The sequence below is a fragment of the Nitrobacter sp. MLSD-S21 genome (assembly GCF_058809865.1).
The window spans coordinates 54,838-112,508 of record NZ_JBXASZ010000010.1; the positions used below are offsets into that span (position 1 = coordinate 54,838).

Sequence of the window (57,671 nt, forward strand, 5' to 3'; positions counted from 1 at the left end):
CGGGCGGCTGATCGCCAAGATTTGGGAAGCAGCGGAGGCCGCCGATGAAGCCGAAGCCATGCGGCGGCTTCGGGCGGTCAAGGCGGAGGCCGCGCTGTTGATTGCGTTGTGCGACATCGGCGGGGTATGGCCGGTGATGCAGATCACGGCGGGATTGACCGACATTGCCGTCGCCGCGGTTCAGAGCGCGTTGCGATTCCTGTTGCGGCAGGAGACGGGGCGTGGCCGTTTGAGCCCTCCTGATCTCGACTATCCAGAAGGCGGCAGCGGCCTGGTGGTGCTCGCAATGGGCAAGATGGGCGCCGGCGAACTCAACTATTCCAGCGACATCGATCTGATCGTGTTTTTCGATCTTGCGGCTCCGACGCTCGCGAGCGGGATCGAGCCGCAGCCCTTCTTCGTGCGCCTGACGCAGGGACTTGCGCGCCTGCTGCAGCAAAGGACCGGTGACGGTTATGTTTTCCGGGTCGATCTGCGCCTGCGGCCGGATCCCGCGTCAACGCAGGTCGCCGTCTCGACCGCCGCCGCGCTCGACTACTACGAGCGGGAAGGACGGACCTGGGAGCGTGCCGCCATGATCAAGGCGCGGCCCTGCGCCGGCGACCAGAAGGCTGGCGAGATCTTGATCGCGGAGATATCGCCCTTTGTCTGGCGCAAGCATCTCGATTTCGCGGCTCTTGCCGAAGTTCACGACATGAAACGGCAGATGCAGACCTTCCGAGGGCAAAGCGAGATCGCGGTCGAAGGCCATAACGTCAAGATCGGACGCGGCGGTATCCGCGAGATCGAGTTCTTCGCGCAGACGCAGCAGTTGGTGGCTGGCGGGCGGCACCCCGAATTACGGGTGCGTCCCACGCTCGATGCGCTGAATATTCTCGCTTCAAGCGACTGGATCACCCATCAGGCCCGGGATGAACTGACCGCCGCATATCTGTTTCTGCGAAGGGTCGAGCACCGCATCCAGATGGTCGCCGATGAGCAGACCCACGCTCTGCCCGCGGACGCCGAAGCGATGGAGCGGTTCGCTCGCTTTCTGGGGTTTGAGGATCGGGCGAGTTTTGCCGCAGAGCTGCTGGCGCACCTGGATTGCGTGCAGGGACACTACAGTCGGTTGTTTGAGGGCGACCCCGCGGGTGCAGAAAAGCTCCCGGTCGCGGATTACAGGTCCGGACCCGACGACCCGCGACTTCTCGATCATCTCACGAAGCTCGGTTTTAAGCAGCCGAGAATGGTTGCCGACACCGTCCAGCAATGGATGGCAGGCGGATATCGAGTCCTCAAGGCCGAGACGACGCGTATCGCGTTTGAAGCATTCGTGCCGACGCTGATCGACGGTTTGGCCCGTGCCGAGGAGCCGGATAGCGCCGTGGTCACGTTTGATCGTTTCCTGCAAGCGCTGCAGCGCGGCGGTCGGCTGATATCGCTGCTGAGCCAGAACAGGGATCTCGTCGCGCTGGTTGCACTTGTGCTCGGTGCGGCGCCACGTCTCGCTGATATGCTGGCTCGACGGCCCCAGATCATGGACGGGCTGATTGATCCTCGCTTTTTCGGCGCCATGCCGGATCGGCTTGAGTTGTCCACGCGGCTCTCGGCCACGCTCCAAGACGCGGATTCCTACGAGGAATTTCTCGACCGCATACGGCTGTTCGGCCAGGAAAGCCTTTTTCTAATCGGCACCCGCATCCTGTCCGGTACCGTATCTGCGCGGCAGGCGGGACATGTGTTCGCCGATGTTGCCGAGGGTATCGTTGATACCGTGCATGGGCTGGTGAATCACCAGTTCGTAAATCAATACGGCCAGATCTCCAGGCAGGAGACTGCGATTGTTGCGATGGGCAAGCTTGGCGGTCGCGAAATGACTGCATCGTCCGATCTCGATCTCATCCTGCTGTATGATTTCGATTCCGATCATCCGGATTCCGACGGGGCGCGGCCGCTGCAGGGCGCGCAATACTTCGCGCGCTTCACCCAGCGTCTTATCAGTGCATTCACCACCCGAACGAACTACGGCGTTCTCTACGAGGTCGATATGCGGCTGCGCCCGTCAGGGCGTTCCGGTCCCGTCGCCTCGCATATCGATTCATTTGCCGAATATCAGGAGCATGAGGCGTGGACATGGGAACACATGGCGCTGACGCGGGCGCGTGTGATTTCGTCGTCGCCCGACTTTTGTGAGCGGATCGAGCGAGTTATTCGCGATATCCTGATGCGACCGCGCGACGCCCGTCTTATCGCCAGCGATGTCGCGGAGATGCGCCGCGCGATCGCGCTGGAAAAAGGCGAGGACGATATATGGGACCTGAAAAATGCCGCTGGAGGCATGGTCGATATTGATTTCATCGCGCAGTATCTTCAACTCGTGCACGCTGCGGACATGCCGGACATTCTCAACGTCGATACCCAGCAGGCCCTTGATAACGCGCAGCGGCTTGGCGTGCTGTCGTTGCCGGATGCGGAAATCCTGCGGCCAGCAGCGCGGCTCTATCACGACCTGACCCAAATCCTGCGGCTCTGTGTCAGCGACAAATTCAATCCGGAAACGGCAGGCGATGATCTGTTGCCGGTGCTGGCGCGAGCGGGGGACGCTCCCGATTTTTCGGCGCTCGAGGCGCGCGTTCGCGATACTCAGGCAGATGTGCGTGCCGTATTTCTCAGATTGTTAGAAGGCAAGACTTGAGCTGCGCTCAGGCCGCCGTTCGCTCTTGGCAGTGACGGGGCAGGGTGACGCGAACTACCGTCCCCGCACCGGGTTTCGAGCGAAGCCGCATCGAGCCGCTGTGTAGGCTGACCAGCGACTTGGCTATAGCAAGGCCAAGGCCAGATCCCGCGTGGATTTTGGTCAATTGGCTTTCGACCTGCTCGAACGGTTTGCCAAGTTTGCGGAGCGCGTGTGATGCAATGCCGATTCCAGTGTCGGCAATCGTCAGAGTTATAGAATTCTCGAATATCTTGCTTCGCGCCATGACTCGCCCGCCGTCCGGCGTGAATTTGACTGCGTTGGAAAGCAGATTGACGATGATCTGCTTGACCGCGCGACGATCGGCATGGATGGAGATGTCATCATCGCTTTTGACGTCGAAGGTCAGGCCCTTGTCGCTGGTGCGGCCCGAGACGACCCGCAGCGATTCGTCGAGCACCCGGGTGAGATCGAGTGCCTCCAGGTCAAGATTCATCCGGCCCGCTTCAATCTTGGACATATCCAGGACGTCATTTATGACCTCAAGGAGATATTGGCCGCTAGCCAGAATGTCGCGGCAGTATTCGCTGTACTTCTTCGAGCCGAGGGTTCCGAACATGCCGTTGCTCATGATCTCGGAAAACCCGATGATGGCATTAAGCGGCGTTCGCAGTTCGTGACTCATGTTGGCGAGGAATTTTGATTTCGCCCGATTGGCGTCTTCGGCACGATTTTTCTCGTCCGCGTACTTCTGTGCCAGGTCCGCGAGTTCGATGGCTTGTTGCTCAAGCGTTGCCTGCGTTCGTTTAAGATCGATAACGGTCGCCCGCAGTCGGAGGTCGTTTTCGACAAGCTTTTGCTCATGCTCCTTGATACGGGTGATGTCCGTTCCAACCGACACATAGCCGCCATCCTTGGTGCGGCGTTCGCTGATGTGAAGCCAATTGCCGTCTGCGAGCTGCGCATCAAAGGTGTGCGACTCCAATATCACCGTTCCGGTTTCGGACTGCCGCGCCCTGATTTCGGGCATGCGGCCGACCTCGACCACGGTCTCGTAGGGGGTACCGACCACAACCGCGCTGTCCGGAAGCTTGTGGAGCCGCTGGAAGTGAGAGTTACAAAGTACCAGGCGGTCGTCTGCATCCCACAGCACAAAGGCCTCGGGAATGGATTCAATCGCGTCTCGCAGCCGGAGATCGGCTTCGACCGATCTTTCCGCGAGGCTCTTCTGTTCCGTGATATCGACGGCAATCCCGATCAGATGAGCGCCGCCGCTCGCATTGCGACTGAGTTCGCAACGGACGCGTAACCAGATCCAGTGTCCGCTGTTATGTCGCATCCGGAAACTTTGATCGATATGACCAATCTTTCCCGAGATGAGCTGGTCCGCTATTTCGAACAGGTCGATGTCTTCGGGATTCACCAGTGAGGTCACCTCGCCGAAGGTGAGTAGGTCGCTGCGACTTTCCAGTCCGAGCAAGGTGAACATCGATTGCGACCAGAAGATTCGGCCGCGCGACAAATCCCAATCCCAAAGTCCGCATCGGCCGCGATTGAGCGCGGTATCGATGCGACCACGGACCGCATCATTGATCAGATCACCTTCGCGAGCTCTGGTAGATTGCCAGTGAAAGGCAAAGCCTAAAATCAGGACCACGAACCCGGTCGTGGCCGACAGGGTGATCGACAACGCGGTGTCCGGGCGCCACACTGTGTCGGCTTCCTGAACGACGGTGACCTGGCCCAGCAATGATCTGACGACTCGCTGGACCGCAAGCGCGCTGCTGCCATCCAGCAGGACGATGTCGGCGACGCTTGCAGGCGACGTGCCGCGCAAGGCCGGCGATTGTGTGATGTTGATGAGTTCGAATATCCGGCCACTTTCGCCGGATTCGGTCCCGATCGGCACCCGCGCGAGAACGCGTTGATCAGCGCCGGTGACGATGACGTGGCGACCGGCGGCAGCGCCCCAAGATGGAATGAGCTTTGGCAAAAGGTTTTGGAGGCGCTCGATAGAGGCGGAGCGCTTTTGATCGACGACGCCGGCATGCTCAAGCTGTTCTGCCAGAAGATCGGCAAGTGCCAGCAGATCATGTTTCGTCATTACCTGCTTTTGCCGCGTCTGATCGATGACTTGCACCAGCGCGCCAACGCATATCGTCACAAGGAAAGCGATGATCAGGGCTGGGACGGCACGTCGAAGCAAAGGCTCGGCGGTCAGCAGTCTACGATAGGCTGGTTTCGCGATCGATTGCGCCAATCCTTTGATCGAATCGGATTGAGCGCAAGCGCTCGCCGCCTGAGCGCGCGCCATGCCTTTAGCCCCCGTGTGAATTTTTCCGCACATCGGAGTAATTTCTGACTTCTCCGAATCACTCCGATTTGAATCCACTTTTTTGAATCTGTCGAGAGTCAACGATTCGTTAACGCGAAGAATTTTGTCCAACAGAGAAATTCAGTACCTAGCTGCCGTTGCCGCTTGAGTCCGAAACGAGAACATGTGAGCGGCGAGGATTTTCAGCTTTCGCGCGGTGGCTCCGCGTGGCTGATGACGCGCTTAACGCTCGGGAATGCGCGACGCAGAGCCCGTTCGATCTCATCGACGCTTTCGTGCACCTTGGCGACACTCATCGACGGCGCGGCGCGGCAATGGAAGTTGACGATTTCGCCGGCTTCGGTGTCTCTGACTCGCACGTTGTGAATGTCGTGGATCGCCCCGCCGGCGGCGAAACCAGACAAGGCTGTCCGGATGGCGTGGATACGCGTGGGGACAGCATCGGTCCCGAGCGGAAGCTCAGGCTCCAACGGCTCGATGTGCGTATCCACTTCGACATCTGCACCGAACTCGTGACGAATATCATGCTCCAGCCGATGCGCGATTGCATGGGCATCCACCAGGGGCATTTCGCCGTCGACCTCGAGGTCGATGCTGACCGTCAGCTTTTCTCCAAGGTCATGCACCGTGACGTGATGAATCGCGAGACCCGAATTGCGAGCAATCACCATGATGCGTTCGCGTACGCTTTCGTTGTCGCGAGCGACCGGTATCGCAGTAAACGTCAAATCAGCATCGCCGAGAGCGGCGGACACTGCGTTCTGCGCCTGCTGTTTGATGGCGTCGATGCGGTCGATCGGATAGGTTCGAGGGACTTCGGCGGTCACATCGACGAAATGCCGAGGACCGACCATTCTCACCCTTAGTCTCGCGATGCCGACGACATCCGGCAGCGCTCTGATCGCCGCGTCTGCTCGTTCGGCAACACCATCCGGCGCACGATCCAGGAGGGTTTCGATGGTGGCGCGTCCGAGCCGTAAACCCAGAATGGAAATCAGGACGGCGACGCCGATCGCAGCAGTGGCGTCGCCCCACGCGTAGCCCAGTCCAGACAGCGTTAACCCGATGATGACCGCGATGGATCCCAGGACATCGGAGGCAAAGTGCAGGGCGTCGGCCTCCAGCGCCTGACTGCGGGTGTCGAGCGCGGTTCGGTGCAGCACACGGGCGCGCCAGGCATTGACGACAATGTCCGCGACCAGCACGACGAACGGAATGGCGGAGAGGGTCGGCGGCGGCACGCCTTCGCGCAAATGAACGTAAGCCTGCACCACAATGCCGCCGGCAAGGACATACAGCATCGCAATGACACCGAGGGCCGAGAGACTCTCGATTTTGCCATGGCCATAATGATGTTCGGCATCGGCGGGACGGTCGGAAATCCGCACCACAATCCACGTGACGATCGTGGCGACCAGATCGATCGAACTGTGCAGCGCCTCGGAAATCAGCGCCAGGCTGCCGATCGCAATTCCGACCACGAGCTTGATCGTCGCCATGCTGGCGCTGGCCATCATCGAGATGGCGGCGACTTTGGTTTTTGACTTGGAGGCAAGGCGTGACATCTGCGGGGTTTAGCAGCCCGCCACCCAGGATAAAAGCGCGGCCCGATTGCGCAAGCGCCTTTCATTTGCAGACTCTGTTATTGCGAATTGTTCTGATTATAAAGCGGTTGAGCTGCGGTTAACGACGCTCATGTGTTATCGGGATACTGATCCACGCAATCGCGCGGTAAGCCAGCCGATCGCGGCAGCGCCGACAAGGCCGAGACACGCCGCCGCGGCATCAACTAGAAAATCCTCTAGCCGCGCATGGCGGCCGGGCGCCCACAGTTGCATGATCTCAAGAAGGCCGATCAGGAGGATGGCTACCGCCGCGACGCGTAGCCGTCGCTGGGGAAACGAAAGGCCCACCGCGAGACCAAGCAGAATGAAGGCTAGCGCGTGTTCGCCATCTTGTCCGAGCGGGGCATGCGGACGATAGCGCGCCGGCCCGAGTGTCGCGAACACGACCGCCGTGATCAGAACGAAAGCGCCGATGCGGAAGAAAATCTTCATCGCTGGCGCATAGCACAATTTGCCGCTACGGGAAGGCCGCGTGAACCGCAGCCGCGCTTTACATCTGCGGGCCGCGCCGGCCCGAGTCGAAGCATTCCTGAAGGCGGCTGCGGGCAATTCCTGCTCGTCGAACCGCCCCCGACCGTGGTTTTGCTTGCAAATCGCTGGGGGAGACCAGCCCTGCGGTCGAAGTAAGCTGTTATAAATCCCACAAGGCGTGTTTTTTTCGTTGGATTTGGAAATATTGTTTTCTGGGCCGAATCAACAGACAGGATCGATGATGGCAACCCAGATGACGAAATCGCAGCTCGTTGAGAAGATCTCGGCTCAGGCCGGATTGTCCAAAAGTGACGTAAAGGGCGTTCTCGAGGCGCTTGCGACGACAGGTTACAAAGAGCTTAAAAAGACCGGTGTCTTTTTGGTTCCGGGTTTTGCGAAGTTCGTGGTTATCAAGAAGCCGGCGACCAAGGCGCGCAAAGGAACCAACCCTTTCACCGGTGAACCCATGACTTTCAAGGCGAAACCCGCCCGAAAGATCGTCAGAGCGCGGCCGGTCAAGGCTGCGAAAGACGCGGTGTGATGCAGGGGCCCTTCGGGGCCCTTGTTTTTCCAAGCGCTGGTTCGATGTTGAGGCTTGCCTACGGTTCATCCGCAGGTGCCGATTGGGTCGAGGTTTTTGCCGGTATCTCGGTAACCGGTATCAGGCCACGGGTATGTTCCAGATGTCCTCGGCGTATTCCCGGATCGTGCGGTCCGAAGAAAACCAGGCCATGCGCGCGACATTGAGTATGCTGGAGTGAGTCCATTCCGGACTGTCCCACTTTGTGTCGACAGCGCGCTGCGTGCGGTAATAATCGTCGAAATCGGCAGATACCAGATAGTAGTCCAGAAACCGCAGCGCGTGAGCAATGGGCACGAAACGCGAAACGTCATCCGGCGAAAATACACCGCGCTCGATGGCCTCGATCACGCCAGCCAGTTTCGGCGACGACGCTATGACATCGGTTGCATCCAGCCCCATGGCGCGGCGTCGTACAACTTCATCCGCTTTCATGCCGAAGATATAGATATTTTCTTCGCCGACATGTTCGGCAATTTCAATGTTGGCGCCGTCGAGCGTTCCGATTGTGATTGCACCATTCAGCGCGAGCTTCATGTTGCCGGTGCCTGACGCTTCCATGCCTGCGGTGGAAATCTGTTCGGACAGATCGCTCGCCGGGACGATTACTTCAGCAGCGCTGACGTTGTAATTGGGAATGAAGACGACCTTGAGAAGATCCCTGATTCGAGGATCGTTATTGATCACATTACCAATGTCATTGATGAACTTGATGATGAGCTTGGCCTGCCGGTAGCTCGCGGCGGCTTTTCCGGCGAAAATCTTGACGCGCGGCGTCCAGTTGCCTTGGGGGTCCGCCAGGATGGCCTGGTAAAGGGCGACTATCTCAACCGCGTTGAGAAGCTGGCGCTTATACTCATGGATGCGCTTGATCTGGACGTCGAACAGTGCCGACGGATCGGCGACTATCCCGAATTGTCTGGCTATGATCTGGGCGAGCGCAGTCTTGTTGGTTCGCTTTATGGCTCGAAATCGCTGTTGAAACGCAGGGTCATCCGACAACCTCTCCAGCATCCGTAACCGTTCGGGCTCATCGAGAACTGCGGCTCCGCATGCATCCTGCAGCAGGGAGGTGAGTTCCGGATTGCACTGATGCAGCCAGCGGCGGAAGGTAATTCCATTGGTCTTGTTCGTAATGCGATCCGGATAAAGGCTGTTCAGATCGGAAAATACGGTCTCACGCATGAGTTCGCTATGCATGGCTGAAACGCCATTGATGCGATGAGAACCGACGAACGCAAGATGACCCATGCGGACACGACGGCCGCCGGTCTCGTCAATCAGCGACACCGAGGCTTGCGACCGCGTGTCTGCTGCAAAATGTTTCTCCGCAGCTGCAAGATGATTCACATTGATCCGGTAAATAATATCGAGATGCCGCGGCAACATCCGTTCGAACAGTTCGACCGGCCATGTCTCGAGCGCCTCAGGCAACAGCGTGTGGTTGGTGTAGGAGATTGTCTTCGTTGTGATGTCTAAGGCATCGTTCCAGCCAATGTGATATTTATCCATCAGCAGCCGCATCAGTTCGGGAACGGCCAGGCTGGGATGGGTGTCGTTGAGCTGGATTGACGCATGGGACGGCAGAGACCGGAGATCTCCGTCGGTGTAGAGATGACGGTTGAGAATATCCTGCAACGAGGCGGAAACAAAAAAGTATTCCTGACGCAGGCGCAACTCGCGCCCGGCTGGTGTCTCGTCGCTTGGATATAGAAATTTCGATATCGCTTGTGCCCGCGCCATCTCGGACATCGCGCCGAGGTGATCGCCGCTGTTGAAGGTATCGAGGCGCATCGGATCGACCGCGCGCGCGGACCATAGCCGCAGCGCATTGACGTGACGGCCGCGCCAGCCGACGATCGGCGTATCGTACGCGATCGCCTGGATGGTCTCATCGGGTATCCATCGTGTCTGGCTTTCCTGCCCGTGCTTCTCAATGCGATCGAGATGTCCACCAAACTGGATGTCGAACACGACATCACCGCGTTCGAACTCCCACGGGTTTCCTGAGAGTAGCCACTGCTCCGGAAACTCTTCCTGCCATCCGTCTGAAACAATCTGGCGAAACAGCCCGTGTTCATAGCGGATGCCATAACCTCGTGCTGGAATCGCGAGCGACGCCATGCTTTCCATGAAACATGCGGCAAGTCGGCCGAGGCCGCCGTTTCCGAGCGCCGCATCCGGTTCGACATCGCGTAACTCGTCGAAGTCGATACCGAGATCCTCGATCGCCATTCGGAATGGTCTCATCAGCGACATATTCGTCAGCGCGTCTGTCAGCAACCGTCCGATCAGGAACTCAAGCGAGAGATAATAGACGCGCTTGGCGCCATGATTCTGAGTGGCCCGATCGGACTTGAACCATTGGTAGACGATGCGATCACGTAGCGTCAGCGCCGCCGCTATGTACCAGTCGTGAATGTTGGCATGTTTGACGTCCTTTCCCGCCACCAGAACGATCTTGGACAGGATCGCACTCTTGATTTCCGCGACGATGTCATCGTCTTCAAGCTCGGGCCACGCCGATGCGTCCTCTTGGAGGCGACGAAGTCGCTTTGGCGAAATCTCTAAAACCATCCAATCTCCCGATCTGTTTCCGCCTGGATCACTCGTAAGCCGCAACTGGCACGACTTAGAGTATGTGACGCCTTCTGCAGTCCGGGATCAACTGGCGGTTTAGCAGCGTTGACCTTTCGTTTTCGACTATATCGTTCCTGTTCTGTCTGTGGAACCTTTGTTCACCGCTTACGCGCGGAATGCCTGTTTATCAGGTCGCTCCCACGGACCAGAAAACTGACCATGCCGGCAGGCGTGCCGGCAACTCACCACCCCAAATCGGTCGCCCCGGCATCGGCGACGTGTCATCAGTCACGTTATGATCCGAAATATTGGCGCGAAGGTGCAACTGTGCGCCGTTGCCCAGCGACCAGCGTGCGATCAGCAGACGGTCGTTCTGGCAAAGCTCAGCGGAAGCGAACATTGCGTTGCCAAGATGCGGCATGAGTTCATTCCGGCGGACCTGCAATAGCCGCTTGACGAGTGCATGACGCGGTAGGTGCTGGCCTGGGTCGGGCCAAGCAAGAATCGCCGCTTCGAATGTGGACAGCGCCAGGGGATCCGGCACGTCATTACCGAACATTTCGTAGGCGCTGGCGAATTCCCTCCGCCGGCCTGCTCGTACCGCATCGGCGAGATCGCCCTTAAAATCGCAGAAAAAAGGGAAGGGCGTGGTTGCTCCCCATTCCTCGCCCATGAACATCAGTGGCGGCATCGGCGCTAGCAATGTGATCGCTAGCGCCGCCTCGATAGCACGCGCGTCAGCGGACCATTCGAGTCGATCGCCCAGCGCGCGGTTGCCGATCTGATCGTGGTTCTGAAGGAAGTTCACGAAAGCGGCCGGGGGCAGTTCGCCGATCAATTCTCCGCGAGCTCGCCCGCCGCGATGAGCAGAGGCCTCGCCCTGGTAGGCAAAACCCGTCCGGAGTGTTCGCGCGAGAAGATGGCGTGGATGGATGGCATAATCTTCATAATAGCCGTGGGTTTCCTGAGTGAGAATGACGTGCCACACATGATGGTAGTCGTCATTCCACTGTGCGCGATACTTCCCGTTCGGCACACCTGAAGAAGGATCGAGCAGACCCGCGCGGTTATCGTCGTTCTCCAGCACGAGGTGGATATGGCGTCCATCTTGCCGCGCCAGAATCCCGACAGCGCGGCTGATATCGTTCAAGATTGACGGCTCGCCTGGCTCGGGGATGGCATGCACCGCATCGAGGCGAAGACCGTCAAATCGATAGTTGCCTAGCCAGTGCAATGCATTGTCGACGGCGAACGCGCGAACCTCGGGAACGCGATAATCAATTGCCGCTCCCCAGGGAGTCTTTACATCACAAAAAAAATGCGGTGCGTAGCGCCCCAGATAATTTCCCTCCGGCCCGAAGTGATTGTAGACGACATCGAGAAAGACCATCAGGCCACGCAGATGAGCCTGATCGATCAGTTCTCTCAGATCGTCCGGCGTGCCGTAAACATGATCAGGCGCATACCACATCGCGCCGTCGTAACCCCAATTTCGCGATCCAGCGAAGTCGGCGAGCGGCATCAACTCGAGGGCGGTGATTCCAGTTGACGCCAGATGGTCGAGCTTGTCGATCATGGCACGATAGGTGCCCTCAGGCGTAAAGGTACCGACATGGCATTCTAGGATGACCGTTTCATGCCATGGCCGCCCACGCCAATCGATTGCCTTCCAACGGAAACGGCGGTGGTCGATAAGTTCGCTCCGACCGGACACATCATCGCGTTGATAGGATGTCCGGTACGTCTAGCTCATCATCGATCCGGTAGTGATAACGCGTACCGGCGCTTGCTGCGGCCACTTCCGCGACGAACCAGCCGCTACTGTCTTTTTCCATCATATGTGCGGTATCGGTAACGATGGCCACTTTGCCGGCTGCCGGCGCCCACAGCCGGAACGTTGCGCCGTCTGGCGTGAGAGTAGAGCCGAAGCGGCCGACGCTCATGGCTGGCCTGCGAACGCGATGACACTGCGAGGCGGTGCCTGCATGGTCGCGTTAGGGTGGTGCGAGGCGACGTCGATGTCGTCGTTCGTGGTATGAAGCACGATCGACCACGTCTTGTACTCTTCCAGGTTCGGAATTTTAAACTCGATCGGCTCCGGCGCCGCGTTGAGGACGATGTAAAGCGCCTGCTGGTGTGGCTCCGTGGGTCCGAGCACGTAGGAAAGAAACCTTCCTTCGGGGAAACTCCAGTCAGCCTCGGTCATTTCGTTGCCTTCCGGCGTGAGCCACAGCACGCCGTAGGAACTGTCTATCCTTTTCCCTGTCACCCATTGTCTTGACCTGATCTGGGCAAAGCGCCTTCGGATTGCGGTAAGGCGTCCGATGAGGTCGGTCAGGTCGTTGTCCTTGTCGCCAAGATTGCTCCAATCGATCCAGCCGATCTCGTTGTCCTGGCAATAAGCGTTGTTGTTTCCACTCTGGCTGTTGCCGACCTCGTCGCCCGCAAGAAGAATCGGCAACCCTTGGGCTAGCAGCAGGCACGCGAGCTGGTTCTTGCGAAGCTGACGGCGGAGCGTCAGGATTACAGGATCGTCAGTCGGCCCTTCGTGTCCACAATTGTTGCTGAGATTATCATTGGAGCCATCGCGATTGTCCTCGCCGTTGGCTTCGTTGTGCTTCTCGTTATAGGAAAACAGATCCGCCATGGTGAAGCCGTCATGGACGGTGACGTGATTGATGCCGGCGCGCGGTGCGCGGTCGTCATGATTGAAAAGGTCGGATGATCCTGTCATGCGGCCGCTGACATCGCCGATCAGATTTCCTTCGCCGGCCCAGTAACGGCGCATTGTGCTGCGATACCGGTCGTTCCATTCCGACCATTGCGAAGGAAAGCCGCCGACCTGATAACCGCCGGGGCCGACATCCCACGGTTCCGCGACCAGCTTAACGTTAGCGAGAACGGGATCCTGCCGGATTGCATTGAAAAAAGCGCTGTTGCGGTCGAAACCGTGAGGGCCTCGCGCCAGTGTGCTTGCGAGATCAAAGCGGAAGCCGTCGATGTGACAGACTTCGACCCAATAGCGCAGCGAATCCATAACCATCTGGAGCACGCGCGGATGGGTCAGATTTAGCGAATTGCCGGTTCCTGTGAAGTCGTCATAGTAGCGGGGATTGTCCGGCATCAGCCAGTAGTAGGAGGCGTTATCGATGCCGCGGAATGACAGAGTCGGGCCAAGGTGATTTCCTTCGGCGGTATGATTATAGACGACGTCGAGCATGATCTCGAAGCCTGCGTCATGAAGACGGGCCACGGACATGCGGAATTCGTCCAGCGCTGCGTCCTTCGCGTAACGCTGCTCCGGCGTGAAGAACGAGATGGAGTTGTATCCCCAGTAGTTGCTTAGCTTGCGCTCGACAAGGTGGCGATCGTCGACGAAGCCATGAATCGGCAGAAGTTCGATCGTGGTGACGCCCAGGCGTCGAAGGTGATCGATCATGGCCGGCGCAGCCAGCGCACCGTACGTGCCCCGGAGTTCTGGAGGAATATCCCGGCGCGTCTTGGTCAAGCCCTTGACGTGAGCTTCGTAGATGATCGTGTCTTCCCAAGCGACACTGGGCCGCGGCTCACGCCTTCCCCAGTTGAAGGTCTCGTCGATGACGGTGGCTTTAGGCATGGCGCGAGCGTTGTCGCGTCTGTCGAAGGATAAATCCTCACGCGGACTTCCGGCGCGGTAGGCGAAATGTGCATCGCTCCAGACCAGTCGCCCGCTGATCTTCCTCGCATAAGGATCGAGCAGCAGCTTGTGAGCATTAAACCGATGGCCACGCTGAGGATCGTAGGGGCCATAGACGCGGTAGCCATAGAGCTGCCCGGGCGCGACATCGTTCAGATAGCCGTGCCAGACGTTTTCGGTGTGCTCGGGCAGGGCGATACGCTCGATCTCTCTGCGGCCCTTACTGTCGAACAAGCAAAGCTCGACCTTTTCTGCGTGAGCGGAAAAAAGTGCGAAATTCGTTCCGCGGCCGTCCCAAGTCGAGCCGAGGCGGACATGTGTACCTTCTGAAATTCTCGTCATGCAGTTTCCGGAACCAGAAAAATCACCCCAAGAGGCGGCAACGTCAGCCTGAGCTCGGGAATGATTTCCCCTGATGTCTCGACCACGCCATCATTTCCGACGTTGGTCCCACCATAATGAGTGGAGTCGGTGTTAAGCGCTTCGCGCCACCGCCCGGTGAAGGGGACGCGCACGCGATAATCGCAATGGACCGTCGGTGTAAGATTCGCGACTATGAGACAGCGGGCCCGCCCGCTCTCACCCTTTCGCATCCATGCGAAGACGCTGTGATCTGCATCGTCGGCTACAATCCATTCGAAGCCGGCTGGATCGCAATCGAGTTCGTGCAACGCCGACACATCGCGATAGAGCGCGTTGAGATCCCGAACAACAGCCTGGACCCCTTGGTGACGAGCTTGATCGAGAAGATGCCAGTCGAGCGAGTGATCGTGGTTCCATTCGTGCTCCTGGCCGAACTCAGCCCCCATGAACATCAATTTCTTGCCGGGGTGGCCGAACATGAAGGCATAATAGGCGCGCAAGTTTGCGAACCGCTGCCAGTCGTCGCCCGGCATGCGGCCAAGGATGGAACGCTTACCGTGCACCACCTCGTCGTGCGACAGCGGCAGAATGAAATTTTCCGAGAACGCATAGTGTAGTCCAAACAAAATTTGATCATGGTGGTGCTTGCGGTGAATGGGGTCCTTGCCGAAATAGCTTAACGTGTCATGCATCCAGCCCATGTTCCATTTGTAACCGAACCCTAAACCGCCGAACTCGGTCGGTCGCGAGACCTGTGGCCAAGCCGTCGATTCTTCAGCCACGGTTGTAGCGTTCGGAAATCTGCCAAATACTTCCCTGTTGAACCGGCGCATAAATTCGATGGCTTCCAGATTCTCCCGGCCGCCGTGCTTGTTCGGAATCCATCCGCCTTCGGGGCGGCTGTAATCGAGATAGAGCATCGACGCGACAGCATCGACGCGAAGACCATCCACGCCATAGCGTTCAAGCCAGAACAGTGCGTTAGCGACGAGAAAATTGACAACTTCGGTGCGGCCGTAGTTGTAGATGAGGGTATCCCAATCGAGGTGGCGGCCCTGCAATGGGTTGGCGTGTTCGTACAGAGCCGTTCCGTCGAAACGGCCGAGCCCGTGCGGATCGTCAGGAAAATGGCCTGGCACCCAATCCAGCAAAAGACCGAGTCCTTCGCGATGGCAGGCTTCGACCAGATATGCAAAATCGGCGGGCGTGCCGAAGCGGCTGGTCGGGGCGTAGAGGCCGGTTGGCTGGTAGCCCCATGAACCGTCGAACGGATGCTCGTTCACCGGCATCAGCTCGATATGCGTAAATCCGAGGCCGCGTGCATAGCGCGGCAGGGTCTCGGCAAGCTCACGATAGGATAGCCAGCGATTGCCGTCGCCACGGCGCCATGATCCAAGATGAACTTCATAAATCGAGATAGGTGCGTTACGTGCATTGATCGTGGTGGCCGTCGGTGTCGGGCGGGGCAAGGCTGTTTCGTCGAATACGATCGACGCCGTGTTCGGACGGACCTCGGCAGCGAACGCCATCGGATCGGATTTCAGCGGGAGCAGAAAGCCATCTTGAGTCGTAATCGCGAATTTGTAGCGATCACCCACCTGCGCACCGGGGATGAACAGTTCCCAATATCCGTTACCCCGCACACGCATCGGGTGTCGGCGTTGATCCCAGCAGTTGAAATCGCCGACGACGGCCACGGCCCGAGCGTTCGGCGCCAGCACGACGAATCCCGTTCCGTCCACCCCCTCCATCGTTATGGGATGAGCGCCAAGCTTGTCGTACAGCCTCTGGTGCGTTCCTTCTCCGAGCAAATAAAGGTCGAAATCATTTAGGATGGGCGCAAAGCGATAAGGGTCCTCAAGCTCAACCATGTCGGCACCATACCGAGCGCGGAGACGGTAGTGCTCCGCCCCGTCCGGTAAATTTCCAAGGAAAAGTCCGGCGTCATGAATCCGCGTCAGAGGGACCTCTTCGCCGGTCTCATCGACCAGGCGTACTTCGGATGCCTCGGGTAGATAAACGCGAACCACGTTGCGATCTGTCTCGCGATGACAGCCGAGATAGTGAAAGGGGTCCGAATGTCGCCCTTCAACGATGGCGCGTGCTTCGGATGACAATTCGGTCATGCCCGATCTCGCTTCCTGTTGCGCAGCACCCGTAGTGCGCCATCCAGCGCGACCCGCAGCCAATCTGGGCGATGCGCCAGCTCGTAGTCGATCTCATAAAGCGCCTTCTCGAGCAGGAAGAATCGCAGCATCCCGCCTTTATCGTCCAGCTCCTCCGGCCATAATCGCGAATCGGACATCGCTTCTTGATAAGCGGCCATAAAGGTCTGCGTCGCCTCGTCACGCCATGCCGACAAGGCCTCCGTCAGTCGTCCATCGTCGTCCGCTCCGGTTTTTAGAACGCGCTCTTGCGCCGAGGTCACGGAATAATCGATGGATCTGATCAGCCCGGCGACATCACGAGCTGCCGGCGCCTTCATCCGCCGCTCGGAAAGGCTTCGTCGCGGTTCGCCTTCGAAGTCGATGATAAAGACGTCGTCGCGAACGACGAGAACCTGCCCTAGATGAAAGTCGCCGTGATGCCGGATATTGTGCATTTGAATCGATGACGGCAGCAACTCGGTGAGCAAGCCATGCAAATCTGGGCGGAGACTCTGGATTTCGTCGACAAGAATCCGATCCGCTTCCGAAAGTTTAGCTTGAGCGAGTCGATCAAACGTTTGCTCCGAACGTGCCATCAGCCGATCGATAAAATGTGCGATATCCGAAGCGGTCACAGGCTCAGGACTGAAATTCTCGATATCGTCGCGGCTGGCCAGTGCCACGTGCATTTCCGCGACGCGCTTACCGATTTGCATCATGTAACGCTGATAGGCCGCTTTTTCTTCAAGCGCTGGAGCTGAGTCGTTCGCCCCGACGAGCCGCTGTTCGTCGACGAAACGATCCAGTGCGGCGCTGCTGACGGTCCATGCGTCGCCCTGGTTACCGACAAAGGCATGAACGATAGCTATGGCGGCCTGCACGTCAGGTCCCGTCAACTCCACGCTGCCAAGCAGAGCGGGCGTATTGGTAAATCCAGCAACGTCCGTCAGGAAGCGTCCCACTTCCACTTCGGGATTGATGCCATTCTCGAGCGTTCGGTAGAGTTTGACCACAAATTTTTGATCGACCAGCGCGGTGCTGTTCGACTGTTCTGTCTGAACTGCTCGCACGTTCTCAATGGGCTCCTCCGCAATCGAAGCCAGCCGCTCCGTAGGAATGTAAGCAAGCCTCAAGTGACCTTCCTCAAAGGTTGCACAGTGGCGCAGATCGTCGATGATGCCCGCGATCAGATCACCTTCATAGGCGGCGTCGATCAGCGTTCCTTCGCGCGAGCCCTGCCGCACGGCGGCGAGGTTTTTAGCGTCATAGTTTCGGCGGTCCAGTCGATCCCACCGGATTCGGATCGGTATCGCGTATCGCCCTGATTGTCCGCGATGGGCGGCGTCGAAGATCACGAGCCACGGCCTGGATTCCTGGTCCTTCGTAAGTGGTATCGCCGCCGGCACGCGCGCAGTGATGGCGCCAGCGGATCGCTCCGGAAACCAGCGCGCGCGGGCGAGATGGGATGGCAGCACATCACGCTCGAAGATCGAGCGTGTCCGTGCCAGCGACATCCAGGTTGCACCCAGCGGTACGACCAGCGTTTCGTAATCAGGTACGGTCGCGGTCGCAACGTTCGGGGACGGCGGTTTTTCATTCAGCCGAAACCAATAGAATCCATAAGGCGCGAGCGTAATTAGGTACGGCAACTCGCCGATATCGGGAAAGGTCGTTCGTCCCAGCATTTCAAGCGGTGAACGACCTTTCCAGTGGGACAGATCGAGTTCGGAGGCTTGCGCTGATCGCGACAGGTTGGCGACGCAGAGCACGACCTCATCGTTGTATTGTCTCACATAAGCGAGAACGCTCCGGTTCGAAGAGCGCGCAAATGACATCGTTCCCCGGCCGAAAGCGTGGCTGGATTTGCGTACCGAGATCAGCTTCTTCATCCAGCTCAGTAACGAAGAAAGGCTTCGCGACTGGGCCTCTACATTGACAGACTCATAGCCGTAGACGGCATCCATGACAGGAGGAGCATAGAGCCGCGCAGGATCGCATCGAGAAAATCCACCGTTGCGATCCGGAGTCCATTGCATCGGGGTGCGAACGCCGTTGCGGTCGCCGAGATAGATGTTGTCGCCCATCCCGATTTCGTCGCCGTAGTAAATGATCGGCGTTCCCGGAAGCGACATCAACAACGAATTCATCAGCTCAATTTTGCGCCGGTCGTTATCCATCAAGGGCGCAAGGCGGCGGCGAATACCGAGATTGATGCGCGCGCGAGGATCTGCGGCATAGGTCGACCAGAGATAATCACGCTCGATATCGGTCACCATCTCAAGCGTCAGTTCGTCATGATTTCGTAGGAACATCGCCCACTGACAACTGTCGGGAATGTCGGGCGTCTGCCGCAGAATGTCAGTGATCGGAAAGCGATCCTCCTGAGCTATCGCCATGTAGATGCGCGGCATCAAAGGGAAGTGATAGGCCATATGGCACTCATCGCCATCCCCGAAATAGAACTGAACATCTTCCGGCCATTGATTGGCTTCGGCAAGAAGAACCTTTCCTTTGGCGTAGGCATCAAGCTCGGCGCGAATATGTTTGATCACCGCATGCGTTTCAGGGAGATTTTCGTTGTTGGTGCCCTCACGCTCGCAGAGATACGGAATGGCATCCAGCCGAAACCCGTCGACGCCCGTGTCGAGCCATCGCTTCATCACCTGGATGACAGATCGGACGACCCGCGGGTTGTCGAAATTGAGATCCGGTTGATGACTGAAGAAGCGATGCCAATAGTAGGCGTTGGCTTCGGCGTCCCAGGCCCAATTCGACTTTTCCGTGTCTGTGAATATGATCCTGGTGCCCTGATATTTTTTGTCGGTATTGCTCCAGACATACCAGTTGCGCGCGCTCGATCCTGGTGGACTGCGCTGGGCTCGCTTAAACCATCTGTGCTGATCGGATGTATGATTGATAACGAGTTCGGTAATAACGCGTAAGCCACGCCGCTTTGCTTCCGAGATGAACCGGCGGAATTCCTTCATGGTGCCGAAATCGGGATTGACCGAGCCGTAATCGGCAATGTCGTATCCGTCGTCGCGCCCTGGCGATGGATAAAACGGCAGTAACCACAGAGCGGTAACGCCGAGCTCCTGAAGGTAATCAAGCTTGTTGGTCAGACCTACGAAGTCGCCGATGCCGTCGTTGTTGTTGTCGGCGAATGCCTTGACGTGAAGTTGATAGATAATAGCGTCCTTATACCAGAGATCGTCGGTCTGGACGTATCTGTCGGCATCTATCTGCGACATTTCGTTCATAACGGACCTCACGCCAGACATTGAAACAAGAGCGCGGGATCGCGTAATGGATCAAGTCTCAATCGTACCCCGCCCCACTCAATGGCGTGACGCTCGCAGGTCATGAGGTTTTCGATTGCGACGGGAGGCTTTGATCCATTCACGGTCTCCATCCGGATCGACTCAAGCGGAAGCCAGAGTTCACGGCTCTCGCGCGAAAGCGCGATGGCCCCGACGATCGTGTTGGAGCCATCGTCGGATTGCTTGGTGAAGGCGATGATCTGATCGTTGTCGACAGGGAGAAACCTCAGATTACGAGTTTGCAAAAGCGCCGGATTGGTGCGCCGCGCCCGATTGAGCGCTGCGATGTAAGATTTGATATTTCCGGGTGCATCCCAGTTGCGAACCTTGATCTCGTACTTCTCCGAGTTGAGATATTCTTCGCGCCCCGGAATGGCCTCGTGCTCCAGAATCTCGAAGCCGTTGTAGATTCCGTAGGTACTCGACAGCGCAGCTGCCAGGGCAACCCGAGACTTGAACATCCACGGCTCGCCACTTTGCAGATGGTAAGGCAGAATGTCTGGCGTGCTGACGAAAAAGTTGGGCCGGTAATAGTCGCGCTCAGGATATCCCGTCAGTTCGTTGAGATAGGATTCAATCTCTCCTTTCTGGGTTCGCCAGGTAAAGTAGGTATACGATTGTGTGAAGCCGAGCTTGGCGAGACCCTTCATGACCTTGGGTCGGGTGAACGCTTCGGCAAGGAAGATGACGCCGGGATCCTTGGTCTGGACCTCACGGATTAGCCATTCCCAGAAATTGAACGGCTTGGTGTGCGGATTGTCGATTCGAAAGATGCGCACGCCCTGATTGATCCAGAACAAGATCACATCGCGAAGCGCGTTCCACAGTGACCCTGCGTCCTCGCAACCGAAATCTGGATTGACAATATCTTCATATTTTTTGGGTGGATTTTCCGCATAACGCATCGAGCCGTCCGGAAGCCGCTTGAACCAGTCGGAATGCTGGGTGAGCCAGGGATGATCGGGCGAACATTGCACGGCGATGTCGAGCGCGATCTCCATGCCATGAGTCTTGCAGGCTGCTATCAACTCCCGGAAGTCGTCGAAAGTACCGAGATCGGGGTGAATGGCATCGTGCCCACCTTCCTTGGAGCCGATGGCGTAGGGGCTGCCAGGATCGTCGTCGGCGGCCGTCAGCGCATTGTTGCGCCCCTTCCGATTAGTTCTGCCGATGGGATGAATTGGCGTGAAGTAAAGGACGTCAAATCCCATGGCCGCGATATCGGGCAGCCGAGCAATACAATCCCGGAACGTGCCGTGCTGGCCGGGGACGGCACTCTGGCTGCGTGGCACCATCTCGTACCACGCTCCCGCGACGGCAAGGGTGCGGTCGACCGTCAGCGGGTAAGACCGGGAGCGTGTGAGATCGGACCGGACACAACCTTCGGCCATGGCGCTCGTCAATTCCGGCACGAGCAGGCTGGCGGGGTCACCCTTGTGAAGAAAGTCTTCGCATTGACGGAGGATGATCGCGGTCGCGTCCTTGTCGCCATACTGCGCGCGCGTCAGCAGCGCGGCGCCTTCGAGTGCGTCGAGGGTGATGTCCTGACCGGCCTTCTGCTTGAGTTCGAAATTACGCTTCCAGGTGGCGAATTCGTCGGTCCAGGCCTCTATGGCATAAACGTAACGTCCTGGTTCGGCCGGTGCGAGGATTCCAAACCAGCGATCATTGTCTTGCAGGGTCATAACCGACCTTTGCCAGTCGCGATCCTGCTCATGCCGCCATATCAACTGTGCGACGATGACGTCATGCCCGCTTCGGAAGATGTCGGCCCAGACATCGATCCTATCGCCAGCGAGGCGCTTAACGGGAAAGCGTCCGGCGTCGATGCAGGGATAAACGTCTTCAATATGAAATGTGCCGACGGTTGCGCCTCTTTCGTCTGCACGCAACGGCATGCTTTTTTGCGTCGATACGGACATCACGCGCCAGTTAACCTGCTGATGAATAATGAAAGACTCGAAAGCTAACCCCAGGGCAGCCGCAAAGTTCCCGATGGAACTGCCCTTTTGTTCCCGAGTTTGTTCCCTCTGTGAGGGCCGGTACGGGGATGGATATCTATTCAAAAGCGCGCGATTTGGGCATCAATCTGGACTTTGTCGACGGACTAGGCCGCCGTCATCTCCTGGAAAATGATCGATTGCGCGCCTTTATTGAGAGTTTGCCATCGCCCCCGCGCCATCGCTTCTTGAAACAGCCCGTGGTCATCGTCGCCGACAAGGCTAAGTCTCGCATTCCTGTCGAAGCCGAGGCTAACGGCATCGCCTGGCGACTCGTGCAACGTGATGCGGTGCTCGCTCAAGGATACATCGCTTCGGCAACGATCGATATCCGGCGTTCAATAGCGGTCGGTACTTATCGATTGGAACTCGAAAGTGGCAATGGCACCATCATCGATTCAGTTCCCTTGCTGGTCACGCCTGAAAAAGCCTTTCAAGGCTCGTTCGAGCGCGTCTGGGTCCTGTCTGTTCAACTGTACGCGCTGTCATCGTCGCGCAACTGGGGAATTGGTGATTTCACCGATCTTGCATCGCTGATCGAACTGTCCTCGGATTGGGGATGCCAGGGCATCGGCCTCAATCCACTTCACGCCCTGTTCGATGACCGCCCTCTTGAATGCAGCCCCTATGCGCCAAACAGCCGGCTGTTTCTTAATCCGCTTTATATCGATCCCGAGCGGATGCCGAATTTTTCGAGCGCGTGGCTGAGGCAGCATCGTGAACAACTCGATCGGGTCCGGGAAGGCAAACTGGTCGATTATGCGGCGGTTGCGAAACTGAAATACGCCGCATTCCGGCAGGCTTTTTCGGAGTTTCAGCATGATCAGGCCGCGCAAGCCGCATTCGAAATCTTCAGGAAGGAGAGAGGCGAGCTGTTGAAACGCTACGCCTGCTTCGAAGTGTTGCGGCGGAAATTCGGTCCGTCGCCTTGGTGGCTGTGGCCGGAAGAGTGGCGCCACCCGACTGATGCCGGAATTCAAGCCATATGCAGCGGCCTACAGCGCGAGGAGGTGAAGTTCGTCGAGTTCGTGCAATGGTGCGCGGCGGCTCAGCTACAGTCATGCGCCGATCTCGCTGCTAAACGCGGAATGGCGGTCGGGCTTTATCTGGATGTCGCCGTCGGTGTTCAGGCCGGCGGGTTCGACGCCTGGAATGAGCAGAATGCCATCTCGCGCGCGCTTTCGGTTGGAGCGCCGCCAGATCAACTCAACACGTCGGGGCAGGATTGGGGATTGGCGGGATTCCATGCCGCTGGCCTCGAGGCGAGCGACTTTGCACCGTTTCGGGAGATGCTGCGCGCTTCGATGCGTTTCGCGGGAGCCATACGGCTGGATCATGTGCTCGGTCTCAGCCGGCTTTACTTGATACCGGCCGGAGCATCGCCTCTACAGGGAGCATATGTGGAGATGCCGTTGCAGGCGATGCTCGGCGTTATCGCGCAAGAGAGCGTCGGCCAGCGTTGTATCGTCATCGGCGAGGATCTTGGAACGGTACTGGAGGGTTTTCGCGACAGTCTTGCGGCATGGGGTGTGTGGTCTTACAAGGTGATGATGTTCGAACGCGGCAACGATGGTGCTTTTATTGAGTCGTCGGAATATGCCGCGAATGCGCTTGTCACCTTCACGACGCATGATCTTGCGTCCTTCGCCGGCTGGCAATCGCATTCCGATCTCAGGGTGAAGCGGGAGCTTGGGATCGATCCCGGCGAAACCGACGCGGAGCGGACGAATGCGCGCCACGCGTTCGAATGGAAGCTCGGTGAAGAACATATCGCAGCGAAGAATTTTCTTGGGGCCGTTGAATTTCTCGCGCGCACGCCGTCTCGCATTCTCGCGATCGCGCTCGACGATCTGATCGGATTGACGGATCAGCCGAATATTCCAGGTACGGTGAATGAGCACCCCAACTGGCGAAGACGAATTCCAGTCAAGTTGGAAGATCTGGACCAACACATCGACCTCGGCGCGCTCCGACACGCGCTCCGTGATCGCTGAAACAGCGTTTGGGATAATCCAGATGCTCAATATGCTAAGCGGCTACGACGCATCACCTAAAGAATGGACCGTCAGGAACGGGCTTATAGCCCTAACGACAAGGACGCAGTCAGAGCGGCTCAGGGATAGCCGCGCAGCATCAACCGGTCCGCGCGAACTTCCCAACTCTCGAGTCGATTGAGGAAGCTCATCCCTAAAAGGTTGGCTTTCATCTGGCCGCGCGGCACGACGAGCGCAGGCACGGATCGCTCGACAAGTTTCCCAACTGCGAGCCTGTCGAGCGTCAGGCGAGCGGCGCGCGCTCGCCCGCCGGCGGTCTCGACATCGACATCGTAGTTCAGCAATTCCAGCGGTAATCCGGCAGCCTTCGCCGTTTCGTAGGTGAGGACGACGGACGTTGCGCCGGTGTCAATGATCATTGGCGTCTTCACGCCGTTGATCTTTGCGTGAAGTGTAAAATCGCCGTTCTCTGTCCGAGGAATCTGGACGCTCCGTGGGGGGCTCGCGGCGGCCTTGTGCAGCATCGTCGAGACCAATTTTCCCGCAGCCGATATTCGTGCGGGATCCCCATAGGCAACCACCGCTCCGGCGGTTGCCACCAGCATTCCGATCACGAGCAGGATGCGGATCACAACGCACCTGCCGCGTTTTCGGCCAGACCTGGAGTGCGAGTCGCCATCATGCTCTAAGACCTGTTCCAGCGTTCATGATCGGCGTGTTCCGCAGGCGGCGTCTTTCGTCGGCTATGTGATCGTCCGCTTGCCCAGGTTGAAGCCGCGGACTTTCCTCCGCCATGGGCGCCAGAGCAGACATCACGCGTTCCGGCGGAAAGGTAACGATGACCTCCGTGCCAACGCGAAGCTTGGATTTCAGCGTGAACGTACCGCCGTGCATGTCGATCAGGCTCTTAGCGATCGGCAAACCAAGACCCGCGCCTTGTTCTGCGGATTTGATCGAATTCGATCCCTGTCCGAACGAGGCAAGCACAATCGGGATTTCGTCTTCCGCGATCCCGGAGCCGTTGTCCTTGACACTGAGGTATTGCCCGCCTGAAGCAGTCCATCCGACCTTCAGCAATATCTCTCCGCCTTGTGGCGTGAACTTGATTGAATTCGACAACAGATTGAGCACGATCTGGCGCGTGGCGCGCTCGTCACCCCAGATGCGAGGCATATCTTGTTCGAACACGTCATAAATTGTGATGCCGCGGTTCGAGGCCCGTAACTTCAGCAGATGGTGACATTCGGTCACGACATGGACCAGAGATACGGCCTCTTCGTTGAGTTCATAACGGCCGGCCTCGATCCGCGATAGATCAAGAATCTCATTGATCAAATTCAGGAGGTGAACGCCGGAGTTATGAATGTCGGCCGAATAGGTCTTGTAAACTGCAACCGCGTGCTCGCCGAAAATTTCACTCTTCATGACCTCGGAAAATCCGAGAATGGCATTCAAGGGCGTCCGCAATTCGTGACTCATTTGAGCCAGAAACCGTGATTTTGCGACGTTGGCCGATTCCGCGCGATGCCGCGCTTCGTCCGAAATAGCCTTCGCCTGCTCAAGTTCGCCGATTAGGGCGTCCTTCTCCGCCCGCGCTTCGAGCGTCGCCAGCGTCGTGGAATGCAAACGATGCGCGAGCAGGGCGAAGAAGCCCTCCGCAGTCAGCGCCAGAATGGCAAGGATGTAGTTGTTGAAGCTGCCGGCAGTCGCGAACTTCAGCGCGATTGCCGAGGTTACGGGGGCGGTTGCGGCAAGGGCGGCAATCGGCAGACTGGCCGAGAGCATACTCGATACCGCCACGACCAGCAGCATCAGAAACATCATCAGGGTATTTGTGACCTGATCCGAGCCGGCAGGATGCACTAGAATCGTCGTCCAACACAGGCCGTATAGGAGATCGAGCAAAATGAAACGCGCGCGCCATTTGCGTGTGCTATTGGCCGATGATGGTGTCTTGAGATAATTCTTGCAGTTGTAGATGATGACTGCGTGGAGGCAGAGCATTCCGAACGTCCACGCCGCGGCGGCGGTGGGCGCTATCCAGAAGCCGAAGAGCACGCCAGTTGCAACCAAGAGCAGCATCACGACAAACGATGCCGACAGTCGTGTTTGCGCATATTGCCGGAGCAGTTCGTGATCGAACGCCGGCCGTGTTCCGCTGGTTGAAGTCAGGCGGTCGCGCGCTTCGCGGACGCGCTGCGTGGTGGCGCGGCGATGACGTGCGGACGGTACAATCGCGGGAGCGACCGGAAGCTGGACGACTTCAGGTTTATCGGCGGGAGTACTCATCAACCAGACACAAATCCTGTACGCGGCCGCGCGAGTCGTTACTGATCCATTTCTCGCGCCAAATCCTTAAAGGCGGCCTTAAAAAGCAGGATAATCCGGTTAACGGGACGTTAATTGCTTTCGACGGCGATCGACCGGGGCAGGGGGAGCGTCGTGAATCGGACAGCCGTTAACGTTCGAGTCGCGCCAGAAGGCTGGACGTGTCCCAGCGGCGGCCGCCCATCTTTTCGACTTCCGAGTAAAAGGCGTCCACAAGGCTTGTGACTGGCAGGCTTGCGCCGTTGCGACGGGCCTCGGAGATGCAGATTGAAAGGTCCTTGCGCATCCATTCGACGGCGAAGCCGAAATCGAACCTGCCTTCATTCATCGTCTTGGAACGGTTCTCCATCTGCCAGGATTGCGCGGCGCCCTTCGAAATCACGTCGACAACTGCATTGACGTCAAGTCCTGCCTTTTTGGCGAAGTGGATACCTTCCGATAATCCCTCCACGAGGCCGGCAATGCAGATCTGATTGACCATCTTGGTCAATTGACCGGCACCCGCTGGGCCGAGCCGTTTGCACATCCTGGCATAGGCCGCGATGATCGGTTCGGCGCGAGTATAAGCGTCCTCTTCTCCGCCGCACATCACGGTAAGAAAGCCGTTTTCGGCGCCGGCCTGGCCCCCGGAGACCGGGGCGTCCACAAAGCCAAAACCGCGCCTGGTTGCTTCGGTATCAAGCTCGCGTGCGACCTGAGCGGAGGCCGTCGTATGATCGACGAAGATTGATCCTGGCTTCATTCCCGCAAAGGCACCGCCTGCGCCGATTGTGATCGCACGCAGGTCGTCGTCGTTGCCGACGCACGCCATTACGAAATCCTGACCTCCGGCGGCCGCTTCCGGCGTCGCTGCGGTTTTCCCGCCAAATTTTTCGGCCCATGCCTTGGCTTTGGCCGGCGTTCGATTGAACACGGTCACCTCGTGGCCGCCCTTTGCGACGAGATGTCCTGCCATGGGGAACCCCATGACGCCGAGACCGAGAAATGCGACTTTAGCCATGACCGAGCCTTGTTCAAATCCTGAGGTTTCACTGAAAGAGTGATGAGCGCGTTGCGATGAACGAGTTGCGAAATCTCGCCATCATCAGCATAGCTCTTGAGATCGCAGCGGCAAAGGTCGGAAAGCCTGAAGGAGTCCGGAGGCGACGGGTATTGTGACGAACGAATTTCCAACGCGATTCAAAACGCGTTAGAGTGGAATGGGACAATCATTTTCCGGGCCGGACAAGGGAGCGCGCGCATGAGCGTTGGGATGCTCGATCATTTCAATATCCGGACCCGCAAACTTGCCGAGACGGTACGGTTTTACGAGGAGATTCTCGGTCTGACGAACGGGGATCGACCAGATTTCGCGTTTCCGGGCGCGTGGCTCTACAGCGAGGGCAAGCCTGTGGTTCACCTCGTCGACATTGCGCCGACCTCCGAACCCCAAAAGCCGGATTCCGGTGTTGTCCATCATATCGCCTTCGCAAGCCGCGATTTCGGGGGCATGAAACAGCGCCTTCAGTCGAAAGGGTTCACGTTCAGGTCTCGCGAAGTCCCCGGCGGAGCCATCTGGCAGATTTTCGTCAGCGACCCGAACGGCGTGTTGATCGAACTCAACTATGACGCTGTGGCTGAACGGGTCTGACTTTTCCGGCCTTGACGGGGTGAGGCGGGCTGCGGCCGTTCGTTCGGCCAAGGTTTGCTTTCTCGATTAGCCAAGATACAGGCGTTGACCCGGCTGCGGCGGGTAGCCATGTAGACCCTGTTTTCGAAGCAGAGAGCGCCTACTCAGGAGAGACGACTTGAATGTAACACCACAGCAAGTTCTCGACCGGCTGGCCGGTGTGCTCTCTCCCGGTGGCGTGGCGCTGACCGTCGCCGATGTGCTGTCGGAGATCGCTGTCAACGGCGACAAGGTATTTTTCTCTATCAACGTCGAGGCGCCGGAAATCAAGGTCTGGGAGGAGGTTCGCGCCAACGCCGAAGCGGCCGTGCGCGCGATTCCGGGAGTGTCGGTCGCGATGGTGGCTTTGACAGCTGAACGCAAGCCGGACAGCACGACGCCAAGTTTATCGTCGCGGTCGGAGCAAGGGATTCCGCACGTGTCGACACGTCGGTCAACACAAAATTCGGCATCAGCTTCACCGATGGCGCGACAGGCGGATATTCCCGGAGTCGCCGCCATTATTGCCGTTGCTTCCGGCAAGGGCGGTGTCGGCAAGTCGACCACCGCGCTTAATCTCGCGCTGGGCCTACGGGATCTCGGTTTGCGTGTCGGTCTGCTCGATGCCGATATCTACGGGCCATCAATTCCAAGATTGACCGGTATTCGTGAAAAGCCGCAATTGACAGACGACAAGAAGATAGTGCCCATCGGGCGGTTTGGCCTTGCCATCATGTCGGTCGGCTTTCTGATCGAGGAAGAAAGTGCGATGATCTGGCGCGGCCCGATGGTGGCCTCGGCGATCAGGCAAATGCTGCGCGATGTGGCTTGGGGCCAACTCGACGTTCTGGTCGTGGACATGCCGCCCGGAACCGGCGATGCTCAGCTGACGCTGGCTCAGAACGTGCCGCTCAAGGGCGCCGTCATCATTTCGACACCGCAGGATTTGTCACTGATCGACGCACGGCGCGGACTTGCCATGTTCAGAAAAGTCAACGTGCCGGTTTTCGGCATTATCGAAAACATGAGTTTCTTTCAGTGTCCACATTGCGGGGGGCGAAGCGATATCTTTGGCCATGGGGGCGCGCGACACGAGGCGGAACGGCTGGGAGTACCGTTCCTTGGCGAAATCCCGCTTCATATGTCGATTCGCGAGACTTCCGATTCCGGTTATCCGGTAGTCGAGAGCCAGCCTGAGGGTCCCCATGCGGCGATCTATCGTGCCATCGCCGAAACTATTCGTGACCGGCTCCACGACGCGGTCGCCGTAGCCCGGTGATCCGATTCTAAGATTTGCATTTCCGTCACGGCGGGAGGCTTGCAAATTTCAGAATCAAAGTACCACTAGCTACAGTTTCAAGTTTCGAGTTTGAGATTCGCTTGCGGGGTTCGCTGCAACGCGATCAGCGAGGCTCAAATTCGTGTCTTCGCTGGAATCTCAAGAACTATCGTCAAAGGGATATCTAATGAAACGTCGTGATTTTTTGAAAGGTTCGGCCGCGGGTGCCGCTGTCTCGGCCGTTGCCTCACCGGCGATTGCGCAATCGGCGCCTGAGATCAAGTGGCGTATGACGTCGAGCTTCCCCAAATCGCTCGACACGATCTATGGCACTGCCGAGGTCTTTACCAAGCAAGTTGCGGAAATGACCGACAACAAATTCCAGATCCAGGTTTTCCCGGCCGAGGAGGTCGCTCCTGGATTGCAGGCGCTCGATGCGACGGCCAACAAGACGGTCGAGATGAGTCACACCGTTTCGTATTATTATGTCGGAAAGGATCCCACCTTCGCGGTTTTCGCGTCGGTCCCGTTCGGGCTCAATGGGCGCCAGCAGAATTCCTGGCTGGTTCAGGGCGGCGGCAATGAGCTTGCAAATGAATTCTTCAAGAAGTTCGGCGTCATCGGGTTTCCTTGCGGCAACACCGGTACGCAGATGGGCGGTTGGTTCCGCAAGGAGATCAAGACCGTGGCTGATTTGTCTGGCCTGAAGATGCGGATCGGTGGCATTGCCGGTCAGGTGTTGCAGAAGGTCGGTGTGGTACCGCAGCAGCTTGCCGGGGGTAACGTTTATCCCTCGCTTGAGAAGGGTGCGATCGACGCGGCCGAATGGGTTGGCCCCTACGATGATGAAAAGCTGGGTTTTCAGAAAGTCGCCAAATATTATTACTATCCGGGTTTCTGGGAAGGCGGACCGACAATCCATGCGTTCTGCAATCTCGAGAAGTGGAACACGTTACCAAAGACCTATCAGGCGATATTGATGAACGCGGCGGCGACGGCCAACACCTGGATGGCTACTCGCTATGACATGCAAAATCCGGCCGCCCTTAAGCGGCTCGTTGCAGGTGGTGCCCAACTTCGGCCGTTCAGTAATGATGTTCTCGACGCCTGCCTGAAAGCCACGAACGAATTGTGGGACGAGATTTCAGCGAACAACCCGGACTTCAAGAAGGCGATCGACGCGATGCAAGCTTATCGATCGGACCAGTATTTGTGGTGGCAGGTGGCCGAGTATACCTATGACACCTTCATGATCCGATCGCGGACGCGCGGCTGATCACATTCCAACATCGATCGTTGTTTCGCGTCCTATTTCGCGCGAAGGCGAGGTGTCCTTTGTCCGATATCCAGGCTCGCTTGTAATCGCTTGAGCGAGTGGAGTTCGCTACAACGCTTTCGAGCGAAGTGGATACCGGTTCGCGTGAAGAGAACGCGTCAAAACAACAATTCAGAGCTTCGCTTCTGATTTCATCAGAAGCGATAAGACTCTAGGAACGAATCCTGAAGTTGCATCTATTGTCGGTTTGTTGGTGCTGGACCCAAATCGAGCGGCGCTACATCGATAATCGGAACCTCGATCTCGATCTTGATCTTGTTGAGATCGACGGCTGTCGCTTTGCCAAGCAGACTTGTCACGCTCGCGGGGACCGCGATCACAAGAACGACCATGATGATTTGCAATCCAATCCAGGGCACCGCGCCCCAGTAGATGTCGGAGCTCTTTACCTCTCGCGGGGCGACGCCGCGCAGGTAGAACAGCGCAAAACCGAATGGCGGGTGAAGGAACGAGGTCTGCATATTGACGCAGATCATAACGCCGAACCAGATCAAGGCCGCATCCGCACCGACGATGGGAGCGAGAAGTTTCTGGGCCACCGGAGCGATCATTGGCAGGATGATGAAGGCGATCTCGAAGAAATCGAGGAAGAACGCCAGGAAGAAGATGAAGACGTTGATGAAGATGAGAAAGCCCCATACGCCGCCTGGCAGCGATGTCAGCAGGTGTTCCAGCCACTCGCCGCCGGATACCCCGAGAAACACCACCGAGAAACATGTCGAGCCGATCAAAATGAACGTCACCATGGTGGTGAGGCGCATCGTCGATTGATAACCCTGTTTGATGAGGTCACGCAGTCCCGGGATACGGACGGCTTCCAGACAAATCCACACGACTGCGAGATAGGTAACAGCGAACGCGATCTTGAAGACCAATCCCTCGGCCAAGAAAATTCCGACGAGCGTTCCGATGCCTCCGGTGGTCGCGCCGATGATCAGGAGTTTTCGGCCGGTACTGCTGAAATCTTTGTGGTGAATGGTCGCCAGCACGATAGCGCCGACAGCGCCCATCGCACCTGCTTCCGTCGGAGTCGCAAGGCCCAACATCATGGTGCCGAGCACGACGAAGATTAGGACGGCGGAGGGAATGATGCCCATCAGGCACTTGCGCCAAAGCGGCCAGCCGGCGAGCGTGCGGGATTCCTGTGGCACCGGGGGGACGTGATCGGGCTTGAAGAGGCCAAGCAGGAAAGTGTAGCCGGCGAACAGCATGATCTGAAACAGCGAAGGCCCCCACGCGCCGAGATACATGTCGCCGACCGATTTTCCGAGTTGATCGGCCAGGACGATCAGCACCAGGGAAGGCGGAACGAGTTGAGTGATGGTGCCGGATGCTGCCAGCACGCCCGTGATGTAGCGAATGTTGTAACCATACCGCATCATCACGGGCATCGAGATGAGCGCCATGGCGATCACCTGAGCAGCGACCGTGCCGGTGATGGCGCCAAGGATGAACCCGACAAGTATGACCGAATAGCCAAGGCCACCGCGGATTGGTCCAAACAGTTGGCCCATCGAGTCGAGCATGTCCTCCGCGAGGCCGCAGCGCTCAAGCACCGATCCCATGAACGTAAAAAAAGGAATCGCGAGCAGCAACTCGTTAGACAGCACGCTCCCGAACACGCGCCCTGGTATGGCCTGAAGGAAATTCAGATCGAAGAAGCCAAGATGGATCGCAAGGAATCCGAACGAGAGCCCCACAGCAGCCAATGTGAAGGCGACCGGAAAGCCGATCAACATCGCCAGAACCAGGCCGCCGAACATCATCGGCGGCATCATTTCCAGCGTGATCATTGAGTCGGTCTCTCGTACGTCGCATCGATCGTGACAACGCCGAGTAGCGCCGCGACCCGCTTAATCACTTCCGAGACACCTTGAAGCGCGAGCATGATGAATCCGAGGGGGACGACGAGCTTGATCGGCCAGCGGACGAGACCACCGGCATTTCCTGACATTTCGCCGATCGCATAAGACTGCATGAAGAAAGGCCATGACAGGTAGCTGAGCAACAGGCAGGCCGGAATGAGAAGAAAAAGGGTTCCGATGAGATCAAGCCAGAGCTTGCCGCGCTCGGACAGGAACAGATAGAAGATCTCGACGCGGACGTGTTCGTTGCGTTTGAAGGTATAAGATGCACCGAACATTACGAGGATGGCGAACATGTACCACTGCAATTCGAGCCAGCTGTTCGAGCTGTAGTCGAAGGCATATCGGATCATCGCATTCCCGGCACTCACCAGCACGGCAAGCAGCACAAGGATATTGCATACGTACCCAACCTTTTCATTGAGCCGGTCGATAGCCGTGCTAAGCGCCAGTAACGGACGCATCAATTTCCTCCCGGTGGCCGCCGAGCGCGATCACTGAAGCCAGACTTAAGACCCCCAGTATCTCCGAAGCCGCAACACCGGTTGTTTGTGCCAGATTGTGGAATACGGTGGCCTGTCGGATGCTGGCTATGAAGGGCGTCGCACCATTCCAATGCTACGTTGCCACAGTCAACCGGGCCGTTGATGGTTTTGGGGTGTGGCGGACCGCTGAGCGGTTATAGCGTTTTCGAGCGAAGTGGATACCGGCTCGCGTGAAGAAAACGCGTTAGATGAGAGTCATGGAGCAGCTTCTGATTTCGTCAGAAGCGGAAGGCTCCAGGAAATCACGACTTGGATAGAAGCCTTTGAGAATGTCATTGCGGGCATGGGGTTTCGGATCAAGCCCCACGCATAATGGATCACCGATACCGTCAAGGCAGGTCCGCCAACCTTCGCTTCGGGATGCGGCCAGACGGGCGAATGTCTAAATCGCTACCCGCCGGTTACGCTCATGTGACGGCTTACACTCGGACGGTTGTGACGGTCGATAATAAAATCGTGGCCTTTCGGCTTGAGGCCGATGGCGCGATCGATCGTCTCGTACAGCAGATCGTCGGTGGGTGATGCGCGGAGCGGCCGGCGCAGATCGGAGGCGTCTTCGTGTCCGAGGCAGGTATGCAGGGTGCCGGTGCAGGTGATACGGACGCGGTTGCAGGATTCGCAGAAATTGTGGGTCATCGGCGTGATGAAGCCAAGTTTGCCGCCGGTCTCACTGACTCGAACGTAGCGGGCGGGACCGCCTGTACTGTCATCGAGGTCCGTGAGGGTGTATTGACCTTCGAGCCGAGCGCGCAGCATGGATAGCGGCAGGTACTGATCGGCGCGGGATGCGCCGATATCGCCCATCGGCATGACTTCGATGAGAGTCAGTGCCATATCTCGACTGTGCGCCCATTCCATCAGGGATGGAATTTCGTCCTCGTTCAGGTGTTTGAGCGCAACCGCATTGATCTTGACCGCGAGGCCCGCGGCTTGTGCAGCGTCAATGCCTGCCATGACTTTCTGGATGTCGCCCCAGCGCGTGATCTCACGAAATCTGGCAGGGTCAAGCGTATCGAGCGACACGTTGATCCGTCGCACGCCGCAATCCTTAAGCTCGTTCGCGAAACGGGCCAATTGCGATCCGTTTGTCGTGAGCGTCAGCTCCTTCAGCGCCCCTGTCCCGAGATGGCGAGACAAGGAGCGGATCAGCGACATCACGTTGCGGCGAACCAGCGGCTCCCCACCTGTCAGCCGCAGCTTGCGCACGCCCTTGGCGATGAAAGCCGAACACAGACGATCAAGCTCCTCCAGCGTGAGCAGATCCGCCTTGGGCAAAAAAGTCATATCCTCGGACATGCAATAAAAGCAGCGAAGGTCGCAGCGATCCGTGACCGACACGCGCAAATAGCTGATGTTTCGGCCGAACGGGTCGACCATTTTCCGGGAGCCCGAAGTCTCGGCGGGGGCAGAACAACCGGTCATTTCATTTGCCTTGTTGCAACGGCGTATGAGGTATTTGTTTCTTTTCTAATGTAGGCGTGTTCTGGCCGGGGCACAATGTACCGGCTCTGCTGCGGTGCGCAAGAAATCCATTGAGATTAACGCACCGGAGCAGGCCGAGACGGCGCGTGATCCCTCGAGGCGGCGAACCGTCCCACCATCGCCGGCTGGACCGTGTGGCGGGAAGATCGCCCGCTACGGCCTCGGTCGCGATAATATCTCAAGATCCGCTCGACTGGACCGATCGATCAGCCGGTTACGTTCAGAGTTGCAGCTTGCAGTGCGGCGACTGCGTCCGGCAGCTCCCTCATGTGGCTGATAACACGGTCGGGTTTGAGTTCTGCGACCGGGACTTCGGTATAGCCGAATGTGACCCCGATAACGGGGATTCCAGCCCGGCGCGCCACCCCTATGTCGGGACCTGCGTCACCAACCATAATGGTGGTTTGGGGGTTGCCCCCCGCCTGCGCGATGGTTTGCCGCAAGATCGCGGGATCTGGTTTGGACACGCCGAAGGTGTCACCGCCACAGATTGCAGAAAACCGCGAACTCAACCCCAGTTGGTCAAGCAGCAGCTTGGCAAGCGCTTCCAGCTTGTTGGTGCAGACGGCGAAACAATGTCCTCGCGCCGACAACTCGTCGAGCGCCTCGATAAGTCCCTCAAACGGACGCGATGCGTCGGCGATATGCGCCGTATAGTAGTCGATGAAGTCGCCCATCATCCGCGTGACCTCATCGGGTGTCGCCGCGCGATCCTCATGCTCAAGGCCACGTTCGATCATGCGGCGAACCCCTGCGCCAATCATCGAGCGGGCTGTCGGCAACGACACCGTGCGCAGGCCCTCGCGGTCCAGGACGAAGTTGAGCGCGGCGGCGAGATCGGGCGCGGTATCAACCAGCGTCCCGTCGAGGTCGAACACGACCATGGGAGGAGGGGAAGATGTCATGATGGTGGATCGGTATCCGCCTCCCGTCGGACATGCAAGGGTGAAGTGCGGCTGGCCTCGGCTCTCGGAAGGCTACGAAAAACACCCGACGCCCTGTTCCTTCCGGCCAAACGCCGCTAGTAACCATCCTGGAAATGCCTCGCAGCCAGGGCGAGGCCGCGCAAGATCGAGGTCCTCATGACGTTGGATGCATTGAAAAGACAGGCTGCGGCGCGTGCCCTTGAATATGTCGAGGACGGCATGAGACTGGGTCTCGGAACGGGATCTACCGCCAAGCACTTTGTCGAGCTTTTGGGCGAGCGCGTGCGCGACGGGTTGAAAGTTGTGGGCGTGCCGACATCAGAGGTCACGCGAGCCGACGCGGAGCGGTGCGGCATTCCCTTGACCACCCTGGACGACCTCGACAGGCTCGATCTGACGGTTGATGGCGCCGACGAAATCGACCCCGATCTAAATCTGGTCAAGGGTGGCGGCGGGGCGCTTCTGCGCGAGAAAATCGTGGCTGCAGCGTCGGACCGCATGATCGTAATCGCGGATGAGACAAAGTGGGTGGCGCGGCTGGGCCGCTTTCCCCTGCCGATCGAAGTCATTCCGTTCGGGCTCGCCGCAACGCGACGTGCGATTACGGAGGTGTTTGCAAAAGCCGGCGTTTCGGGTGAACTGGTCATCAGAAAGGGACCGGATGGTCATGCTTTCGTCACTGATGGCGGCCACTGGATTTTTGATGCCCATCTTGGGCAAATACCCGATGCATCCTATCTGGCCGGACTGTTGAATCCGATACCTGGCGTCGTCGAACATGGCCTTTTCATTGGCCTGGCAGGCGTGGCGATGCTGGCGGGCGCGCAGGGAATTCGCATTGTCGAGCGGCGATAGCGCCGCAATAAGGAGAATTGAGATGAGGTGTCTTTCAAAGTTTCTGCCAGCAGCTTGTCTTGCCGTGGCGCTGGCGTTCCCAGCCCTTGCACAAGCTCAGCAAGCCAGCCAGCCGACGGCCGCCGCCGTCGCTTCGGCCAAGGAACTTCTGACGCTGAAGCACGCGGGGGCGATATACGCAAATGCCATTCCGGGCATGGTCGAGCGGACCAAGACCACGCTGCTTCAAGCCAACCTGAACTATCAGAAGGATCTCAACGAGGTTGCCCTGATCGTTGCAAAGTCGCTGGCGGGCCGTGAGAAGGAGATCGGCGACGGCATGGCAAAGATTTATGCCAGTCATTTCACGGAGCAGGAGTTGAAGGACCTTGTCACGTTCTACAAGTCTGCGCTGGGGCAAAAGCTGATCACAGAGGAGCCCAAGGCGATCGAAGCGAGCATGAAGTACATGAACGAATGGGCGCAGCAGTTCGCCGATGTCGTCAATGGCGAATTTCGTGCGGAAATGCGCAAGCGCGGCAAGGAAATCTGAGTTCGGCTAGCTCCTCAGCATGGCTGATTTCGACGTCGATCTGATCGTCATAGGCGGTGGGTCGGGCGGCGTTCGCGCCGCGCGCATCGCCGCCGGGTATGGCGCGCGCGTCATGATTGCGGAAGAATACCGGATGGGCGGTACCTGCGTCATCCGGGGGTGTGTGCCGAAGAAGCTATTGGTCTACGGCTCTCATATCCGCCACGACATCGAGGATGCCGCCGGTTTTGGCTGGTCGATTTCGTCCGCAACGTTCGATTGGCCGACGCTGATCGCTAACAAGGACAAGGAGATCGCCCGGCTCGAGGCGGCTTACACGTCTACCCTCGAGAAGGCGGGCGTGCGGGTCGTCAAGACGAGGGCGGTCTTTGAGGATGCGCACACGCTCCGACTAACGACTGGTGAGACGATCCGTTCGAAGCATGTGTTGATCGCAACAGGGGGCGCGCCCAACCACGGACGTGCCATTCCCGGCATCGAGCACGTAATCTCTTCCAACGAGGTGTTTCATCTCGCGGAGCTACCGAAGCGAATTGCGATTCAGGGCGGCGGATATATCGCTCTCGAGTTCGCCTGCATCTTTGCCGGGTTCGGCAGCGATGTGACCCTGATCTATCGCGGCGATAATATCCTGCGCGGCTTCGACGATGACGTCCGCGCTCATGTCCGCGCCGAAATGGAAAAGAACGGCATCACGATCCTGACGGGTTGCGTCGTCGAAAGGGTCGATCGGCACGGCGACGAGTTCACGTCTCATTTATCGAACGAGTCGAGTATTGCCTCCGATCAGGTACTGTTTGCGATCGGCCGGCATCCGAACGTTGCAAATCTCGGCCTCGAGAAGGCGGGCGTTGCCATCAACCCGGAGAACGGCGGCATTGCCGTTGACGGCTTTTCGCAAACGAACGTACCGCATATCCATGCGGTCGGCGATGTGACGCATCGCTTCAACCTTACGCCGGTTGCCATCCGGGAAGGGCACGCGTTTGCGGATACGGTGTTCGGGAACAAGCCCACGCGCGTGGATCATGCGGATGTTCCGACTGCGGTCTTTTCCCAGCCCGAGGTCGGCACGGTAGGTTTGACCGAGGCGCAGGCTCGCGCGCAGTTCACCCACGTCGATATATACAAGACGACCTTCCGTCCGATGAAAGCGACATTGTCTGGTCGCGATACCCGTATCCTGATGAAGCTTGTCGTGGATGCGACGACGGATCGCGTGCTGGGTTGCCACATCGTCGGCGATAGCGCGGCCGAGATGGTGCAGGTTCTCGGCATTGCGATCAAAATGAAGGCGACCAAGTCCGATTTCGACGCCACCATGGCGTTGCATCCCACCGCGGCCGAAGAACTCGTGACGATGCGGACGCCCACTGAACGCCATGTGCGTAAAAGCAGCGAGTGAACGTTCGGACCAAACCCCGTGGGTATTGAGGACTTTGATCCGGCGACATACCTGAAAGCAACTGTTGTCCGACGCCAATCAGGATCGGGGTCTTTCTCGATAAGTCGGAAGAAAGTATTCCTTTTATCACAACGCCTTGTGCGGCAAAACTTAATGCCAACTGGCGCGGCCCGGCCGGTGAGTGTATATACCGGTCTTCATTCCCGTTAAGTGACGGTTTTTGCTCAGGAGTTGACCTTATGTCCGAGCGCTGGGCACCCGATAGCTGGCGCACCAAGCCCGTGCAGCAGGTTCCGGTTTATCCGGACACGAAGGTATTGGGCGAAGTCGAGGCGCAGCTTGCTACGTTTCCGCCGCTGGTGTTTGCGGGTGAGGCGCGCAATCTGAAGAAAGCCTTGGCCCGAGTCGCAAACGGCGAGGCATTTTTACTGCAGGGCGGAGACTGCGCCGAGAGCTTCGCCGAGCACGGCGCCAACAACATCCGCGACTTCTTCCGTGTGCTGCTACAGATGGCGGTGGTTCTGACTTATGCCGGCGCGTTGCCGGTTGTGAAGGTCGGCCGGATTGCTGGCCAGTTTGCCAAGCCGCGCTCATCTCCGATGGAGAAGATCGACGGCGTCGAATTGCCGAGCTACCGCGGCGACATCGTGAACGACATTGCGTTCAGCGCACAGTCGCGAATACCCGATCCACATCGTCAGATCATGGCTTATCGGCAGTCGGCGGCGACGCTAAACCTGCTGCGTGCCTTCGCGACCGGGGGGTTTGCCAATCTTGGCAGCGTGCATCAGTGGATGCTTGGTTTTCTGAAGGACTCCCAGCAGTCGCGCCGCTACAAGGAATTGGCCGATCGTATTTTCGACGCGCTCAATTTCATGCGCGCCTGCGGGCTCAACCTTGAGAGCCACCCGGAACTGCGGTCGACCGACATCTATACCAGTCACGAAGCGCTGCTGCTCGGTTACGAGCAGGCCTTGACGCGGGTCGATTCCACGACCGGCGACTGGTACGCGACGTCGGGCCACATGATCTGGGTCGGCGATCGCACCCGCCAGCTTGATCATGGCCACATCGAGTATTTCCGCGGCATCAAGAATCCGATCGGGCTGAAGTGTGGCCCGTCGCTCAAGCCGGACGAACTTTTGAAGCTGATCGACGTGCTAAATCCTGAGAATGAACCGGGGCGCCTGACGCTCATCGGCCGCTTCGGCTCGGACAAGGTGGCCGATTATCTGCCGCAACTGATCCGCACGGTGAAGCGCGAGGGCCGTGCTGTCGTGTGGTCATGCGATCCGATGCACGGCAACACCATCACGTCGACGAGCGGCTACAAGACCCGTCCGTTCGACCGCATCCTGTCGGAGGTCAAGTCGTTCTTTAGTATCCATGCCGCGGAGGGCACGCACGCTGGCGGCGTTCATCTGGAGATGACCGGGCAGAACGTCACCGAGTGCATCGGTGGCGCGCGCGCGATCACGGACGAGGATCTTAACGACCGCTATCACACCGTCTGTGATCCGCGCCTGAACGCCGAGCAGTCGATCGACATGGCATTCCTCATTGCCGAGTTGCTGAGGCACGATCGGAACGGAAAGGTGAAACCTATTCCGGCGGTCTCTGGTTTCTGAGACGCCGGGCGGGTAACAAGCGTCCATGACCGAAACAACCTTCAAGATCACGCTCGGCCAATTGAATCCGACGATTGGAGACATTGCCGGCAATGCCGCCAAGGCTCGCGCGGCGCGTGCCCAGGCCAAGGCCGACGGGGCCGCGCTGGTGGCGCTTCCGGAGCTGTTCATTGCCGGCTATCCGCCCGAGGATCTGGTTCTGAGGCCAGCGTTCCAGGCTGCCTGCCGCGAGGCGATCGAAGGTCTCGCGCGGGAGACCTCCGACGGCGGCCCGGCCATGCTGATCGGTACGCCATGGGTCGATGGCGGCAAACTCTATAATGCGTATGCGCTGCTGGATGAGGGGCGGGTCGCGGCGATCCGCTTCAAGGTCAATCTGCCGAACTACGGCGTGTTCGATGAAAAGCGCGTATTCGCGCGGGGGCCGGTCGGGGGACCCCTGAAAATTCGGGGCGTGCGGATCGGCGTGCCGATTTGCGAAGATACGTGGGTCGAGGAATCCGCCGAGTACGAGAACGTCGTCGAGTGCCTGGCGGAGACCGGCGCGGAAATTCTTGTCGTTCCCAACGGCTCGCCCTATGCAAAAGGCAAGAGCGACATCAGGCTGTCGATCTCGGTCGCGCGCGTGACCGAGAGCGATCTGCCGCTGGTTTATCTCAATCAGGTCGGCGGTCAGGATGAACTGGTGTTCGACGGCGCTTCTTTTGTGTTGAATGCCGATCGCTCGTTGGCGGCCCAGCTTCCAGCCTTCGAAGAAAGCATTATCACCCTGCAATGGACCAGGTCCGCGGCAGGATGGCACTGCAACGGACCTGTCGCCCCCCAGATCGACGATGACGAAGCCGACTATGCCGCGTGTGTGTTGGGCTTGCGCGACTACGTGCGGAAGAACGGATTTCCCGGCGTGCTGCTCGGCGTATCGGGCGGCATCGACTCGGCCTTGTGCGCGGCCATCGCCGTCGATGCTCTTGGAGCGGAGTGCGTCCACGGTGTCATGCTGCCGTTCCGCTTTACCGAGCAGGTCTCGCTCGACGATGCTGCGACGCTCGCAAAGGCGCTCGGCATTCGCTACGACGTGCTGCCGATCGCGCCGGCAGTGAATGGTTTCGAGGAGATTCTCTCGGGCACGTTCGCGGGATTCCCCCGCGATATCACGGAGGAGAACCTGCAGTCTCGCGCCCGCGGCACGCTTCTGATGGCGATGTCCAACAAGCTGGGTGCGATGGTGGTGACCACCGGCAACAAATCGGAAATGTCGGTAGGTTATGCCACGCTGTACGGTGACATGAACGGCGGCTTCAATCCGATCAAGGATATCTACAAGACCGAGGTGTTCCGGCTGGCAAGCCTGCGCAACGCGTGGAAGCCGGACGGCGCGCTTGGTCCATCGGGCGAGGTGATCCCGCCCAGCATCATCGCGAGGCCGCCGACGGCCGAGTTGCGTGAGAACCAGCTAGATCAGGATTCGCTGCCGCCCTATGAGCTACTCGACGCGATTCTCGAGCGGCTGGTCGAGCGGGAGGAACCGCTGGCGTCGATCGTCGCGGATGGGTTCGACCGCGATGTGGTCGTGCGAGTCGACCGCTTGCTGAACGCCGCCGAATACAAGCGTCGCCAGGCGGCGCCGGGCGTCAAGGTCACGCGCCGAAATTTCGGTCGCGACCGGCGCTATCCGATCACCAACCGGTTTCGCGATTCCGGTAAACCATTGCCGGCACCGGATGAGAATCTCGTCTCGCGGTCGGGGACGGTTTCGGCGGAAGCCTTCGAGGGATGACGGCTGAAATCAGAGTATGACCCCGCCCCGAAGGGCCGCGCCAGCGCAAATGGGAAACCGCCATCCAATTTTCATCCCGCTCTAATGCGCGGGTATGAACGTTGGCCCCACCGACCGGATCGGCTTGTTCGAGGGTGTGGAGGCGGTCGGCGCAGTATCCGCGGGGCTGGTCTGGGGTGCATCGGCTTTCGCCGCTGAGTTTTTCTTTTGCGAACCTTTGTCTCCGGTCGGCTGTGAGATTTTCCGCGCGCCGTCTTCCGTGACGATGATGTCGCCCTGCTGGGCGGCCGTCGCCTTGTCGTCAAGTCCCTTCAACGCTTCTGCCCATGTCTGGCCCGCAGCCTTGCACGAGCACGACGGATTGAACTCCTGGCGGTATCGAAATGCGTTCGGCGACGACGAATAAGGCTGCCCGCTGGTAGAGACGGCCTGATTCATGTCTTCGCCGGGATTACGATACGCGTAGAGAGCAGCGTCTGCCGCAGGACAAAGATTCTTACAGGTCCGCTCGTCGTCGGGAAACCGGCTCGGAGTGGTGGCGAACGAGATCGGAAAGTAAAAACCGTCACACGAACGTACACAGACGGTCCGATAGGTTCCAGATTGCGCGCCCGAATCGACCGGCGGCAGGATCGTCTGATTGTCGGAGTGGTTGCCGAACAGGTCGTCGAAGAAGGAACCCTGGTTCCTCGCGGCTGCCGCATATTGCGGGCCGCAATTGTTCTGGGCCAGTGCAATCAGCACGGAGCGGCGCTGACTGTCGCGCTCGGGGCTGGCGCCGTTGCCGGCCCGCAGCCGCTCCAGGTTGGTGGTGATCTGCTGGAGGTTGGTCCGCATGCGCTGGATCTGGTGGGTGACCGGTCCGCATTGCGCGGACTGGGCATTGAAGAGCTGAAAGAATCCTGAACTGTCGCAGCCCGTGCTCCTCGCTTGCGCAATGACGTGTTCGAGCTCGGCCTGTTGCCGGCCTGCTGCCTCCTCATAGCGCCGGATCTGTCCGGCTCGCGCAGGATCGGTGCCGCCGCGGTCGATGCTTGCGAGCTGCGCCTCGAGCCGCGGGCAAATCGGATTGCCCCCTGGCGGAACGCCTTGCGCCAAGGTATCGGCGGCCGCGCCCGCAATGCCGACGGCGCAAGCCAATATTCTTATCGTGCGGGCAAAGGAAAGGTCAGGCATGATCCGCCATCAGAGCGATCCCGGAGCGATTCTGCAAATTTGCTCTACGAAGAGGAACTGTCTTCCGCACAACGAGCCCATCGCGATGATCTTTCCGCAACCAGCGAGCCTGATTGCGTTGCGACACGCTGATGGTGCAGGCTGGATGCGTTACTTAGATGGCCGTTCGCCAGCGTGGCCGTGTCTTATCCGCTTCTCGCGGCAGCGTCACGTCGTTTCCGGGGCGCGAGTGTGGCGGCCTTGGTGCGACACAGGCTTTTCCTGCTATGAATCGGCGCGTTAACGTTGACAGGTAATTGCGACGTACTCGTTGCAGCCGCTGTGCCGGCAGGAATTTGTGGACCCTCGAATCGAATCCGTCATCTCGTCAGGCCGGACGCGTCTGTAAGCGATGGCCTGTGCAAAATCGCGTGACCGGCAGTAGGAATGCGCGGCGTAGGCTCCGCAGCTTTCGCCTTGGGCAAGGCACTGGTCAACGCCATACCCGTCGGCGTGGTTGGCAATGATGAAGATGCGGCTGTCGGCGCATGCGGTGGCTGCAAAGAGAGCCACGCCTGCCAGAATGACGGGAAAAACCCGAACTGCGGGGAGAATATGCATGATGGGCCGGGAAAAGGAGAAGGTGATGGCGGAGTTCGCCACGGGGAATACGGGGCGATTTCGCGGCGAAATAAGGCGTTTATGGGGCGCAACTTGACGATGTACCCCGGCTGTTCCATGTTGACCGGAATGAACGGTTTCCTCGCCATTTGTGGCATTTGCCGCGAGATTACGGGCTAGCGATTCGCTGGCCGAGGCCGTCTTTTCTCACAATAGAGCACTGGACGCCCGGCGGTTTGGAGCGGGATTCTATGGAACTGCGTCTTTACGATACGCTGACTAAGGAAAAGCGTGTTTTCACGCCGATCGATCCGTCGAACGTGCGGATGTATGTCTGCGGGCCGACCGTCTACGACTTTGCCCATATCGGCAACGCGCGGCCGGTCATCGTATTCGACGTGCTGTTCCGGCTGCTGCGACACATCTACGGCACCGACCATGTCACCTACGTCCGCAACATCACCGACGTCGACGACAAGATCAACGACCGCGCGGGGCGGGATTTTCCGGGCCTGCCGCTGAACGAGGCGATCCGCAAGGTCACCGAAAAGACGGCCGCGCAGTTTCAGGCCGATGTCGCCGCGCTCGGCTGCCTGCCGCCGACGCATCAGCCGCGCGCCACCGAATTCGTGGCTCCGCGCGCCGACGGCAAGGCTGACATGGTGACGTTGATCAGGCAGTTGATCGCGCGCGGCCATGCTTATGAGGCCGGCGGCGAGGTGCTGTTCGACGTGCAGTCGATGCCGGACTACGGGCTGCTGTCAGGCCGCAGGCTGGATGAGCAGAAGGCCGGCGCGCGGGTCGCGGTGGACGCGCACAAGAAGAACCCGGCCGATTTCGTGCTGTGGAAACTGTCGTCGGATAACGAGCCGGGCTGGGACAGCCCGTGGGGCAGGGGTCGTCCCGGCTGGCACATCGAATGCTCGGCCATGAGCGCGGCCTATCTCGGCGAGGTCTTCGATATCCACGGCGGCGGCCTCGACCTGATCTTTCCTCACCACGAAAACGAGATCGCACAATCGCGCTGCGCCCACGGCGCGCACGCCATGGCGAATTATTGGATGCACAACGGCTTCCTGCAGGTCGAAGGCGAGAAGATGTCGAAGAGTCTCGGCAACTTCGTGACGATCAATGAGCTTTTGACCACGGAGAAGTTTGGTGGACGGAAGTGGCCGGGTGAGGTGTTGCGGCTGAATATGTTACGTACCCACTATCGCCAGCCGATCGATTGGACGACCAAGGCCTTGGAAGAAAGTGAAACTATTCTTCGTCGCATCTGCGGTAGAATAAAACAGTTTGATTATGTGCGTCGCGGAATGGCGGCGAAAGAACGATCGGGTCAACTGAATCTCTCACCGGAAATATTAGAGGCGCTCGTTGATGATCTGAATACTCCGTTGATGGTCTCGAGGGTTGGTGAACTCAAGTACGACGACGATTTTGATCAAGCGCTATTGTCCATTGGTATCGACGTATTTTCATACGCGCGTTGGCTGCGATCGCAGGAGCAGCAAGCAGGTTCGAACGTCGATGAATTAGTGGCCGCTCGCCTTGAGGCAAGAAAGCGAAAAGACTTCGCCGAATCCGATCGCATACGCGACGAACTCGCCGCGATGGGCGTTGTGCTGAAGGACGGCAAGGACGCCGACGGCAAGCCGGTGACGACATGGGAGATCGCGCGATGACCAAGCCGGAGACGCCGTTTCCGAAACACTGGCGCTATTACATTTTCATCAAGTGGGCGGTGATTGTCGCAGCGGTCGTGCTGGTCGCCCGTCTGTTCGGAGTGTTCTGACGCGATGGGACAGGCGCTTCTCAAACCCGCGCTGCGGCCGATGTTGCCTGCCGATGTTCCCGTGCTGGCGGCGATCTTCGTCGCAAGCATCGAGGAGCTCACCGGCGATGACTATAACGAGGCGCAGCAGATTGCCTGGGCTGCCGCTGCGGATGATGAGGACAAATTCGGCGCGCGGCTCGCGCGCGAACTGACGCTGGTGGCGACGCTTCAGAGTTCGCCGGTTGGCTTTGCGTCGCTCAAGGGCGCCGATCACATCGACATGCTCTATGTGCATCCGAGCGCGGCGAGGCATGGGGTTGCGACCGCGCTATGCGATGCGCTTGAGAAGCTTGCCGGCGCGCGCGGCGCCACGGCGCTGACCGTGGAAGCCAGCGATACGGCGGAGCGATTCTTCGCCAAGCGCGGCTACGTCGCGATGCAACGCAATTCGGTGACGATCGGCGACGAGTGGCTGGCCAATACCACGATGAAGAAAACGCTGGCGGAGGGAGGGGCGGCATGAGCCGCGAACGCCTCTATCTGTTCGACACCACGTTGCGGGACGGCGCCCAGACCAACGGCGTCGATTTCACGTTGCAGGACAAGCAGGTGATCGCGAAGATGCTGGACGATCTCGGCATCGACTATGTCGAGGGCGGCTATCCCGGCGCCAATCCGACCGATACCGAGTTTTTTTCGCAGAAGCCAACGCTCCGTCATGCGCGGTTCACCGCTTTCGGTATGACGCGCCGTCCTGGCCGATCTACCTCCAACGATCCCGGATTGGCCGCGCTGATCGAGGCCGAGGCGGATGCGATCTGCTTTGTCGCGAAATCGTCCGCCTATCAGGTCAGGGTCGCGCTCGGAACCACGAACGACGAAAATCTGGCGTCGATCCGCGACAGCGTGAAGGCAGCCAAGGCAGTTGGCCGCGAGGTCATGGTGGACTGCGAGCACTTTTTTGACGGCTACAGGGAAGACCCGGTGTTCGCGCTGGCCTGTGCCATGGCGGCTTACGAGTCTGGCGCGCGGTGGGTGGTGCTGTGCGACACCAATGGCGGCACCATGCCGAACGAGATCGAGGCGACGGTTCGCGAGGTGACGAGGCACGTCCCCGGCAGCCATCTCGGTATCCACGCCCATAATGACACCGAGCAGGCGGTCGCCAATTCCCTTGCCGCGGTGCGCGCAGGGGCGCGGCAAATTCAGGGCACCTTGAACGGCCTCGGCGAACGTTGCGGCAATGCCAATCTCTGTTCGTTGATACCGACGTTGAAGTTAAAGAAAGAATTCGCCGACCTCTTCGACATTGGGGTAACCGAGGATCGGCTTGCGGCTCTGACGCAGGCATCGCGCACGCTCGACAATATGCTCAACCGCGCGCCGAACCGGCATGCGCCCTACGTCGGCGAAAGCGCGTTCGTTACCAAGACCGGCATTCATGCGTCTGCGATCCTCAAGGATCCTGCGACGTACGAGCATGTCCCGCCGGAATCGGTCGGCAACCGCCGCAAGGTGCTGGTATCGGATCAGGCCGGCCGTTCAAACGTGCTTGCCGAACTTGAGCGCGCCAACATCGCGTTCGACAGGAACGATCCGAAGCTCGGGCGGCTGATCCAGGAGATGAAGGAGCGCGAGGCGGCGGGCTACGCCTACGAATCCGCGAACGCGTCGTTCGACCTCTTGGCGCGGCGCACGCTCGGCCGCGTGCCGGAGTATTTCGACGTCGAGCAGTTCGATGTCAACGTCGAGCAGCGCTACAATTCCCACGGTCAGCGCATCACTGTTGCGATGGCGGTCGTGAAGGTCAGGGTCGACGGCCGGCCCCTGATTTCGGCTGCCGAAGGTAACGGTCCTGTCAACGCGCTCGATGTCGCCTTGCGCAAGGATCTCGGCAAATATCAGAAATACATCGAGGGGCTGAAGCTGATCGATTATCGCGTGCGTATCCTCAACGGGGGCACGGAAGCCGTGACGCGGGTACTGCTCGAGAGCGAGGACGAGGAGGGCGAGCGGTGGACCACGATCGGCGTGTCGCCCAATATCATCGATGCGTCGTTTCAGGCCCTGATGGATTCGGTTTTTTACAAGCTGGTGAAGTCCGGCGCGTCACCGTAAACGATCCCGTTGCCGTTTAGTTATAGTCGGTCGGCGACGTCGGCCGGCATGTGTTTCGAGTCCAGCGTGCCGCTCGCGGCGATGCGGAGTTTCGGCAGGATGTCCTCCACCCGGTCGGCCTGCAGGACATTCACTGCGAGCGTGGGTCGGATGAAGGCGGTATCCCTCATATGAGCGAGCAGAGCGAGCAGCGGCTCCCAGAAACCGTCGACATTTGCCAGCATGATCGGCTTGCTGTGTCGTCCGAGCTGCTGCCAGGTGAGCTGCTCAACCAGCTCCTCCAGCGTGCCGACCCCGCCTGGCAGAGCGACGAACGCGTCCGAGCGCTCGAACATCAGGCGCTTGCGTTCGTGCATATCGCGGGTGACGATCATCTCCTGCACGCGCGACAGCGCATGTTCGCGTGCGGTCAGGAAATCCGGAATGATGCCGGTGACGATTCCGCCGTGATCGAGGGTCGCGGTCGCGATGGCGCCCATCAGGCCGACCGAGCCGCCGCCATAGACCAGCCCGACCTTGTTCCGGGCAAGAGCTCTACCAAAATCAACGGCAGCTTCGACGAAATTGGGATTTGTACCGGGACCTGAGCCGCAATAGACACAGACCGTTTTGATGGTGTTCATAGAATCGATGTGGCCCAGAACAATTGCAGCGTCAAGGCTCGGCTATTGCCGGCACGGGGTCAAGTGCCGGCGGGTGGCCTCCGTAGCGAAAAGAATTGCCGGGTAAGGGTGCATGCAGCATCCAAACGCTCTATATGACCTGGATATATGACCTCGACTAGACGATATTTGCGGCTGCGGACGCCATTTCCGGGTTCAGGCCTCAGCGATGCCTGAGGCGGCTTTCCATCAGGCAACCGTGCCGGCGAAACCTTCAGCGGACCCCACCCGGAACGCGACCCTCGGCAGGGCGCTCTTGCATCTGTGGCCCTATATGTGGCCCGGAGACCGCGCCGACCTGAAGATGCGCGTGGTATGGTCGTTGGCGCTGTTGCTTGCGGCAAAAGTCGCGACCCTGGTCGTTCCTTTCACGTTCAAATGGGCGGTCGATGCGTTGAACGGCGCAGGAAGTGCGCCCGTTCAGCCCGAAAACTGGGCGATGTGGCTGATCGTGTCGCCGCTCGCGATGACGCTGGCTTACGGCTCCGTCCGTGTGCTGATGGCGCTGCTAACCCAATGGCGCGACGGCATCTTTGCCAAGGTCGCGATGCACGCGGTGCGCAGGCTGGCTTATCGGACGTTCGTCCACATGCACGAGCTGTCGCTGCGGTTTCATCTCGAACGCAAGACCGGCGGGTTGACGCGCGTGCTCGAGCGGGGTCGCAACGGCATCGAAGAGATGGTGCGGCTCGTCATCCTTCAGCTTGTTCCGACGGCGGTCGAAGTCGGATTGCTCACGGGCGTACTGCTTTGGCAATTCGACTGGCGCTACGTTCTGGTGACGCTGGTGACTGTCATGGTCTACATGGCCTTCACCTACAAGGCGACGCAATGGCGTATCGAAATCCGCCGCCGGATGAACGATTCCGACTCCGATGCCAACACCAAGGCGATCGATTCGCTTTTGAACTACGAGACGGTAAAGTATTTCAGCGCCGAGACGCGTGAAGCAAAGCGCTATGACCGGTCGATGGAGCACTTCGAGACGGCAAGCGTGCAGACCTATACGTCGCTGGCGGTTCTGAACGCGGGGCAGGCGGTGATCTACACGGCCGGGCTGACGGCCGTCATGATTATGTGCGCGCTCGGCGTGCGCAATGGCACTCATACGGTGGGCGATTTCGTCATGGTCAATGCCATGATGATTCAGCTTTACCAGCCGCTCAACCTGATGGGTATGGTCTATCGCGAGATCAAGCAGGCGATCATCGATATCGAAAAGATGTTCGCTGTGCTGACCCGCCGTGCGGAGGTGCAGGATCGTACGGGTGCGCAACCGCTACGCATCGAGCGGGGGTCGGTGAGGTTTGAGGATGTGCGGTTTGCCTACGATCCGGACCGCCCGATCCTCAAGGGTTTGACGTTCGATGTACCTGCGGGAAAAACGGTGGCCATCGTAGGGCCTTCGGGAGCTGGAAAATCGACGCTGTCGCGGTTGCTGTTCCGCCTTTACGACGTTTCTGGCGGCCGTATCCTGATCGACGGTCAGGATATCCGCGACGTTACGCAGGAGTCCTTGCGCGCGGCGATCGGGATGGTGCCGCAGGACACCGTGCTGTTCAACGATACCATCCGCTACAACATCCGCTATGGCCGCTGGGACGCGTCGGACGAGGAGGTCGAGGCCGCCGCCAGAACGGCGCAAATCGACGACTTCATCAGGATGTCGCCTAAAGGCTATGAGACCGAGGTCGGCGAGCGCGGACTAAAATTGTCCGGCGGCGAGAAGCAGCGCGTGGCGATCGCGCGCACGGTGCTGAAGGCGCCCCCCATCCTCGTATTGGACGAGGCGACGTCGGCGCTCGATAGCCACACCGAGCACGAAATCCAGGAGGCTCTCGAACGAGTCTCGCGCAACCGGACTTCGCTGGTGATCGCGCACCGGCTCTCCACCATTGTGGGCGCCGACGAGATCATCGTGCTTGATCGGGGGCGAATTGCCGAGCGGGGAACCCATGTCGAGCTTCTAGCAGCGGAGGGTCTTTACGCGAGCATGTGGAATAGGCAACGTGAGGCCGAGGAGGCGCGGGAGAGGCTTGCGCTGATCGGCGAGGACGAGGGCACCCCGAATCGCGCCCCACCTCCTGTGGACGATCCCCTGGTGGCGCCAACCGCCGCGGCGGGGTAGAATAGGTCCAAGGTGACCCTCCCGAATCAGGCATCGGACCAAACGGTGCTGATCGAGGGTCGATCGTGTTTTCATAAGTCACCTTCACCTCAGGTTCATTCCATATCATTAGGTGCTCATGCCCATAGATCGACAGACTCTCCTATCCATCGCGAAATCCGTTCGCTCCAGCGCCAGATCCGTGCGAGCGCAGATTTCGCCGATTCATCCGAAGGGGTATCCCTTCGTCGGTGGCTTTGCATTGGCCACCATCATCTTGTTCTGGATCTGGAGCCCGCTGGGCTGGATCGGAACGCTGCTGACAATTTGGTGTGCGCTTTTCTTCCGCAATCCCGCCCGTGTGACGCCAATCCGAGAGGGTCTTGTCGTCTCGCCCGCGGACGGACGAATCTCGATGATCGCTTCGGTTGTACCGCCCGCCGAACTCGAGCTTGGCGAGATGCCGCTGCAGCGCATTTCGATTTTCATGAGCGTGTTCAATTGCCACGTTAATCGCAGTCCGGTCGCGGGGCGGATCGAACGGATTGCCTATCGCCCGGGCAAATTCATCAATGCCGAACTCGACAAAGCGAGTGAGGACAACGAGCGCAACGCACTCGTGATCTCAACGCCGAATAACGGGCCGGTGGGCGTGATCCAGATTGCGGGGCTGGTTGCGCGCCGTATCGTCTCTTTCGTGCATGAGGGACAGACGGTCGAAGCGGGCGAACGCTTCGGGCTGATCCGGTTCGGCTCGCGGCTGGACGTCTTTCTGCCGGAGGGGACGCAATTGTTGGTGTCCGAAGGCCAGACCGCGGTCGCCGGCGAGACGGTGTTGGCGGATTTCCAGCAAACAGACGGCAGTCGGACCTTTCGAACCAGTTGACCATTGAGTACCTTGCCGGGGTGCCTAGCGGATGGCAGCCCCGGCAAGGCCTTCCTATATGGGGGACGTGCACACGTCATACGACCCGAAATCATCCGAGATGCGCCGCCGCCGGTTTCGTCCGATCCCGGTACGGATGCTGGTGCCAAATTTCATCACGCTGCTTGCGATTTGCGCGGGACTAACGGCGATCCGGCTCTCGACCGAGGGACGGATGGAGCTTGCGGTCGCGGCCATCGTATTCGCGGCCGTGCTCGACGGGCTCGACGGACGGGTGGCTCGGATGATCAAGGGCCAGTCGAAGTTCGGCGCCGAACTCGACAGTCTCGCCGACTTCGTCAATTTCGGTGTAGCGCCCGGCCTGATCCTCTACTTCTGGCAGTTGCACGATCTCAGCAATGTTGGCTGGATCGCAGCGATGATATTTGCGATCAGCGGCGGCCTGCGGCTCGCCCGCTTCAATGCGACGATGAATGATCCGAACAAACCGGCCTTCGCTGCGAATTTCTTCACCGGCGTTCCCGCGCCGGCGGGTGCGATCGCGGTGCTTCTGCCGATCTATCTTTCGTTTCTCGGCATACCGCAGCCCCCCGCTGTATTAACGGCGTTTTACACGTTGCTAATCGCGATCCTCATGGTGTCGCGGCTGCCGGTCTTTTCCGGCAAGGCGGTCGGGATGCGGGTGCAGCCGGAGCTCGTGCTGCCGGTATTCGTGTCGGTGGTATTCTTCATCGCGCTCTTGATCAGTTACCCTTGGGTTGTCCTCTCCTTCGGCTCGATTATTTTTCTGTTGACCCTTCCGATCGGTTGGAAATCCTATCGTGATCAGGATCTCAAGGCGGCCGTGCAGGAAACGTTTCCCGATGCGCCGTTATCCGCGGGAGCAGCCTCGCCATCCGCCGAGGCTGGCTCGCCCACCATTCCGGTCCGGCAGCGCAAGCCAGACAACCGGTCTTCCCGTCCGCATTGAGAAACCCTGCAGAAAGCAGTCGGGCAGCCGGACCATTGTGCGCTTGAGCGGAAATATTCAGTGATCGTTGGTCGCCGGCGGCGACCGGGCAATCTATCCATCGAAGATGGGATGCGGGGGCTTTAGCGCGTTTTTCTTCACGCGAACCGGTGTCCATCCTCGGGTCAAGCCCCAGGACATGCTTTGCTCGAAAACACTATAGGTCCCCAGCGCTATTCCCCGACCGGCTGCGCGGCCACCGCACAAGACACCACGGCATCGTTGATCTCTTGTCTAGAGCTGCTGTGGTTCGACGTTAACACATTGGCAACAGTTACCTTTCCGGTAACGGGTCTTTAATGGCGCAAAAGCTAGGGTGTCCAGGCGTGACTCAGAACGGTTCGCGCCGCCGTCCAGGATGGCCGGTCGAGTACGCGTGGGGTTCATCATGGATATCATGACCGGTGCCGGACTTGCCTTCGGCATGCTCGTAGTCGCCATGATGATCTTCATGGGTGGCGATCTGCACATGTTCGTCAGCGAACATGCAATGATCATCATTTTCGGCGGTTCGATCGCTGCGACGATGATCCGCTTCCCGCTCGGTGCGATTCTGCACGGCCTGCCGCTCGGCGCCAAGTTCGCCTTCACCATGAGCAGGCTGTCGGCGCGCGACCTTGTCGATGAGCTGGCGCGGATTGCGGAGATCGCTCGCAAGCAGGGACCGGTAGGTCTGGAGAAAGTCGAGACCAACGAGCCGTTCCTCGCCAAGGGAATCCGCTTCGTCGCCGACGGCTACGACCTTGAATTCATCCGCGACAATCTCGAGCGCGACCGCGACAATTTTCTCATGCACCTCGATGAGGGAAGCAAGATCTACCGCGCAATTGGCGATTGCGCGCCGGCGTTCGGCATGATCGGCACGCTGATCGGCATGGTGCAGATGTTCGCCAACATGACCGATCCTTCCAAGCTGGGGCCGTTCATGGCGACCGCGCTGCTCGCGACGCTTTACGGCGCGCTCGTCGCCAACCTGTTCTGCCTGCCGATCGCGGATAAGCTCCACGGCAAGCTGCTGGACGAGGAAACCAATCGTACCTTGATCATAGACGGCATCCTGATGATCCGGGATTCGAAGAGCCCGGCGCTGGTGCGCGAAATGCTGCTGGCCTATTTGCCGGAAAAGCATCGCCACGAAGAAGGCGAGCCGGTTCCAGCCTAGGCGTTTTCAAGAATGGATACCGGTTCGCGTGAAGACAACGCGTCAGATCAAAAATCATAGAGCCACGCTTCTGATTCTTTCAGAAGCGGAAAGGCTCTAGTCGGGAAACCAGCGATGGCCAAAAAGAAGCGCGGCGATGCGCATGGCGGAGGGCACGGCTGGTTCGTCACGTTCGCGGATCTGATGGGCCTTATGATGAGCTTCTTTGTGATGCTTGTCGCATTCTCCACGATGGATAATCAAAAGCTCAAGATCGTCGCGGGCTCGATGCGCGATGCCTTCGGTTCCCAGACCCAGGTGCGATATTCCGGCATCATCGAATCGGATGGGCTGCCGACGCGGCCCAAGCTGAAGAACGCCGCGCGCGTCCCGCCGGATGAAACCTCCACGACCCCGACCCCCGATGAACAGGAGCGTTCCAAGACTGCCGGCGCTCGCCTCAAGACGGATCGCGAGTTCGCGCTTGCGTCCGCGTCGCTGCGACAGGCGCTGCAGGATATGCCGGAACTGACAGAGCTCTCCAAACACATCATGTTCGAGGAAACCAAGGAAGGCCTCAACCTGGAAATCGTTGACCAGGATGGCCGGTCCATGTTCGCGGAGGGTTCAAAACAACCTTATGAGCGGACGCGGATGCTGATCAGTAAGCTTGCGGCTCCGCTCGCGGCGACGCCGTTTCGGATCTCAGTTACCGGCCATACGGCTGCGAACTTCATCGCAATGCGCAGCGATTATGACGGCTTCGACCTGTCGGCGGACCGCGCCAACGTTGTTCGTCAGATCCTTGAGCGGGAAGGGCTACCTCCGAGTCATATCTTCGCAGTATCGGGCAAGTCGGACAGCATGCCTTTGTTTCCGGACGATCCGTCACTGGCGGCAAATCGGCGCGTGACCATTACCTTGATGCGCGAGCCTCCTCCGTTGCCACCGAATTTGAAACCCTGATTTGCCGCGAGTATTATGTTACCGGACGAAGTTGTCGGCCGCCCGGCAGGTTGGTGGCGGACTGTCAATGTTATTCGATGATTGACGGACCGGTGCTTGTGCGCGATAGCCCGGATCAAAACCATCATCAGAGCGTTGGCACGATACCATGGCCGTCAGCGATCCAATTGCCGGAGCCAAAGGCGAAGCTCCGGCGAAGACGAGCGGCCTTTGGGCGTTAACGCTCGGAAGCATCGGCGTGGTCTTCGGCGATATCGGAACGTCGCCCTTGTACGCTTTCCGCGAGGCGGTCGATCACGCCGCGCAACAGGGCGTGGTGACGCCTGCGATCGTGCTCGGTGTGCTGTCGCTGATCCTGTGGTCGCTCTTTATCGTCGTGACTGCGAAATACGTTCTCCTGCTGCTGCGTGCCGATAACAACGGGGAGGGCGGAACGCTGTCGCTGATGGCACTCGGGCAGCGAGCGCTGGGGCGGCGGAGTTTGCTTCTGCTGGCGCTCGGCGTGGTCGGCGCCTCAATGTTCATCGGCGATTCCATGATTACGCCGGCGATCTCGGTGTTGTCCGCTGTCGAAGGATTAAAACTCGCCGCGCCGGGGCTTGAGGATTACGTCGTTCCACTGACAGTGGTGATTCTGATTATGCTGTTCGCGGTGCAGAGCCACGGCACCGCGCGGGTTGCTTCGGCGTTTGCTCCGGTGATGGCGCTGTGGTTCGTGACGATTGCAGTCCTCGGCGTTCTGCACATTCACGAGGATCCGAATGTGCTGTTGGCGGTGAATCCCTGGTACGCCATTCACTTCCTGCTTAATCACGGTGTGCTCGGCCTCGTCATCATGGGCCTGGTCTTTCTGTCGGTCACGGGCGGCGAGGCGTTGTACGCCGATCTCGGCCACTTCGGTCGCAAACCAATTCAGGTGGCCTGGTTCTGTCTGGTATTGCCATCGCTGCTGCTGAACTATTTCGGACAGGGGGCGCTGGTCCTCGCCCATCCCGACGCCATCGACAACACCTTCTACCGTCTGGCACCCGCGCCGTTGATCCTGCCGCTTGTTATTCTTGCGACCGCCGCCACGGTGATCGCCAGTCAGGCAGTCATTACAGGCGCCTATTCGCTGATCCGTCAGGCGGTGCAGCTCGGCCTGCTGCCGCGCTTCGAGGTGCGCTACACATCCGAGGCCCATGCCGGTCAGATTTATCTGCCGCGCGTCAACATGCTGTTGCTGATCGGTGTGCTGATGCTGGTGCTGTTATTCCGCACCTCCAGCGGCCTCGCGTCCGCCTACGGTATCGCCGTATCCACCACGATGGTCGCTGACGGCATCATGGGCTTTGTCGTCGTCCGGAAGCTTTGGAATTGGCATGCAGCGACCGCGGTCGCATTGGTCGTCCCGCTTGTCATTGTCGACGTGATGTTTTTCAGCGCCAATCTGCTCAAGCTGTTTGATGGGGCATGGGTGCCGCTTTTGTTCGGCATCGCCATGGTGGTGCTGATATGGACATGGCGCCGCGGCGTGGCAATTCTCATCAAAAAAACCAGGCGTATTGAGGTGCCGCTTCAGGATCTCATTCAAAGCCTTGAAAAGCGGCCGCCGCACATCGTCAAGGGCACAGCGGTGTTTCTGACCAGCGATCCCAATTTCGTGCCCACTGCGCTTCTACACAATTTGAAGCACAACAAGGTTCTTCACGAACACAATGTCATCCTGACGATCGAAACCGCGCAAACGCCCCGCGTCGATCCCACCGAGCGCGTGCGCATGGAAAACATCAGCGAAAAGTTCTCGATCGTCACCCTCCGCTTCGGCTTCATGGAATCGCCGAATGTTCCGAAAGCTTTGGTGATCGCGCGCAAGCTTGGCTGGCAGTTCGATATCATGTCGACTTCGTTTTTTGTCTCGCGCCGGTCGCTGAAGGCTTCCGCGCACTCGGGAATGCCTGCCTGGCAGGATCGGCTATTCATCGCGCTGAGCCGGTCGGCCAACGATGCGATCGATTATTTCCAGATTCCGACCGGACGCGTTGTCGAGGTGGGAACGCAGGTCATCATTTAGAGTCTGGCGGCGCTTGATTTTATGGGCGCAAGGGGCGACCTTGCGCGGCCGGAAAGCGGACGAGCGGCGGGCGAACGCCCAATGCAAAAGCGCAAGGGAGAGTGCGTTGGCGGATCAGAATTTTGTAGTTCACGATTTGTCGCCGGAAGAGGTATCGAAAGGCATTGCCGATGGCCGCTACCTGCTGGTCGACGTGCGCGAGCCGAACGAGGTCGCGGCGGAGGCCTTTCCGGACGCGGCCGTTGTCGCTCTGTCGGCCTTTGATCCTGCGGCGATTCCCGACCCGCAAGGCAAGCAGGTCGTGTTTGCCTGCCGCTCCGGCAAGCGCTCGGTGACTGCTTCGCTGGCGGCGCAGGAGGGAGGTCTTGCTTACGACAAGCATCTCGCTGGCGGGATTCTTGGATGGAAGGCGGCAGGATTGCCGACGCGGCCTGGCGGCTGAGAGTTGATACTCTCGATGAACAAGGTCTTCGCCGACCTGCCGGTTACCATTTTCGAGACCATGTCGCAGCTTGCGCGTGATAACGATGCCATCAATCTCGGGCAGGGTTTCCCCGACGATCCGGGTCCGGAGGATATCCGGCGCGCGGCGGCAGACGCCGTTCTCGACGGCTACAATCAATATCCATCGATGATGGGAATTCCGGAGTTGCGGCAGGCGATCGCCGCTCACTACCACCATTGGCATGGCCTCTCGGTCGATCCGGCGACCGAGGTTATGGTTACCTCTGGCGGCACGGAAGCGTTGACCAGCGCCATTCTTGCCATGGTCGAGCCTGGCGACGAGGTCATCGTTTTCCAGCCGGTCTACGACTCCTATCTCCCGATCATCAGGCAGGCCGGCGGCATTCCGCGCCTGGTTCGTCTGGAGCCGCCGCATTGGCGGATCACGGAGGATGCGTTGCGCGGCGCTTTCACGCACAAGACGAAGGCGGTGCTTTTCAACAATCCGCTCAATCCGGCCGCGGTGGTCTATCCGCGTGAGGATCTGGAGTTGCTGGCGCGGTTTTGCCAGGAGTTCGATGTGGTCGCGATCTGCGATGAAGTCTGGGAGCACGTCGTTTTCGATGGCCGCGAGCATCTTCCGCTGATCACCATTCCCGGTATGCGCGAACGCACTATCAAAATTGGCTCGGCCGGGAAGATATTTTCGCTCACCGGCTGGAAGATCGGCTTTGTCTGCGCCGCGCCGCCGCTGCTGCGGGTCACCGCGAAGGTGCATCAGTTTCTCACCTTCACGACGGCACCCAATCTTCAGGCTGCGGTTGCCTACGGCCTCACCAGGCCCGACGATTTCTTTTTCGAGATGCGCCGCGAGCTGACGCGACGCCGGGACCGTCTGACTCGTGGTCTTGAAGACATTGGATTTCCCGTACTGCCCTCACAGGGAACCTATTTTTTGACGGTGGACCTTGCGCCGCTCGGCCTCAATGAAACCGATCAGGCTTTCTGCAGGCGTATCGTGACGGACTATAAGGTCGCGGCGATCCCGGTTTCCGCGTTTTATGAACGGGATGCGATCACCTCGGTCGTGCGTTTCTGTTTCGCAAAGAAGGATGCCACGCTCGACAGCGCGCTGGAGCGCTTGTCCGACGCGATGCATGCTCTTTAGGACGATGCAAGCGATGATTCAAAATCGATACACATGGATTTCTGTTGTCGCCGCGTTCGCGCTGGGCCTGGGCGTGTTGTCGACACCGCGCGCCGATGCCGCCGCGCGAGTCGTCAATTTCTACAATTGGTCGAACTACATCGCGCCGGGTGTGCTCGAGGCCTTTACTAAGGAAACCGGAATCGAGGTG

At 59.0% G+C, this 57,671-nt stretch carries 42 protein-coding genes and 1 pseudogene (2 of these 43 only partly in view); 24 read left to right on the forward strand and 19 right to left on the reverse strand.

Going from position 1 to position 57,671, the window contains the following annotated elements; genetic code table 11:
- A protein-coding gene (locus AC1RT6_RS19675; protein WP_079446246.1) for a bifunctional [glutamine synthetase] adenylyltransferase/[glutamine synthetase]-adenylyl-L-tyrosine phosphorylase crosses the window boundary here: on the forward strand, positions 1–2,677 show its 3' portion. It extends 287 nt beyond the left edge of the window; only the last 2,677 of its 2,964 coding nucleotides appear in the window; the start codon falls outside the window, past its left edge; it ends in the stop codon at positions 2,675–2,677.
- Positions 2,678–2,684: 7 nt separating this feature from the next.
- Here the strand turns inward: AC1RT6_RS19675 and AC1RT6_RS19680 are convergent, their stop codons facing one another.
- The 3 genes from AC1RT6_RS19680 to AC1RT6_RS19690 all read right to left on the reverse strand — a co-directional run bounded on the left by AC1RT6_RS19680 (position 2,685) and on the right by AC1RT6_RS19690 (position 7,069).
- Positions 2,685–4,991: a PAS domain-containing sensor histidine kinase gene (locus tag AC1RT6_RS19680; RefSeq protein WP_493029617.1), complete on the reverse strand. Its 2,307-nt coding sequence runs from the start codon at positions 4,989–4,991 to the stop codon at positions 2,685–2,687.
- 203 nt (positions 4,992–5,194) lie between these two features.
- Complete coding sequence (locus AC1RT6_RS19685) at positions 5,195–6,577, reverse strand: cation diffusion facilitator family transporter (RefSeq protein ID WP_079446248.1); 1,383 nt, start codon at positions 6,575–6,577, stop codon at positions 5,195–5,197.
- Between the two features lie 135 nt (positions 6,578–6,712).
- Complete coding sequence (locus tag AC1RT6_RS19690; protein WP_079446249.1) at positions 6,713–7,069, reverse strand: VanZ family protein; 357 nt, start codon at positions 7,067–7,069, stop codon at positions 6,713–6,715.
- A gap of 280 nt (positions 7,070–7,349) precedes the next feature.
- On the opposite strand from AC1RT6_RS19690, the gene AC1RT6_RS19695 reads away from it, so the two are divergent.
- The gene (locus AC1RT6_RS19695) at positions 7,350–7,649 is read left to right on the forward strand and encodes an HU family DNA-binding protein (RefSeq protein ID WP_079446299.1); all 300 of its coding nucleotides are present in this window, start codon (positions 7,350–7,352) and stop codon (positions 7,647–7,649) included.
- A gap of 120 nt (positions 7,650–7,769) precedes the next feature.
- Here the strand turns inward: AC1RT6_RS19695 and AC1RT6_RS19700 are convergent, their stop codons facing one another.
- The 6 genes and pseudogenes from AC1RT6_RS19700 to AC1RT6_RS19725 form a co-directional block, all read right to left on the reverse strand.
- Positions 7,770–10,265, reverse strand: coding sequence for a glycogen/starch/alpha-glucan phosphorylase (locus AC1RT6_RS19700; protein WP_087881126.1), 2,496 nt, complete (start codon positions 10,263–10,265; stop codon positions 7,770–7,772).
- Positions 10,266–10,455: 190 nt separating this feature from the next.
- A pseudogene (gene treZ, locus AC1RT6_RS19705) lies at positions 10,456–12,211 on the reverse strand (malto-oligosyltrehalose trehalohydrolase).
- Positions 12,208–14,286 (reverse strand): glycogen debranching protein GlgX, encoded by a 2,079-nt coding sequence (gene glgX, locus AC1RT6_RS19710; protein WP_079446251.1) that lies wholly within the window; start codon positions 14,284–14,286, stop codon positions 12,208–12,210. The pseudogene treZ and the gene glgX overlap by 4 nt, the downstream one beginning before the upstream one ends.
- Positions 14,283–16,433, reverse strand: a complete 2,151-nt coding sequence (glgB, locus tag AC1RT6_RS19715; protein WP_079446252.1) for a 1,4-alpha-glucan branching protein GlgB — start codon at positions 16,431–16,433, stop codon at positions 14,283–14,285. Before glgB ends, glgX begins: the two co-directional genes overlap by 4 nt.
- Positions 16,430–19,714 (reverse strand): maltose alpha-D-glucosyltransferase, encoded by a 3,285-nt coding sequence (gene treS, locus AC1RT6_RS19720; protein ID WP_079446253.1) that lies wholly within the window; start codon positions 19,712–19,714, stop codon positions 16,430–16,432. The genes glgB and treS overlap by 4 nt, the downstream gene beginning before the upstream one ends.
- 8 nt (positions 19,715–19,722) lie before the next feature.
- Positions 19,723–21,696, reverse strand: coding sequence for an alpha-1,4-glucan--maltose-1-phosphate maltosyltransferase (locus AC1RT6_RS19725; protein ID WP_079446254.1), 1,974 nt, complete (start codon positions 21,694–21,696; stop codon positions 19,723–19,725).
- A 128-nt stretch (positions 21,697–21,824) separates the two neighbouring features.
- Between AC1RT6_RS19725 and malQ the strand changes: the two genes are divergently transcribed.
- Positions 21,825–23,768, forward strand: coding sequence for a 4-alpha-glucanotransferase (gene malQ / locus AC1RT6_RS19730; protein WP_079446255.1), 1,944 nt, complete (start codon positions 21,825–21,827; stop codon positions 23,766–23,768).
- 119 nt (positions 23,769–23,887) lie between these two features.
- Here the strand turns inward: malQ and AC1RT6_RS19735 are convergent, their stop codons facing one another.
- The 3 genes from AC1RT6_RS19735 to AC1RT6_RS19745 form a co-directional block, all read right to left on the reverse strand.
- The gene (locus AC1RT6_RS19735; RefSeq protein WP_079446256.1) at positions 23,888–24,400 is read right to left on the reverse strand and encodes a TIGR02281 family clan AA aspartic protease; all 513 of its coding nucleotides are present in this window, start codon (positions 24,398–24,400) and stop codon (positions 23,888–23,890) included.
- Between the two features lie 46 nt (positions 24,401–24,446).
- The gene (locus AC1RT6_RS19740; RefSeq protein WP_079446257.1) at positions 24,447–26,057 is read right to left on the reverse strand and encodes a sensor histidine kinase; all 1,611 of its coding nucleotides are present in this window, start codon (positions 26,055–26,057) and stop codon (positions 24,447–24,449) included.
- Between the two features lie 169 nt (positions 26,058–26,226).
- Entirely contained in the window at positions 26,227–27,096 is an 870-nt protein-coding gene (locus tag AC1RT6_RS19745; RefSeq protein ID WP_472789399.1) for an NAD(P)-dependent oxidoreductase, read from the reverse strand.
- A 240-nt stretch (positions 27,097–27,336) separates the two neighbouring features.
- Between AC1RT6_RS19745 and AC1RT6_RS19750 the strand changes: the two genes are divergently transcribed.
- The 3 genes from AC1RT6_RS19750 (at position 27,337) to AC1RT6_RS19760 (ending at position 30,299) form a co-directional block, all read left to right on the forward strand.
- On the forward strand, positions 27,337–27,726 hold the full coding sequence (locus AC1RT6_RS19750; protein ID WP_079446259.1) for a VOC family protein: 390 nt from the start codon (positions 27,337–27,339) through the stop codon (positions 27,724–27,726).
- A gap of 157 nt (positions 27,727–27,883) precedes the next feature.
- Positions 27,884–29,023, forward strand: coding sequence for an Mrp/NBP35 family ATP-binding protein (locus tag AC1RT6_RS19755; protein ID WP_079446260.1), 1,140 nt, complete (start codon positions 27,884–27,886; stop codon positions 29,021–29,023).
- A 187-nt stretch (positions 29,024–29,210) separates the two neighbouring features.
- A complete protein-coding gene (locus AC1RT6_RS19760; RefSeq protein ID WP_079446261.1) occupies positions 29,211–30,299 on the forward strand; it encodes a TRAP transporter substrate-binding protein in 1,089 nt (362 codons plus the stop codon).
- Positions 30,300–30,535: 236 nt separating this feature from the next.
- On the opposite strand, the gene AC1RT6_RS19765 is transcribed toward AC1RT6_RS19760, so the two are convergent.
- The 4 genes from AC1RT6_RS19765 to AC1RT6_RS19780 all read right to left on the reverse strand — a co-directional run bounded on the left by AC1RT6_RS19765 (position 30,536) and on the right by AC1RT6_RS19780 (position 35,156).
- Entirely contained in the window at positions 30,536–32,152 is a 1,617-nt protein-coding gene (locus AC1RT6_RS19765) for a TRAP transporter large permease (protein ID WP_493029618.1), read from the reverse strand.
- The gene (locus tag AC1RT6_RS19770; RefSeq protein WP_079446263.1) at positions 32,149–32,688 is read right to left on the reverse strand and encodes a TRAP transporter small permease subunit; all 540 of its coding nucleotides are present in this window, start codon (positions 32,686–32,688) and stop codon (positions 32,149–32,151) included. The genes AC1RT6_RS19765 and AC1RT6_RS19770 overlap by 4 nt, the downstream gene beginning before the upstream one ends.
- Before the next feature lie 471 nt (positions 32,689–33,159).
- Positions 33,160–34,191 (reverse strand): GTP 3',8-cyclase MoaA, encoded by a 1,032-nt coding sequence (gene moaA / locus AC1RT6_RS19775; protein ID WP_079446264.1) that lies wholly within the window; start codon positions 34,189–34,191, stop codon positions 33,160–33,162.
- A gap of 266 nt (positions 34,192–34,457) precedes the next feature.
- Entirely contained in the window at positions 34,458–35,156 is a 699-nt protein-coding gene (locus AC1RT6_RS19780) for an HAD-IA family hydrolase (protein WP_079446265.1), read from the reverse strand.
- Positions 35,157–35,333: 177 nt separating this feature from the next.
- Here AC1RT6_RS19780 and rpiA point away from each other — a divergent pair, with 177 nt between their 5' ends.
- The 5 genes from rpiA to AC1RT6_RS19805 all read left to right on the forward strand — a co-directional run bounded on the left by rpiA (position 35,334) and on the right by AC1RT6_RS19805 (position 41,374).
- Positions 35,334–36,032 (forward strand): ribose-5-phosphate isomerase RpiA, encoded by a 699-nt coding sequence (rpiA, locus tag AC1RT6_RS19785; protein WP_079446266.1) that lies wholly within the window; start codon positions 35,334–35,336, stop codon positions 36,030–36,032.
- A gap of 22 nt (positions 36,033–36,054) precedes the next feature.
- A complete protein-coding gene (locus AC1RT6_RS19790) occupies positions 36,055–36,564 on the forward strand; it encodes a DUF2059 domain-containing protein (protein WP_079446267.1) in 510 nt (169 codons plus the stop codon).
- Positions 36,565–36,583: 19 nt separating this feature from the next.
- Positions 36,584–37,969, forward strand: coding sequence for a glutathione-disulfide reductase (gene gor, locus AC1RT6_RS19795; RefSeq protein ID WP_079446268.1), 1,386 nt, complete (start codon positions 36,584–36,586; stop codon positions 37,967–37,969).
- A gap of 239 nt (positions 37,970–38,208) precedes the next feature.
- Positions 38,209–39,597 (forward strand): class II 3-deoxy-7-phosphoheptulonate synthase, encoded by a 1,389-nt coding sequence (locus AC1RT6_RS19800; RefSeq protein WP_079446269.1) that lies wholly within the window; start codon positions 38,209–38,211, stop codon positions 39,595–39,597.
- A 25-nt stretch (positions 39,598–39,622) separates the two neighbouring features.
- Positions 39,623–41,374, forward strand: coding sequence for an NAD+ synthase (locus AC1RT6_RS19805; RefSeq protein WP_079446270.1), 1,752 nt, complete (start codon positions 39,623–39,625; stop codon positions 41,372–41,374).
- Positions 41,375–41,455: 81 nt separating this feature from the next.
- Here the strand turns inward: AC1RT6_RS19805 and AC1RT6_RS19810 are convergent, their stop codons facing one another.
- Together AC1RT6_RS19810 and AC1RT6_RS19815 are read right to left on the reverse strand one after the other, a co-directional pair.
- Positions 41,456–42,550 (reverse strand): DUF2865 domain-containing protein, encoded by a 1,095-nt coding sequence (locus AC1RT6_RS19810; RefSeq protein ID WP_079446271.1) that lies wholly within the window; start codon positions 42,548–42,550, stop codon positions 41,456–41,458.
- Between the two features lie 279 nt (positions 42,551–42,829).
- Positions 42,830–43,102, reverse strand: a complete 273-nt coding sequence (locus AC1RT6_RS19815; RefSeq protein ID WP_244553443.1) for a hypothetical protein — start codon at positions 43,100–43,102, stop codon at positions 42,830–42,832.
- Between AC1RT6_RS19815 and AC1RT6_RS19820 the strand changes: the two genes are divergently transcribed.
- The 4 genes from AC1RT6_RS19820 to cimA all read left to right on the forward strand — a co-directional run bounded on the left by AC1RT6_RS19820 (position 43,007) and on the right by cimA (position 47,045).
- Positions 43,007–43,330, forward strand: coding sequence for a hypothetical protein (locus AC1RT6_RS19820; RefSeq protein ID WP_158081508.1), 324 nt, complete (start codon positions 43,007–43,009; stop codon positions 43,328–43,330). The two genes, AC1RT6_RS19815 and AC1RT6_RS19820, sit on opposite strands and share 96 nt — an antisense overlap.
- A gap of 71 nt (positions 43,331–43,401) precedes the next feature.
- A complete protein-coding gene (gene cysS / locus AC1RT6_RS19825; protein WP_079446272.1) occupies positions 43,402–44,835 on the forward strand; it encodes a cysteine--tRNA ligase in 1,434 nt (477 codons plus the stop codon).
- A gap of 114 nt (positions 44,836–44,949) precedes the next feature.
- Entirely contained in the window at positions 44,950–45,450 is a 501-nt protein-coding gene (locus tag AC1RT6_RS19830) for a GNAT family N-acetyltransferase (protein ID WP_079446273.1), read from the forward strand.
- A complete protein-coding gene (cimA, locus tag AC1RT6_RS19835; RefSeq protein ID WP_079446274.1) occupies positions 45,447–47,045 on the forward strand; it encodes a citramalate synthase in 1,599 nt (532 codons plus the stop codon). The genes AC1RT6_RS19830 and cimA overlap by 4 nt, the downstream gene beginning before the upstream one ends.
- A 20-nt stretch (positions 47,046–47,065) precedes the next feature.
- On the opposite strand, the gene AC1RT6_RS19840 is transcribed toward cimA, so the two are convergent.
- On the reverse strand, positions 47,066–47,668 hold the full coding sequence (locus AC1RT6_RS19840; protein WP_079446275.1) for an LOG family protein: 603 nt from the start codon (positions 47,666–47,668) through the stop codon (positions 47,066–47,068).
- Positions 47,669–47,876: 208 nt separating this feature from the next.
- Between AC1RT6_RS19840 and AC1RT6_RS19845 the strand changes: the two genes are divergently transcribed.
- From AC1RT6_RS19845 to AC1RT6_RS19885, 9 genes are all read left to right on the forward strand, one after another.
- Positions 47,877–49,835: an ABCB family ABC transporter ATP-binding protein/permease gene (locus AC1RT6_RS19845; protein WP_079446276.1), complete on the forward strand. Its 1,959-nt coding sequence runs from the start codon at positions 47,877–47,879 to the stop codon at positions 49,833–49,835.
- 118 nt (positions 49,836–49,953) lie between these two features.
- Complete coding sequence (locus tag AC1RT6_RS19850; protein WP_079446277.1) at positions 49,954–50,700, forward strand: phosphatidylserine decarboxylase; 747 nt, start codon at positions 49,954–49,956, stop codon at positions 50,698–50,700.
- Positions 50,701–50,800: 100 nt separating this feature from the next.
- Positions 50,801–51,670, forward strand: a complete 870-nt coding sequence (pssA, locus tag AC1RT6_RS19855; protein WP_079446302.1) for a CDP-diacylglycerol--serine O-phosphatidyltransferase — start codon at positions 50,801–50,803, stop codon at positions 51,668–51,670.
- A 427-nt stretch (positions 51,671–52,097) separates the two neighbouring features.
- Complete coding sequence (locus tag AC1RT6_RS19860) at positions 52,098–52,871, forward strand: motility protein A (protein WP_079446278.1); 774 nt, start codon at positions 52,098–52,100, stop codon at positions 52,869–52,871.
- Between the two features lie 114 nt (positions 52,872–52,985).
- A complete protein-coding gene (locus AC1RT6_RS19865; RefSeq protein ID WP_079446279.1) occupies positions 52,986–53,816 on the forward strand; it encodes an OmpA/MotB family protein in 831 nt (276 codons plus the stop codon).
- Positions 53,817–53,964: 148 nt separating this feature from the next.
- Positions 53,965–55,869, forward strand: coding sequence for a potassium transporter Kup (locus AC1RT6_RS19870; RefSeq protein ID WP_079446280.1), 1,905 nt, complete (start codon positions 53,965–53,967; stop codon positions 55,867–55,869).
- 106 nt (positions 55,870–55,975) lie between these two features.
- On the forward strand, positions 55,976–56,311 hold the full coding sequence (locus tag AC1RT6_RS19875) for a rhodanese-like domain-containing protein (RefSeq protein WP_079446303.1): 336 nt from the start codon (positions 55,976–55,978) through the stop codon (positions 56,309–56,311).
- Positions 56,312–56,326: 15 nt separating this feature from the next.
- A complete protein-coding gene (locus AC1RT6_RS19880) occupies positions 56,327–57,481 on the forward strand; it encodes an aminotransferase (RefSeq protein WP_087881129.1) in 1,155 nt (384 codons plus the stop codon).
- Positions 57,482–57,494: 13 nt separating this feature from the next.
- Positions 57,495–57,671 carry the beginning of a polyamine ABC transporter substrate-binding protein gene (locus AC1RT6_RS19885; RefSeq protein WP_087881130.1) on the forward strand. Its footprint extends 939 nt past the window's final position, so the window shows 177 of its 1,116 coding nt (coding positions 1–177); the start codon lies at positions 57,495–57,497; the stop codon falls past the right edge of the window.

Bases quoted from the DNA above. Each gene is read 5' to 3' on its own strand.
- AC1RT6_RS19680 (WP_493029617.1), bottom strand. From the start codon at position 4,991: ATGGCGCGCGCTCAGGCGGCGAGCGCTTGCGCTCAATCCGATTCGATC.
- AC1RT6_RS19685 (WP_079446248.1), bottom strand. From the start codon at position 6,577: ATGTCACGCCTTGCCTCCAAGTCAAAAACCAAAGTCGCCGCCATCTCG.
- AC1RT6_RS19690 (WP_079446249.1), bottom strand. From the start codon at position 7,069: ATGAAGATTTTCTTCCGCATCGGCGCTTTCGTTCTGATCACGGCGGTC.
- AC1RT6_RS19695 (WP_079446299.1), top strand. From the start codon at position 7,350: ATGGCAACCCAGATGACGAAATCGCAGCTCGTTGAGAAGATCTCGGCT.
- AC1RT6_RS19700 (WP_087881126.1), bottom strand. From the start codon at position 10,265: ATGGTTTTAGAGATTTCGCCAAAGCGACTTCGTCGCCTCCAAGAGGAC.
- glgX (WP_079446251.1), bottom strand. From the start codon at position 14,286: ATGACGAGAATTTCAGAAGGTACACATGTCCGCCTCGGCTCGACTTGG.
- glgB (WP_079446252.1), bottom strand. From the start codon at position 16,433: ATGACCGAATTGTCATCCGAAGCACGCGCCATCGTTGAAGGGCGACAT.
- treS (WP_079446253.1), bottom strand. From the start codon at position 19,714: ATGAACGAAATGTCGCAGATAGATGCCGACAGATACGTCCAGACCGAC.
- AC1RT6_RS19725 (WP_079446254.1), bottom strand. From the start codon at position 21,696: ATGTCCGTATCGACGCAAAAAAGCATGCCGTTGCGTGCAGACGAAAGA.
- malQ (WP_079446255.1), top strand. From the start codon at position 21,825: ATGGATATCTATTCAAAAGCGCGCGATTTGGGCATCAATCTGGACTTT.
- AC1RT6_RS19740 (WP_079446257.1), bottom strand. From the start codon at position 26,057: ATGAGTACTCCCGCCGATAAACCTGAAGTCGTCCAGCTTCCGGTCGCT.
- AC1RT6_RS19745 (WP_472789399.1), bottom strand. From the start codon at position 27,096: ATGGCTAAAGTCGCATTTCTCGGTCTCGGCGTCATGGGGTTCCCCATG.
- AC1RT6_RS19750 (WP_079446259.1), top strand. From the start codon at position 27,337: ATGAGCGTTGGGATGCTCGATCATTTCAATATCCGGACCCGCAAACTT.
- AC1RT6_RS19760 (WP_079446261.1), top strand. From the start codon at position 29,211: ATGAAACGTCGTGATTTTTTGAAAGGTTCGGCCGCGGGTGCCGCTGTC.
- AC1RT6_RS19765 (WP_493029618.1), bottom strand. From the start codon at position 32,152: ATGATCACGCTGGAAATGATGCCGCCGATGATGTTCGGCGGCCTGGTT.
- AC1RT6_RS19770 (WP_079446263.1), bottom strand. From the start codon at position 32,688: ATGCGTCCGTTACTGGCGCTTAGCACGGCTATCGACCGGCTCAATGAA.
- moaA (WP_079446264.1), bottom strand. From the start codon at position 34,191: ATGACCGGTTGTTCTGCCCCCGCCGAGACTTCGGGCTCCCGGAAAATG.
- AC1RT6_RS19780 (WP_079446265.1), bottom strand. From the start codon at position 35,156: ATGACATCTTCCCCTCCTCCCATGGTCGTGTTCGACCTCGACGGGACG.
- rpiA (WP_079446266.1), top strand. From the start codon at position 35,334: ATGACGTTGGATGCATTGAAAAGACAGGCTGCGGCGCGTGCCCTTGAA.
- AC1RT6_RS19790 (WP_079446267.1), top strand. From the start codon at position 36,055: ATGAGGTGTCTTTCAAAGTTTCTGCCAGCAGCTTGTCTTGCCGTGGCG.
- gor (WP_079446268.1), top strand. From the start codon at position 36,584: ATGGCTGATTTCGACGTCGATCTGATCGTCATAGGCGGTGGGTCGGGC.
- AC1RT6_RS19800 (WP_079446269.1), top strand. From the start codon at position 38,209: ATGTCCGAGCGCTGGGCACCCGATAGCTGGCGCACCAAGCCCGTGCAG.
- AC1RT6_RS19805 (WP_079446270.1), top strand. From the start codon at position 39,623: ATGACCGAAACAACCTTCAAGATCACGCTCGGCCAATTGAATCCGACG.
- AC1RT6_RS19810 (WP_079446271.1), bottom strand. From the start codon at position 42,550: ATGCCTGACCTTTCCTTTGCCCGCACGATAAGAATATTGGCTTGCGCC.
- cysS (WP_079446272.1), top strand. From the start codon at position 43,402: ATGGAACTGCGTCTTTACGATACGCTGACTAAGGAAAAGCGTGTTTTC.
- AC1RT6_RS19830 (WP_079446273.1), top strand. From the start codon at position 44,950: ATGGGACAGGCGCTTCTCAAACCCGCGCTGCGGCCGATGTTGCCTGCC.
- cimA (WP_079446274.1), top strand. From the start codon at position 45,447: ATGAGCCGCGAACGCCTCTATCTGTTCGACACCACGTTGCGGGACGGC.
- AC1RT6_RS19840 (WP_079446275.1), bottom strand. From the start codon at position 47,668: ATGAACACCATCAAAACGGTCTGTGTCTATTGCGGCTCAGGTCCCGGT.
- AC1RT6_RS19845 (WP_079446276.1), top strand. From the start codon at position 47,877: ATGCCTGAGGCGGCTTTCCATCAGGCAACCGTGCCGGCGAAACCTTCA.
- AC1RT6_RS19850 (WP_079446277.1), top strand. From the start codon at position 49,954: ATGCCCATAGATCGACAGACTCTCCTATCCATCGCGAAATCCGTTCGC.
- pssA (WP_079446302.1), top strand. From the start codon at position 50,801: ATGCGCCGCCGCCGGTTTCGTCCGATCCCGGTACGGATGCTGGTGCCA.
- AC1RT6_RS19860 (WP_079446278.1), top strand. From the start codon at position 52,098: ATGGATATCATGACCGGTGCCGGACTTGCCTTCGGCATGCTCGTAGTC.
- AC1RT6_RS19865 (WP_079446279.1), top strand. From the start codon at position 52,986: ATGGCCAAAAAGAAGCGCGGCGATGCGCATGGCGGAGGGCACGGCTGG.
- AC1RT6_RS19870 (WP_079446280.1), top strand. From the start codon at position 53,965: ATGGCCGTCAGCGATCCAATTGCCGGAGCCAAAGGCGAAGCTCCGGCG.
- AC1RT6_RS19880 (WP_087881129.1), top strand. From the start codon at position 56,327: ATGAACAAGGTCTTCGCCGACCTGCCGGTTACCATTTTCGAGACCATG.